Here is a 45,594-nt window from a genome sequence, read left to right as displayed (position 1 = left end):
GTACCCCCTGGAGGAGACCGGGCAGGCCGCCTACGACGTCCACCGCAACCTCCACCAGGGCAAGGTCGGCGTCCTGTGCCTGGCCCCCGAGGAGGGCCTCGGTGTGCGCGACGAGGAGAAGCGCGCCCAGCACATCGACGCCATCAACCGCTTCCGGAACGTCTGAGAGCCGGAGGTCATCGATGAGTGAGCGTCAGAAAGACCGGCCGTGGCTCATGCGCACGTACGCCGGTCACTCCACGGCCGAGGCGTCCAACGAGCTGTACCGGCGTAACCTCGCCAAAGGCCAGACAGGTCTGTCGGTGGCCTTCGACCTGCCGACCCAGACCGGGTACGACCCCGACCACATCCTCGCCCGCGGCGAGGTCGGCCGGGTCGGCGTGCCCGTCTCGCACCTCGGTGACATGCGCCGGCTGTTCCAGGACATCCCCCTGGACCAGATGAACACCTCGATGACGATCAACGCCACCGCCATGTGGCTGCTGGCGCTCTACCAGGTCGTCGCCGAGGAGCAGGGTGTCGACATCACCACGCTCCAGGGGACGACCCAGAACGACATCGTCAAGGAGTACCTGTCCCGGGGCACACATGTGTTCCCGCCGGGCCCCTCGCTCCGGCTGACGACCGACATGATCTGCTACACGGTCAACCACATCCCCAAGTGGAACCCGATCAACATCTGCAGCTACCACCTCCAGGAGGCGGGGGCGACCCCGGTCCAGGAGATCGCGTACGCCATGTCGACGGCCATCGCGGTGCTCGACGCCGTACGGGACTCGGGGCAGGTGCCCGCCGAGAAGTTCGGTGACGTCGTCGCCCGTATCTCCTTCTTCGTGAACGCGGGTGTCCGGTTCGTCGAGGAGATGTGCAAGATGCGAGCGTTCGGGCGGATCTGGGACCAGATCACGCGCGAGCGGTACGGCATCGAGAACCCCAAGCAGCGGCGCTTCCGCTACGGCGTACAGGTCAACTCCCTCGGGCTGACCGAGGCGCAGCCGGAGAACAACATCCAGCGGATCGTGCTGGAGATGCTGGCCGTGACGCTGTCGAAGGACGCACGCGCGCGCGCCGTGCAGCTCCCGGCGTGGAACGAGGCGCTGGGCCTCCCCCGGCCCTGGGACCAGCAGTGGTCGCTGCGGATGCAGCAGGTGCTCGCCTACGAGAGCGACCTGCTGGAGTACGAGGACATCTTCGCCGGGTCGCACGTCGTCGAGGCGAAGGTGGCCGAGCTGGTCGAGGAGTCGCTCGCCGAGATCGGCCGCATCCAGGAGATGGGCGGCGCGATGGCCGCCGTCGAGTCGGGCTACCTGAAGTCGAACCTGGTCGCCTCGCACGCGGAGCGGCGGGCCCGTATCGAGTCGGGTCAGGAGAAGATCGTCGGCGTGAACATCTTCGAGTCGACCGAGCCGAACCCGCTCACGGCCGACCTCGACGCGGCGATCCACACGGTCGATCCGGCCGTCGAGGCCCGGGTGACCACGGCGCTCCAGGGCTGGCGCGACACGCGGTACCAGCCGCCGTTCAACCACCCGCGCCCCTGCAAGGCGCTGGAGCGGCTGAAGGAGGCCGCGAAGGGCACCGGCAACCTCATGGAGGCCACCCTGGAGTGCGCCCGCGCCGGGGTCACGACCGGCGAGTGGGCCGGGGCCCTGCGCGAGGTATTCGGGGAGTTCCGGGCGCCGACCGGTGTCTCGTCCGCGCCCGTCGCGGTGACCGCCGAGGAGGGCACCGCGCTGGCGCTGGTGCGCCGCAAGGTGGAGCTCACCGCCAAGGACATGGGTGTCGGCAAGCTCCGTTTCCTGGTGGGCAAGCCGGGCCTGGACGGGCACTCCAACGGCGCCGAGCAGATCGCCGTGCGGGCCCGTGACGCCGGGTTCGAGGTGGTGTACCAGGGCATCCGGCTGACCCCGGAGCAGATCGTGGACGCGGCGATCGCCGAGGACGTGCACGCGGTCGGCCTGTCGATCCTGTCCGGCTCGCACGCCCAACTGGTCCCGGACGTACTCGAACGGCTGCGTGTGGCCGGTGCCACAGACATCCCAGTGATCGCCGGTGGGATCATCCCCAATGGTGACGCCGAACAGCTGAAGGCCGCGGGTGTGGCAGCGGTCTTCACCCCGAAGGACTTCGACATCACCGGCATCATCGGTCGCATCGTCGACGAGATCCGGAAAGCGAACAAGCTCGACCCCCTGGAGGTCCCCGTATGACCGTCAACCGTCTGCGTCCCCGCCGCTCGTGTCTCGCGGTACCGGGAAGCAACCCCCGCTTCCTGGAGAAGGCGCAGGGCCTCCCGGCGGACCAGGTCTTCCTGGACCTCGAGGACGCGTGCGCCCCGCTCGCCAAGCCCGAGGCGCGGCACACCATCGTCAAGTTCCTCAATGAGGGCGACTGGACGGGCAAGACAAGGGTCGTACGCGTCAATGACTGGACGACGGAGTGGACGTACCGCGATGTCGTCACGGTCGTCGAGGGGGCCGGCCAGAACCTCGACTGCATCATGCTGCCGAAGGTGCAGACCGCCCAGCAGGTCGTCGCGCTGGACCTGCTCCTCACCCAGATCGAGAAGACGATGGGCTTCGAGGTCGGCAGGATCGGCATCGAGGCGCAGATCGAGAACGCCCAGGGCCTCAACAACGTCAACGAGATCGCCACGGCGTCCCAGCGCGTCGAGACGATCATCTTCGGCCCGGCCGACTTCATGGCGTCGATCAACATGAAGTCGCTGGTCGTGGGCGAGCAGCCGCCCGGCTACCCGGCGGACGCCTACCACTACATCCTGATGAAGATCCTGATGGCGGCCCGCGCCAACAACCTCCAGGCGATCGACGGCCCCTACCTGCAGATCCGCAATGTCGACGGCTACCGCGAGGTCGCGCGGCGCGCCGCCGCCCTCGGCTTCGACGGCAAGTGGGTGCTGCACCCCGGCCAGGTCGAGGCGTCCAATGAGATCTTCTCGCCCTCGCAGGAGGACTTCGACCACGCCGAGCTGATCCTGGACGCGTACGAGTACTACACGTCCGAGGCGGGCGGCAAGAAGGGCTCGGCGATGATCGGCGACGAGATGATCGACGAGGCCAGCCGCAAGATGGCGCTGGTCATCTCGGGCAAGGGCCGCGCGGCCGGCATGCAGCGCACGAGCAAGTTCGAGATTCCGGAGGCGTAAGGCCATGCAGTTCGGGCGCACCTACGAGGAGTTCGAGGTCGGGGCGGTCTACAAGCACTGGCCCGGCAAGACGGTCACGGAGTACGACGACCACCTTTTCTGCCTCCTGACGATGAACCACCATCCGCTCCACATGGACGCCAACTACGCGGAGAACACGACCGACTTCGGGAAGAACGTCGTCGTGGGCAACTACATCTACTCCCTGTTGCTGGGCATGTCCGTGCCGGACGTGTCGGGCAAGGCGATCGCGAACCTGGAGGTCGAGTCGCTGAAGCACGTGGCGCCGACCTTCCACGGCGACACGATCTACGGCGAGACGACGGTCCTCGACAAGATGCCCTCCCGGTCGAAGAACGACCGCGGGATCGTCCACGTCGAGACGAAGGGCTACAAGCAGGACGGCACGCTGGTCTGCGTGTTCCGCCGCAAGGTGATGGTGCCGACCGAGACGTACATCAAGGAGCGCGGCGGCGAACAGCCCGGCCGGCCCCAGCTCGAGGAGCAGGAGAAGTAGCCATGGCGCGACTCGCCCAGACCGCCGGTCTGACCGACATCCAGCAGGAGATCCTGTCCACGGTCCGGGACTTCGTGGACAAGGAGATCATCCCGGTCGCGACCGAGCTGGAGCACCGAGACGAGTATCCGCAGCAAATCGTCGACGGTCTCAAGGAGTTGGGCCTGTTCGGCCTGATGATCCCCGAGGAGTACGGCGGTCTGGGCGAGTCGCTCCTGACGTACGCGCTGTGCGTCGAGGAGATCGCGCGTGGCTGGATGTCGGTCTCCGGGATCATCAACACGCACTTCATCGTGGCGTACATGCTCAAGCAGCACGGCACGCAGGAGCAGAAGGACCACTTCCTGCCGAGGATGGCGGCGGGCGACGTCCGCGGCGCGTTCTCGATGTCGGAGCCGGGGCTCGGCTCGGACGTGTCGGCCATCACCTCGAAGGCGGTGCGGGACGGCGACGAGTACGTCCTGAACGGCCAGAAGATGTGGCTCACGAACGGCGGAACGTCCAATCTGGTCGCCGTACTGGTCCGAAGTGACGAAGGACACCCGGAGGGAACCGCGCCCCACAAGTCGATGACCACCTTCCTGATCGAGAAGGAGGCGGGCTTCGGTGAGGTCCGGCCGGGGCTCACCATCCCGGGCAAGATCGACAAGATGGGCTACAAGGGCGTCGATACCACCGAACTCATCATGGACGGACTGCGAATTCCGGCCAATCGGGTTCTCGGGGGCTCCACCGGCCGAGGTTTTTACCAAATGATGGACGGTGTCGAGGTAGGACGGGTCAATGTGGCGGCACGTGGCTGTGGTGTCGCTCACCGTGCGTTCGAACTGGGTGTCCAGTACGCCCAGCAACGGCATACTTTCGGTAAGGCGATCGCCCAGCACCAGGCGATCCAGTTCAAGCTGGCCGAGATGGCTACCAAGGTCGAAGCCGCCCATGCAATGATGGTGAACGCGGCACGCAAAAAGGACTCCGGCGAGCGAAACGACCTCGAAGCAGGGATGGCGAAGTACCTCGCCTCCGAGTACTGCAAAGAGGTCGTGGAAGACGCCTTCCGGATCCACGGCGGCTACGGCTTCTCCAAGGAGTACGAGATCGAGCGCCTCTACCGCGAGGCCCCGATGCTGCTGATCGGCGAAGGTACCGCCGAGATCCAGAAAATGATCATCGGGCGAAGGTTGCTCGAAGAGTACAAATTCCAGGGCTGATTGTCCGCTTCGGGGTGTTTTCTTGGAGAAGAAGATCACACCCCGTCAGCACTCTTCAGCCGTCGACTCAGCTTCCTGGCTTACCCAGTTGTGGCTACGAGCCGCTACGATCGCCGGAAAGCCGCCGTCCCCTGATACAGCGCGGCATCATCCGCTACGAAGGTCATCCATGCCCCACAGCCAAACCTCTGCACCTCGCGACAGCCTGGCAGGCGTACGCCTGGCGCGCGGAGCATCGCCGTGGCTCCTCCCGACCGTGGCCACCGCAGCCCTCAGCCTGGTACGCGCGCGCAAGTCCGGCGCCGCCAAGGCCGTGGCCGTACCCGTCACCGCGCTGGCGGCGGGCATGCTGTGGTTCTTCCGCGACCCCGAGCGCGAGATCACCCAGGGCCGGGTCATCTCTCCCGCCGACGGTGTGGTGCAGAGCATCATGCCGTGGAAGGACGGGCGAACCCGCGTCGCGATCTTCATGAGCCCGCTCAACGTACACGTCAACCGCGCGCCCCTCTCCGGCACGGTGACGTCCGTCGAGCACATCCCGGGCGGCTTCGTTCCTGCGTTCAACAAGGAGAGCGAGAACAACGAGAGAGTTGTCTGGCACTTCGACACCGAGCTCGGTGACATCGAGATGATCCAGATCGCCGGTGCGGTCGCTCGCCGCATCGTCCCGTACGTGCCGCAGGGAACGAAGGTCGAGCAGGGCGACCGGATCGGCCTGATCCGTTTCGGCTCGCGCGTCGACATCTACCTCCCCGAGGGTGTCGAGGTCGCGGTCGAGGTCGGCCAGAAGACGGTGGCAGGGGTGACTCGCATTGACCGTGATTGATCCCGAGACCCAGTGGGTGCCGGAGGCCGACGAGGTGGACGACGACGAGGAGGAGATGCCTCTTTCTCTCCGCCTCTCAATAGCGGACACCCTCACGCTCGGCAACGCCACCTGCGGCTTCATGGCGGTGTACTTCACCACCACCGGCATCCTGATCCCTCACCTCACCGGCAGTGACGAGTCGGGCATGGCCCGTCACTCGGCGGCGTCCGCGGTGATCCTGATGCTCTGCGCGGCCGTCTTCGACCTCTTCGACGGCCTGGTCGCCCGCAAGCTGCGCTCCTCCCCCATGGGCGCCGAGCTGGACAACCTCTCCGACCTGATCAGCTTCGGTCTCGCGCCCGCGTACTTCGTGCTGGTGTACGGCATGGTCGCGGACGACGCGTACCAGAAGGTGGCCGCGGTCGGCGCGATCGTCGTCCTGCTCGCCGTGGTGCTGAGGCTCGCGAGATTCTCGTGCGTCACGGTGAAGGACGGCACCTTCCAGGGCATGCCGAGTCCCTTCGGCGCCCTGACGGTCGTCTCGATCGTGCTGCTGGAGCTGCCGTTCGTGGCCACGCTCATGGCCATCGTCGGCACCGCCTGGCTGATGGTGAGCCGGGTCGAGTACCCGAAGCCGCGCGGTCCGCTCGCGATCGCGATGGTCTCCTGGATCGTCTCCGGGATGGCCCTCCTGGCGGCCTGGGCCTTCGACGCCCCCGGCGGCCAGCTCCTCCTCCAGACCGGCTGCGCCCTGCAGCTCGTCCTGGGCGCGGTGATCCCGCTGTTCGCCACGGCGCGCCGGGTGAACAACTTCCGCGGCAACCGCCGCGAGGCAAGGGCGGCACAGCTTCCGTAGCGGTGGCGGTGACGGTGACACAGTTGTACGCGGGGCCCCGAACCGGACGGTTCGGGGCCCCTGCGCGTTGCGCGAGGATCACGCTGCCGCATCCAGTGAGGCCGGCCGGCGGGGCGCACGGACCCGTACGCGACCACCGGATCCGTACGACAACGGAGGCGGCGTGTCATCGGCTGCCGGGACCGGCAAGCGCGCCGGAGGACGCCACGCGGCTCGCGGGGACCGGGTGTGCCGGCGCCCTCGTGGCCTCACACAAGGAAGTCGCGTCCAATGTTCTCCGCGACCCGTTCCAGCAGCGGCCCGGCGTCGGAGACGCACTTCGCGAGGTCCGGTTCGATCTCCGTCAGGGGGTACGCGCGTCGGATACCGGCCCGGCCCAGGGCCTCCGGGCGCAGGGCGAGGCGGCCGCAGACCGCGACGACCTCGCGGCCCTGGGCGCGGGCAGCCGCCGCGACACCGGCGGGGGCCTTGCCGTGCAGGGTCTGCTCGTCGAGGGAGCCCTCGCCGGTGATCACCAGCGTGGCGCGGTCCACGGCGTCCGCGAAGCCGAGGACGTCGAGCATGACCTCGATACCGGGCCGGAACCGGGCGCCCATGACCAGGGCGCCGTAGCCGATGCCGCCGGCGGCGCCCGCACCCGGTGCGGCGGCGTACTCGGCGGCCTTCCAGCCGATCACCGTCTCCAGGACCTTGGCGTAGTGCGCGAGGGCCCCGTCCAGGGCGGCCACGTCGTCCGGGGAGGCGCCCTTCTGCGGGCCGTACACCGCGGGCGCGCCCGTCGGCCCGGTCAACGGGTTGTCCACGTCGCTGGCCAGCACGAGGTCGACGTCCGCGAGGCGTGCGTCGAGGCCCGAGAGGTCGGCCGTGACGAGTCCGGCCAGCCCACCGCCCCCGGGCGGCACCGGCGCGCCGTCGGCGTCCAGGAAGCGCGCGCCGAGCGCGGTCAGCATGCCCGCGCCCCCGTCGTTGGTGGCGCTGCCTCCGACCCCGAAGACGATGGTGCGCGCGCCCGCGTCCAGGGCGGCCCGCAGCAGTTCACCGGAGCCGTACGTCGATGCCGTGAGCGGCCCGAAGACTCCGGCGGGCAGCCGTTGCAGCCCGCTCGCCTCGGCCATCTCGACCACGGCGGTGTCGCCGCGCAACGCGAACGCGGCCGTCACCTCGTGCCCGAGCGGCCCCGTGACCCGTACCTCACGCCGTGCGAATCCGGCGGCGACCGCGGCGGCCACGGTTCCGTCGCCGCCGTCGGCCACGGGAAGCGACTCGATCTCGACACCGGGGGCCGCCTTGCGCAGGCCGGCACTCACCCGCTCGGCGACCTCCACGGCCGTCAGCGATCCCTTGAACTTGTCGGCGGCGATCAGCACCCGAGCCACCCGCACACCGGTCCTCTTCGCCGTAACCGCAGCGTCCGCCACCCTGTGTTCCCCTTGCTCTCGGCCCCGTACACGCAGGCAGTCGCGCCGCTGCGACCATAGCCGCCGCAGGCCCGCCCCGTCATGCCTCCCGGGCCGCTCACAGCAAGGGCACCACCTCCCCCGGATGGTGGTAAACCGGAGGGATGACCGCTGTGGGCACCGCCGCCGGACACACCGACCGCGTTCTCGGAGGCTGGCTGGGCCGGATCGCGGGCAACATGCTCGGCAAGCCGGTGGAGCGGGGCGACTACTGGACGCGCGAGCGCATCGACCGCTATCTACGACTCACCGACGCCCTCCCGCTCACCGACTACCTGCCCGGGCCACCGGCGGGGAACGAGAGCGACGGCTTCGCACTGCGTCCCGAGTGGCGCGAGTGCGTACGCGGCCGGATCCACGGCAGCTGTCGTGACGACGACGTCGACTACGCCGTCCTCGGCCTGGACCTGCTGGAGACGCACGGTTTCGACTTCAGCACCGAGCAGGTCGGCGAACTGTGGCTGCTGCGGCTGCCGTTCCTCCAGACGTTCACGGCGGAGCGCGTCGCCTACCGCAACCTCGCGGCCGGTCTCAAGCCGCCGCTGACCGCCACGTTCGACAACCCGTACCAGGAATGGATCGGCGCCCTGATCCGCGCCGACATCCACGGCTGGACCTGTCCGGACGCCCCGCGCCGCGCCGCCTGGCAGGCCCGCCGCGACGCCGTCCTCTCCCACACGGGCAACGGCGTGTACGGGGCGATGTTCGCGGCGGCACTGATCTCGGCGGCGTTCACGGCACCCACCGTCCGCCACGCCCTGGACACGGCGCTGACGGTAATCCCGGCGAGCAGCCGCCTGGCCCGTACGGTGCGCCGCGTCATGTCGCTGTACGACACCCGGCTGACCTGGGAGGACACGCTCAGCACGGTCGCCGGGGAGACCGCCGGGCTGGGCTGGATCCACACGGTCCCCAACATCGCCGTCCTGACCGCCGGGCTCCTGTACGGGGACGGCGACTTCACCCGCACGATCGCGCTGACCGTCCGGGGCGGCCTGGACACCGACTCGAACGGCGCGACGGCGGGCTCGGTGGCGGGCGTGCTGTGCGGCGCGGAGGCGATCCCGAGCCAGTGGAAGGAGCCGCTGGAGGACACCGTACGCAGCGCGGTGTTCGGCTTCGACGGGGTACGGATCAGTGAACTGGCGGAGCGGACCGTGCGGTTGGGACACCCGCAGGTGTGATGTGACCCCGACGGCCCCTTTCGCCGTCCTTCTCCTGGTTACGCTTCCCGGGTGACCACTCAAGACTTCGCCACGTACATCGCCGGCCTGCCCCGCGTCCTGTCCGGCGCCGCCGCGCTCTTCCGCGACGCCGACGGACGGATCCTGCTCGTCGAGCCCAACTACCGTGAGGGCTGGGCCCTTCCGGGCGGCACGATCGAGTCGGACGACGGGGAGACCCCACGCCAGGGCGCGCGCCGGGAGACCCTCGAGGAGATCGGCCTCGACCGTGAGATCGGCCGGCTGCTGGCCGTCGACTGGGTCCACATCGCGGGACACCCGCCCCTGGTGGCGTATCTGTACGACGGGGGCGTCCTCGGCGAGGACGAGCTCAAGGCGATCACCTTGCAGGAGGAGGAGCTGCTGTCCTGGCGGCTCGTCTCGCGCGAGGACCTCGCCGAGTACCTCAGGGGCTCCCTGGGCCGCCGGGTCCTGCACGCGCTCGACGTCCTGGCGGAGGGCGCTGGAACGGCCGAGCTGGAGAACGGCGAGCGGGTGGGCTGACGACCGCCCCGGCCGCGCTTCACCCCTGCACGTTGGGCGGCTTCACGTCGTCCGCCGCGCGCCGGGCATCGTCGCGCTCGGCGATCCGGGCCTCGGTGCGGTGGCCGCGCGCGATGTAGTCCCGCACTACGAGCTCGACGGCGTCCTGGGGGTTCCCGACGCCCGCCAGCACCATGACCTCGACGACGAGCGCGGCGTCGAGGGAGACGGAGACCTTGGCTGCCATGCGGGGACATTAACACCGGGCGGGCGTTCGCACAGGGGTACGGCGACAATGGCCCGGCGGCGACTGCTGGGCGGTTAACCGGTCGCCGCCCGGGACGCCGGGACCTACCCTCGGCGACATGACCAAGCCCCTCGTCGCCGTCCTGAGCGGCGCCGGTATCTCGACCGACTCCGGGATCCCCGACTATCGCGGCCCGAACGGCCTGTGGCGGCGTGATCCGGGGGCCGAGAAGCTCGTGACGTACGAGTACTACATGGGCGATCCCGAGATTCGGCGCCGTTCCTGGCAGATGCGGCGCCAGGCCCGGACCCTTCAGGCCGAGCCCAACGCCGCGCACCTGGCCGTGGCCGAGCTGGAGCGGGCCGGGGTGCCGGTGCGGGTGATCACGCAGAACGTGGACGGGCTGCACCAGCTCGCCGGGATGCCCGCCCGCAAGGTGCTCGAACTGCACGGCACCGCACGGGAGTTCGTGTGCACCGAGTGTGCTGCGCGCGGGCCCATGGAGGTCGCCCTCGCCCGGGTCGAGGCCGGGGAGGAGGACCCGCCGTGTCTGGAGTGCGGTGGGATCCTCAAGTCGGCGACCGTCATGTTCGGTCAGCGCCTCGACCCGGTCGTCCTGGGCGACGCCCTCGCCATCGCCAAGGCCAGCCAGGTGTTCATCGCCGTCGGAACCAGCCTCCAGGTCCAGCCCGCCGCCGGGCTCGCCGGTGTCGCCGCCGACCATGGCGCCCGGCTCGTCATCGTCAACGCCGAGCCGACCCCGTACGACGACCGGGCCGACGAGGTCGTACGGGAACCGATCGGCACGGCTCTGCCCCGACTGCTGCGGGAGATCGCGGAGAGGGATTCCTGACGGCGCGCGACACCGCGACGCCCCGCCCCCGCTTCGTCCGGTGTCACCCCAGGTAGGCGGGGGCGACGGCGGAGGTCATGAGGGTGCGGGCCGTGCCGCTGCCGTTCGCGGGGACGGTCCACAGGTCGGAGCCGTAGTCGCCGGGGAGGGCGTAGACGAGGGTGGAGTCGTCGGCCCACAGGGCCTGGTCGTCGATGTTGCGCCGCTCGGCGGTCGCGGTCTCCTTCATGGTGTGCAGGTCCAGGACGTACAGCCGCCAGGGAGCGTCGGGTGAGGCCCCCTTGACGCGTTTCTTGTAGGCGATCCGGGTTCCGTCGGGCGAGAGCGAGGGGCACTCGACGTTGCCGTGCAGGGTGGTGAGCGTGCGTGCGGCGATGTCGCCGCGGACCAGATAGGTGCGGCCGCCGGTCGCCAGCGTGGCGTAGAAGCGGGTGTCATCGGCGAAGGTGACGCCCCAGATGTTGCTGTCGGCGGCGTGGCGGGTCCGGCCGTCCTTGATGATGCGGAAGGTCTCCAGGTTGTCGTCGGTGGCCCAGGTCCGGGTGTCGACGATGGCGGTGCGGGTGGAGAAGTGGGTGCCGGCGTAGGAGTCTCCGCTCACGAAGACCGTCCAGGCCACCAGGTGGCCGGAGGGTGAGACCCGGGCCCGGGTGGGGATGCCCGCTGCCGGGAAGCGGTGCAGCTCGTGCAGCCGCGAGTCGAGTACCACCGCCCGGTACGTGTCCTCCAGTCGGCCGTGTACGGCCTGGAGGCAGATGCCGGTACCCGCTGCCGCGTGGAAGCGCAGGCACTTGACGCCCGACGCGGTGCGCGGCCCCTGCGGATCGTCGGCCGGCACGGTGGCGATCTCGTCGCGGTGCGGGCCCCAGGCCAGGTTGCGCACCAGCAGCCGTCGGCCGGTCGTGGGGCGGAGCGAGACGGTGCCGGTCCGTACGGTCGGACCGTTCGCCTGCTGCTCGTCTCGCACACCCGACCGGTGGGCGGCGTACAGCACCGACCCGGTGCCGACCGCGCCGAGCAGCACGACGGCGACCAGCAGGATCACCAGGCGCGCTGTTCGGGTCATAGGGGTCGTGCGGCTCGTGCGGGTCATGCGGGCACCTCGTCGCTGGTACGGAGGACGAACGACGCCACGACGGCGCTGACGGCCAGTGCGGCGGCGGTGACGGCGAGGGCCGCCCGTCCACCCCACAGGCTCCAGGCCGCGCCGAAGGCGAGCGAGCAGGCGAACCGGGCCAGCGCCTGGCCGGTGCCGACCAGGGCCTGCCCGGCTCCCTGGTGCTGTGCGGGCACGGCACCGGCGGTGGCGGCGGCGAGGACTCCGTCGGTGGCGGCGTAGAAGGTGCCGTGCGTGACGAGGACGGCGATCACGGCCACGGCACCGTGCCACGGGGAGAGGACCATGGCGTAACCGAGCAGCAGGACGCCATGGCCGGCCAGGAAGAGCTGTCTGCTGCCGACGCGGTCGGCGAGCGCGCCGAGCGGGAAGGCGAGCAGCAGGAAGACGGCGGCGGTGCCCAGCGGCAGCAGCGGGAAGAGGTGGGCGGGCAGGTCCCCTTCGCGCGAGAGAAGAAGGTAGAGGAAGGAGTCGCTGACGGTGGTCAGGCCGAGCAGGGTCGCGCACACGGTGAGCCGGCGCAGCTCGGGGCGGCGCAGCAGTCCGAGCGCGTCCCGGAGCAACGGCCGTGCCGGTTCGGGCAGTTGTACGGCGGTGGCCGGGGCGATGTGGCGGGGTACGAAGAGCACCAGCACCAGCACCCCGAGCACGGCGACGCAGCCGCTGACCGCGAAGACCGCGTCGTAGCCGTCGACGGTGGCGCGGAGCACGGCGAAGGCGACGAGCGGGCCGAGCAGCGCGCCGGTGGTGTCCATGGCACGGTGCACCCCGAACGCCCGCCCCCGGTGCTCGGGTGGGGTCGCCAGCGAGATCATCGCGTCCCGTGGGGCGGTACGCAGCCCTTTGCCGGTGCGGTCGGCCGCGAGTACGACACTGATCGCGGGGATGGTGTGGGCGAGCAGCAGCAACGGCTTGCACACTGCCGACAGTCCGTAGCCGAGGCCCGCCACCACCTTGTGCCGGCGGCCACCCCGGTCGGCGAGATGGCCCCCGACCAGCCGGACGAGGGCCCCGACACCGTTGTTGATGCCGTCGAGAAGCCCGAAGCCGAGCGGTGACAGACCGAGCCCCGCGACGACGTAGAGCGGCAGCACGGCCGTGACCATCTCCGAGGAGACGTCCGTGATCAGGCTGACCGCGCCCAGGGCCAGCACGGTGGTGGGCACGGCGGCCGACCGCCGCCCCGGACGGGTGTCCGGGGCGGCGGCGGCCTTGGTGCTGCGGGAGTCCGCGAGATACACGGGCGTCAGTTCCAGATGCCGGCGATGTCGGAGGCCGAGGAGGCGTTGCCCGCGTGCGCGGTCAGACCGGCCAGGTCCTCCACGGTGCGCAGGACGTTGTAGTGGTTGTAGGTGGTGGAAGTGGAACTGCCGGGGATGACGGGCTGTCCGTAGAAGACGGTGGGGATGCGGTTGCCGGACAGCCTGTTGTCCTCGTCGAAGGTGACGGCGAGGATGCTGTTGTGCGTCTTGGCCCAGGTGGCGTAGGCGCCCAGGTTGTTCTTGAGCCAGGTGTCGCCGGTGGAGACCGAGCAGTCGTGCATGTCACTGCACAGGTTCGGGATGACGAAGGAGACCTTCGGCAGGGTCGTGAAGTCGCTCGGGAACTGCGCCATGGTCTTCGCGGTGTTCGTGGGCACGTTGGAGAAACCGAACCACGGGTTGTGCTTCTGCGCGTATTTGCCACTGCTGCAGGTCGTCGAACCCTGGCTGGGCAGCGACTCGTTGTAGCTGGCCCAGGTCTTGCCCTCGGCGATCAGCTCCGAGGCGAGGTTGGGCGCGGAGAGGGATCCGACCGAGACGCAACTGTCGTCGGTGCGGCCTTGGCCGGAGCCCGAGAACAGCATGTAGTAGTTCGGCTCGCTGGGGTGGGTGAGACCGAAGGACTGGGTCAGGCTCGCGCCGCCCGCCTTGAGGGTGTTGTTGAGGTACGGGGCGCTGGAGCTGCCGATCACCTGCGAGTAGGCGTGGTTCTCCATCACCACGACCACCACGTGGTCGGGGGTCGGGAGAGCCGCGGCCTGAGCGGTGGAGGCCGTGCCGGCCCACACCCCGATCGACGTGGCGGTGAGGGCGACGGCCCCGGCGAGTGCGGCGAGGGGGCGTCGGTTGCGCTGGGAAGCCTTGACGGCGGCCATGACTGTCCTCCGGACAGTAGCGACGGACGTGCGGGGGGAGGGGAAGGCGGCGCCGCAACCCTAGGAGCCCTGAACCGGCCCTGAGTGAAGCCCAGACGAACGCTGGGCCCCACCGGGTAAAGGTCACACCAAGCAGAGGTCACGCGCAGCAGAACCTGCCAACCACTGCTGTGACGTGCGCCCCCCGCGAACTGCCATCGTCCCGCACCTTGTCGCCCGCCGCACCGCGGCGCACCACGCAGGGCAGCGGACACGGGAGAGACCGGGAGGAGGCGTAAGGGAGCAGTGAGGCCGGAAGGGGCTAGAAGAGCGCCGCCCCCCGTTCGAAGTCCAGCAGTTGCTGCTTGCGCTCGAGGCCGCCCCCGTAGCCGGTGAGGCTGCCGTCCGCGCCGACCACCCGGTGGCAGGGCACGATGATCCCGACCGGGTTCTTACCGTTGGCCAGGCCCACGGCACGGGACGCCTTGGGATTGCCCAGGGTGTCGGCGAGTTGGCCGTACGAGCGGGTCTCGCCGTACGGGATACGGCACAGCTGGTCCCAGACGCTGCGTTGGAAGTCGGTGCCGGGCAGCCGGAGTTCGAGGGTGAACTCCTTCAACTCGCCCTCGAAGTAGGCGTTCAGCTGATCGGCTGTTTCTCCGAAGGGCGTGTCGTCGCGTGCGCCGAAGTTCTCCTCGGGTGGGCGGTGACGCTGGTCGACCATGTAGAGGCCGCAGAGGACTCCGTCGTCGGCCACGAGGGTGAGGGGGCCGTAGGGGCTGTCGATGACCGTGTGCTGTTTCACTGCTGTTCCTAACGTCCTTATACCGGGAGGAAGTTGATCGGGTGACTGTCTGTCGCCCACAGATACTGGACCGCGTACGCCCGCCACGGCCGCCACGCCGCCGCACGTGCGGTGAGCGCGGCCGGTGTCGACGGGAGGCCCAACTCCTGTGCCGCACGCCGGATTCCGAGGTCCGTGGGGAGAAACGCGTCGGGGTCGCCGAGGGCACGCATCGCGATCACATCGGCCGTCCAGGGGCCGAAGCCGGGAAGGGCGAGGAGCCGGGCGCGGGCCTCGGGCCAGTCGCTCTCGACACCCAAGTGAAGGGTGCCGTCGGCCAGTTGGTCGACAAGGTTGGTGAAAGTGGTCCGCCGGGTGCGGGGCATCGCCAATGACTCGGGGTCGAGGGCGGCCAGCGCCTGCGGGCTTGGGAAAAGGTGGGTGAGACCGCCCTCGGGATCGTCCACCGGGTCGCCGTACGCCGTGACGAGACGGGCCGCGTGGGTCCGGGCGGCGGCCGTCGAGACCTGCTGCCCGAGCACCGCCCGTACGGCGAACTCCGCCTCGTCGACCGTGCGCGGGACCCGCCGGCCGGGTGCCTTCGCGACGAGCGGCGCCAGCACCGGATCCGTACGCAGTTGCTCGTCGACCGCGACCGGATCGGCGTCCAGGTCGAGCATCCGGCGGCAGCGGCTGATGGCGACGGGCAGATCCCGCAGGTCGCTGAGGGTGAGGCGGCACGCGATGTGGTCGGGTTTGGGGGTGAGGGCGGCGATGCCGTGACCGTACGGGAGGCGCAGGGTGCGGCGGTAGGCGCCGTCGCGCCATTCCTCCACGCCGGGTACGGCGGTCGCCGCGAGGTGGCCGAAGAGGTTGTCGGGGTTGAGCGGGGCACGGAAGGGGAGGCGGAGGTTCAGGGCGGCCGGGGTGCTGACGGCCGCGCTCACCGTGCTCACCCTGCCCGTGCCGCTCGGATGCGCATCGGGGCGGGTGCGGGTCTTCGGGAGGCGGTCGCGGAGTGCGCTCGGGGAGAGGGCGAAGACCTCACGGACGGTGTCGTTGAAGGTGCGGATCGAGGAGAAGCCCGCCGCGAAGGCGATCTCCGCCATGGGCAGCGCGGTCGTCTCGACGAGGAGCCGTGCGGTCTGGGCGCGCTGCGCGCGGGCGAGGGCGAGCGGGCCCGCGCCCAGTTCGGCGAGGAGCTGCCGTTCGATCTGCCGGGTGCTGTAGCCGAGGCGCGCGGCGAGACCGGGGACGCCCTCACGGTCCACGATCCCGTCACCGATCAGCCGCATCGCGCGGGCCACGAGGTCGGCGCGCTGGTTCCACTCAGGTGAGCCGGGGCTGGTGTCGGGCCGGCATCGCTTGCAGGCTCGGAACCCGGCCTGCTGGCAGGCCGCCGCGCTCGGGTGGAAGGTCATGTTCCGGGGTTTGGGCGGCACCGCCGGGCAACTGGGCCGGCAGTAGATCCGGGTCGTCGTGACCGCCGTGAAGAACCAGCCGTCGAAGCGCGCGTCCTTGGACTGGACGGCACGTACGCAGCGCTCGGTGTCCGTGTGCATGGCGTTCCGCATACGTCCAGCATCGACGATGCGGCGGGCCGGGGCTGGCGAAAATCCGACATCGAGGTGGCGTGTCCAGGGGCGCTCCGGATCACTGGGTGAGCAGCAACCTATTGTGCCGGGCCGCGGCAGGCGGCAGGCGGCAGGCGGCAGGCGGCAGGCGGCAGGCGGCAGGCGGCAGGCGGCAGGCGGCAGGCGGCAGGCGGCAGGCCCAATCAATTGCGCAATTGCCAAATTTCGCAATTCGTTGGATGCTTCATTGACGGTGCCCGCAGACAGCCTCGTGCACAGGTGGTCGCAGGAGGCGGGGAGCCGTCGGGGAAAGAGCCGAGGCCGGAGCTGCCGGCCGAGCTGATGGAAACCGAGGTCGTGGCCGAGTGAGCCGATCTGTGATCAGCCGCGCATGGGGCCCGGTGCGGTCCCTGCTGCCCGTGCGTGCCGACATCGAGGCGATGACCCGCGACCCGCGCCGGGACCTCCTCGCCGGGCTGACCGTGGCGATCGTGGCGCTCCCCCTCGCGCTCGGCTTCGGAGTCTCCTCCGGCCTCGGTGCGGCGGCGGGGCTGGCGACCGCGGTGGTCGCGGGCGCGCTGGCCGCCCTGTTCGGCGGATCGAACCTCCAGGTGTCGGGGCCGACCGGCGCGATGACCGTGGTCCTCGTACCGATCGTCGCCCGCTACGGGCCGGGCGGTGTACTGACCGTCGGGCTGCTGGCCGGGCTGCTGCTGATCGGTCTCGCTCTGGCTCGTGCGGGCAAGTACATGCGGTACGTGCCCGCCCCCGTCGTCGAGGGCTTCACGCTCGGCATCGCCTGCGTCATCGGACTGCAACAGCTGCCGAACGCGCTGGGGGTACCGCGCCCCGAGGGCGACAAGGTTCTCGCCGTCGCCTGGCGCGCCGTCGAGGCGTTCGTCCGCCATCCCAACTGGACGGCGCTCGCGCTGGCGGCGGGTGTCGCGTCGGTCATGCTGGTCGGTGCGCGATGGCGGCCGACCGTGCCCTTCTCGATCGTCTCGGTGATCGTCGCGACCGTACTGGCGCAGCTCCTCCATCTGGACGCGGCCGCCCCGATCGGAGATCTGCCCGCCGGTCTGCCCGCGCCCTCCCTGGCGTTCCTCGACCTGTCGGCTCTGTCCTCCCTGCTCGCCCCGGCCGTGGCGGTAGCCGCGCTGGCCGCGCTGGAGTCGCTGCTGTCGGCGACCGTCGCGGACGGCATGACGGTCGGCCAGCAGCACGATCCGGACCGGGAGCTGTTCGGGCAGGGCGTCGCCAACCTCGCCGCCCCATTGTTCGGCGGCGTCCCGGCAACGGCCGCGATCGCGCGGACCGCTGTGAACGTCCGTACGGGTGCCGGTTCCCGGCTCGCCGCACTCACCCATGCCGTGATCCTCGCGGTGATCGTCTTCGCGGCGGCGCCGCTGGTGTCGAAGATTCCGCTGGCCGCGCTGGCCGGCGTCCTGCTGGCCACCGCGATCCGGATGGTCGAGGTCGGCTCTCTGCGGGCGATGGCCAGGGCGACCCGCTCCGACGCGCTGATCCTGGTGCTGACAGCCGTCGCCACCCTCGCCCTCGACCTGGTGTACGCGGTGATCATCGGGCTGGTCGTCGCGGGTGCCCTCGCGCTGCGGGCCGTGGCCGGCCAGGCGCGCCTCGACGAGGTCCCGCTCGACCGGGGCGACCACAGCGCCGAGGAGCACGCGCTGCTGGCGGAGCACATCGTCGCCTACCGGATCGACGGACCGCTGTTCTTCGCCGCCGCCCACCGTTTTCTGCTGGAGCTGACCGAGGTGGCGGACGTACGGGTCGTGATCCTGCGGATGTCCCGGGTGTCGACCATGGACGCGACCGGGGCGCTGATGCTGAAGGACGCGGTCCGCAAGCTGAACCGGCGCGGCATCGTCGTCATGCTCTCCGGGATCCGTCCCGCCCAGCGCCAAGTCCTGGACTCCGTCGGCCTGTTGGAGCTGCTGCGGGCGGAGGGCCACGAGTACGCGACCACCCCCGAGGCGATCCGGGGAGCGCGCGCTCACCTGGAGACCGCCGGCGTCCTGTCCGCCGTACCCGCCCCGAGGGCCGCTGCCACGGGCGCCGTCGAGGAGGCTTCCCCGTGAGCACCGGGGCCGCAGTGATCTCGCCGGCGGTGACCTGGGCGAGGATGAGCGTCATGGTGTTCATGAACGGGTGGGTGCGAGGTGCCGGCGACCGGCCGGTCGGGCCGTACAGCTCTCTCCAGGAGGCGACGGCACGATGACCACACCGCTGTACCAGCTCAAGGCCGAGTTCTTCAAGACCCTCGGGCATCCGGCCCGTATCCGCGTCCTGGAACTGCTGAGCGAGCGTGAGCACGCGGTCGCCGAGATGCTGCCGGAAGTGGGTATCGAGCCCGCGCACCTCTCGCAACAGCTGGCGGTGTTGAGGCGGGCCAACCTGGTCGTCACCCGCAAGGAGGGCTCGACCGTGTACTACTCGCTGACCAGCCCGTACGTCGCCGAGCTGCTCCGGGTCGCCCGCACCATCCTGTCCGGCGTGCTGGCCGGACAGGCGGAGCTGCTGGCCGACCTGCAGGCGGCTCGGGGACCGAATCCCCCGTCGTAGCGTCGCGACGACGCGTGCCGGAGCCCTCCTCCCGAGCCCGAGCCCGAGCTTCAGCCCCAGGCTCCAGGCCGAATTGGTCAGCGCAGGCGCGCAGCGAACGCCTCGTACGCCCCGTCGTCGAAGAGCACGAACCGCACCTCCTCCACGGCGGTCTCCGCTTCCCGCACCGTCGCTACCGCGATCCGGGCCGCGTCCTCCATCGGCCAGCGGTAGACGCCCGTGGAGATGGCGGGGAACGCGACCGTCCGGGCGCCCAGTTCGTCGGCTACGCGCAGGGACTCCCGGTAGCAGGAGGCCAGTTGGTCCGAGCGGTCCGCCGAAGAGCCGCCGAACACCGGGCCCACCGTGTGGATCACCCAGCGCGCGTCCAGTTCGCCCGCGGTCGTGGCGACCGCCTGGCCGATGGCCAATCCCTTGCCATACTGCGAGGCGCGCAGGGCCCGGCAGGCGGCGAGGATCTCGGGGCCGCCCCTGCGGTGGATCGCGCCGTCGACTCCCCCGCCACCCAGGAGTGACGAGTTCGCCGCGTTGACGATCGCGTCGGCACTCTGTCGAGTGATGTCCCCCTTGACAAGCGTGATCGCGGTCATGACTGATTCAGCCCTCTCAGTCTTCTCCAAACGGCCTTCGCCGCGTTGTGTCCCGACATGCCGTGCACACCGGGGCCCGGTGGGGTGGCCGACGAGCAGATGAAGACGGCCGGGTGCGGGGTGGCGTACGGGAACAGGGAAAGCCTCGGGCGCAGCATCAGCTGGAGGCCGCTGGCCGCACCGGTGCCGATGTCGCCGCCGACGTAGTTGGCGTTGCGGGCCGCCAGTTGGGGTGGTCCAGCGGTGGCGCGGGCGAGTACCCGGTCGCGGAAACCGGGGGCGAAGCGCTCCAGCTGGCGTTCGACGGCGTCGGTGAGGTCGCCCGTCCAGCCGTTAGGGACGTGTCCGTAGGCCCAGAAGACCTGCTTGCCGTCGGGGGCCCGGGAGGGGTCGACGATGCTCGGCTGAACGGTGATCAGGAAGGGGACGTCGGGGGCCCGGCCCTCGCGGGAGGCGGCGCGCAGGGCGGTGTCGATCTCGGCGCGGTCCGCGCCGACCTGGACGGTGGTCGCCGTGCGGGCCTCCGGCGCCGTCCAGGGCACGGGGCCGTCCAGCGCGTAGTCGATTTTGAAGACGCCCGCGCCGTAGCGATAGCGCTCGTAGTAGCCGCCGAAGCCCGCGATACGGGCCAGTGCGGTGGGTGAGGTGTCGAAGACGTACGCACGGGCGGGTGGCAGGTCGTCCAGCCGCTTGACTTCGTAGCCGGTGTGGACGGTGCCGCCGAGGTCGGTCAGATACGCGGTGAGCGCGTCGGAGATCGACTGGGAACCACCGCGGGCGACCGGCCAGCCGCGGGCGTGTGCCGCCAGGGCGAAGACGAGGCCCACGGCGCCGGTGGCGACCCCGTCAAGGGGGGCCATGACATGTCCGACGAGGCCTGCGAACAGGGCTTTCGCCCGCTCGTCGCGGAAGCAGCGCATCAGCCAGGTCGAGGGCGGCAGGCCGGCCAGGCCGAAGCGGGCGAGGGTGACCGGGTCACGGGGCAGGGAGGTCAGGGGCAGGGACATGAAGTCGTGGGCAAGCGTGTCCCACCTGCTGAGGAACGGCTCGACCAGCCTGCGGTACGTGCCCGCGTCCCGTGGCCCGAAGGAGGCGGCCGTCTCGGCCACGGAGCGGGACAGGACAGCGGCCGTGCCGTCCAGGAAGGGGTGGGCCATGGGCAGGTCGGCGTGCAGCCACTCCAGTCCGTACCTGGCCAGCGGCATCGCCCTGAACGCCGGGGAGTTGACGCCCAGCGGGTGCGCGGCCGAGCACGGGTCGTGCCGGAAACCGGTCAGCGTCAGCTCCTCCGTGCGGGCACCGCCGCCGACAGTGTCGCGCGCCTCGAAGACGGCCACGGAGAAGCCGCGCCGGGCCAGCTCCACGGCAGCCGTCAGCCCGTTGGGCCCCGCCCCCACCACGACCGCATCGAGCATTGACGGCACCTTCGGACTCCTTTGTCAGCCGACGGCCAGTTGAGATCAGGATATGCCGGGACACTGACAGTGCCCGGCACGGGTAACCTCGGCCGGATGACGCGCCGTTTCCGCATCCAGTCGCCCGGCAAGGACGCCGACGACACCGCCTGGTACTGGTTCGAGGTCGAGGACGACGGCTGGGTGCTGCGTCAGGCGGTCTTCGAAGCGGCACTGGAGGTCCCGCGCTCCTGCGAACCCCTCCGGAACGCCGACGGCACCACCTGCGGCGGCGCCTCGATGGCTGCCGCCCAGGCCCAACTGGCGCTTGTGCGCGAACGGTTCGGGCGGCTGGGCGTGCAGCTCTACCACACCGTGTACGGGCCGTTCACCGAGGGTGCCGTGGAGGTGCCGCCGGAGGCGGTGGACGTGACGGATCCCGAGTTCGAACGGGCGTGGTCCACGGCCGTGCGGCACAGGCACCTGAGCCACTACCTCACCGGCCCGCTGCCGGAGGGCTCCCTGGTCACCGGCATGGTGTGCGCGCTGCCGTGGGGGCCGGGCCGTACCGGCCTGTTCGTCGACATCAACCTGCCCGTCGACGCCTTCGTGGACCACGCCTGGCTGCCCTTCGACCCGGCGGACTGGCCGGCGGTCGGGACCGTGGCCGAGTTCGAGGTCGTCACCCTACGGTTCAGCTCGGCCCGCCCGCAGATCAGGCTCCGTCCGACAGCAGCTCCACCACCCGGCGAGCCGTGGCCGCGTCGCGCGCTGCGGTGAACGGCAGCACGTTGCCGCCGGTTATGCGAAACGGTTCGCCCGCGCGGGTCAGATGGACGCCGCCCGCCTCCTCGACGAGGAGGATGCCCGCCGCGTGGTCCCAGGCGGCCTCCCAGGAGAACGCGGTGGCGTCCAACTCGCCCCGGGCGATGGCCAGGTACTCCAGACCTGCCGAACCGCAGGCACGCGGCCGTACGCCGTCCGTCCACAGGCCGAGGAGGGCGCGCTTCTGCTCGTCGGTCGTGTAGTCCGGGTGGGAGGTGGCCACCTGAAGGTCGCGGCCGGGCTCGGGCGAGCCCGCGCGCAGGGGGACGCCGTCGAGGAGGGCGCCCTGTCCGCGGATCGCCGTGGCCAGCTGGTCCCGGACCGGGGCGAACGTCCATGACGCGTGGACGACACCGCGGTGTGCGAGCGCGACGAGCGTGCAGAAGCCGGGGTCGCCGTGGACGAACTGCCGGGTGCCGTCGACGGGGTCGACGATCCAGACGGGCGCCTCTTCCTGTATCGCCTCGTACGAGGCGGGGTTGGCGTGCACCGCCTCCTCGCCGACCACGACGGAGCCGGGCAGCAGCTTGGGCAGCACCTCGGTGAGATACAGCTCGGCCTTGCGGTCGGCGTCCGTCACCAGGTCGTGCGGGCCGCTCTTCTGGTCGACCTCGTGGGCGGCGAGCTGACGGAAGCGCGGCATGATCTCCGCGGCCGCCGCCTGGCGGACCGCTTCCTCCACGTCGGACGTGTGCCGGGCGAGAAACTCTTCGATGGTTTCGATGTCTCCGATCATGGCTCCATGAGAGCACGCGCCACTGACAATCCCTGCCCGCCCGGTGGACATGGGGTGGAATCAGCCTGAACACCGGGATTCGGACATCAGCGCCCGACCGCGTACCCCTGCATCCCTCTCGGGTTCGCCGCCGCCGACAGGACCCCCGTCTGCGGGTCCCGCGCGACCGCGCACAGCCGGCCTTCGGACCAGGGGTCGCCGATCGTCACGTCGTGCCCCCGGCGGCGCAGCTCCTCGACCACCGCGTCCGGCATACGGGCCTCCACGGTGACGCTGCCCGGGCGCATGCCGCGCGGGTGGAACGAACCCGGGAAGCTGTCGTTGTGCCAGTTCGGGGCGTCGATCGCGCCCTGGAGGTCGAGGCCGCCGCGCGCCTTCGGGCGCAGGGCGACGGCGAGGAAGAAGTGCAGCTGCCACTGGTCCTGCTGGTCCCCGCCGGGTGTACCGAACGCCAGCACCGGCACCCCGTCGCGCAGCGCGACGGAGGGGGTGAGAGTGGTCCGGGGGCGGCGTCCCGGGGCGAGAGAGTTCGGCAGGCCCTCCTCCAGCCAGGCCATCTGAAGCCGGGTGCCGAGGGGAAAGCCCAGTTCGGGTACGACGGGGTTGGACTGGAGCCAGCCACCGCTGGGCGTCGCCGCGACCATGTTGCCCCAGCGGTCGACGACATCGAGGTGGCAGGTGTCGCCCCGGGTGCGTCCGTCGGCGGCGACGGCCGGTTCGCCCGGCACCGGAGAGGTCGGGGGCTTGGCCACGGTGGGCTCACCGGCGCCCAGGGCGCTGAACCCGGGCTCGTCCGTGGCCACCACGCGCGCGTGGGCGCACAGTCGCGGGGTGCGCCCGCCGGGGCTGCCGGGACGCAGTTCGTAGGAGGCCTTGTCGCCCACGAGGCTCCGCCGGGCCGCGTTGTACGAGTCGGACAGCAGGTCGTCGAGCGGTGCGCCGGGCCCGCCGGACGCGTCCCCGTACCAGGCCTCGCGGTCCGCCATGGCGAGCTTGCAGCCCTCTGTCAGGAGATGGACGTAGTCGGCGGACTCGTACAGGGGCAGCTCCGGCGGGAGCAGCGCGAGTTGCTGGAGCAAGGCCGGGCCCTGGCTCCAGGGTCCGGCCTTGCAGAGGGTCCAGCCGCGCCAGTCGTAGGTCGCGGGGGCTTCGTAGGTCGCGGACCAGGAGGCGAGGTCGGCGGCTGTCAATGTGCCTGTGTGGTGTGCGCCGCTGGTGTCGAGGGTGGGCCGGGCGGACTGCCTTACGAGGGCTTCCGCGATGAAGCCGGTGCGCCACACCTCCCGTGCCGCCTCGATCTGGGCGACCCGGTCCCCGGCCCCGGAGACCTCGGCGAGCAGGCGTCGCCAGGTGGCGGCGAGGGCGGGATTGCGGAACAGCTCACCGGGGCGGGGCGCTTGGCCGCCGGGGAGGTACACGGCCGCGGAGGAGGTCCACTCCGTCTCGAACAGTTCCCTCATGGTCTCGACGGTCGCGCCGATGTTCTCCACGGGCGCGTGGCCGTTCTCGGCGTACTCGACGGCGTACTTCAGGACGTCGGCGATCGGCTTGGTGCCGTGGTCGCGCAGCAGCAGCATCCAGGCGTCGAAGGCCCCGGGCACGGCGGCGGCGAGGGGGCCGGTGCCGGGTACGAGGTCGAGCCCCAGCCCCCGGTAGTGCGCGACGGTGGCCCCGGCGGGCGCGACGCCCTGCCCGCAGAGGACGCGCACCTCGCTGTCGGCCGGGGCGATGATGATCGGCACCTCACCGCCGGGTCCGTTCAGGTGCGGTTCGACGACGTGCAGGACGAAACCCGCGGCCACGGCGGCGTCGTACGCGTTGCCGCCGGCCTCCAGGACGGCCATCGCCGACTGGGAAGCCAGCCAGTGCGTGGAGGACACCATCCCGAAGGTGCCCTGGAGCGTGGGTCGGGTGGTGAACACGGGCGGCTCCTTCATCGATGCGTACGATCATCGGATGACGATCCGATGATCGTACGTACACGCGGTGGCGGAGTTTCGGCGTGATCCGGACGGACCGCGGCCGGTCACCCGGGATGTACGGGATCGTCCGCTTGAGTGCGGTGGATGACAGCGGTCGCACGGTCGCGAAGGGGTTGTCACTTCCGCGCCCACCGGCAGGCATGTGACACTGTCGTCCCGTCCGCAGTGCGGACCCCCCTCCGCACCGTCCCCCACGAGAAGTGCGCCTTGAGCCTTCCTCTGCCGCTGGCACTCACCACCCGGCTGGCGCCGGTCGCCGTGCTCGCCACGGCCGGCTGGGCGCTGTCCTCGGGCCCGCTCGCCCCCGCGCCTGCCGCCGACCACCACGACTCGGCGACCAAGAGCACGTCCGCGTCGCCCACCGCGCCCTCGACGTCGGCGGCCACGAAGACGTTCACCGCCGCGCCCGCACCCTGCACCGCCGTGACGGCGAACACGGTCAAGTCCCTTGTCCCGGGCGCCAAGACGGTCGGCAAGGAGATCCCGTCGACAGACACGGCGGCGCGCCGCACCTGCTCCTGGAACGCGCTCAAGGGGTACGACTACCGCTGGCTCGACGTGTCGTTCGAGCTGTCGGACACGGACGCGGCGGCCGAGAAGACGTACCAGGACCGCCTGACGGAGAAGAACGGCGGCGGAGTGGTGCCGGGTCTCGGTGACGCCGCCTACTCCGTGGTGAACCTCTCCACCGAGGACAAGCAGCAGACCCGCGAAGGCGTGGTGCTGGTCCGCGCGTCGAACGCGCTGGTGGTGATCACGTACAACGGCAGTGACTTCGAGTCGAAGAAGGCGCCGAGCACGGATGTGATCAACAAGGGCGCCATCAAGGCCGCCAAGGACGCGGTGGCGGCGCTGGAGGGCGGCCGGTAGAAACCGGCCGCCCTCCACCGCACGTCACGTCACGGGGTCAGGCCTTCGCCTCCTCCGCCCCGGTCCTGCCCTTCCCGGTCGCCACCATCAGCACCAGGTAGAGCAGCATCGAGGTGCCCAGGCCCACCGCCCAGCCGTAGTCGGCCAGTGCGGACAGCGCAGGGATGGGCCGTCCGTCGATCGGCGGCGCGAAGTTGGCGCCGCCGACGGCCAGCACACCGCCGACCAGGAACGCGACGACCGCTCGCCAGTTCCAGCCGCTGTCGTACCAGTAGCGTCCGCCCGCGCGGTACAGGTCGACGAGGTCGAGCTTGCCGCGGCGCAGGATCCAGTAGTCGGCGATGAGGATGCCGGCGACCGTGCCGAGGAGACCGCCGACCAGCCCGAGCCAGGTGAAGATATAGCCCTGCGGGTCGGAGTACAGCTTCCACGGGAAGATCAGAACGCCGAGGACGCAGGTGGCGAGCGCGCCGGCCCGGAAGGTGATCTTCCGGGGCGCGATGTTGGAGAAGTCGAAGGCCGGGGAGACCAGGTTGGCCGCGACGTTCACGGACAGGGTCGCCACCAGCACCGTGACCAGGGCGAACAGCAGCCCGAAGACGTTGTCGGTCTTCGCGGCGAGCTGGACCGGGTCCCAGATCGTCTCGCCGTACACGGCCTGCGACCCCGAGGTGACGAGGACGGACAGCAGCGCGAAGAGCGTCATCGTGGTCGGCAGACCGAGCGCCTGCCCCCAGGTCTGGGCCTTCTGGCTCTTGCCGTAGCGGGTGAAGTCCGGGATGTTCAGCGACAGGGTGGACCAGAAGCCGATCATGCCCATCAGGGACGGCCAGAACAGCTTCCAGAAGTCGGCGCCCCAGCCCACCTTGGAGGGCTGGTCGAGCAGCGGACCGAAGCCGCCGGCCTTGCTCGCCATCCACCACAGCATCACACCGGCACCGAGGAGCACGAAGGGCGCCGCCCAGTTCTCGAACCGGCGGATGGTCTCCATGCCCCGGTAGATGATGGCGACCTGCAGCGCCCAGAAGATGGCGAAGGAGAGCCACATCGTCCAGGCGTAGCCGCCGATCTTCCCGGCGTCGCTCCATCCGTTGCCGATGAGCTTCCCGGCGAGGAAGTAGATCGCCTCGCCGCCGATCCAGGTCTGGATGCCGAACCAGCCGCACGCCACCAACGCCCGTACGACAGCGGGGAGGTTGGCGCCGCGCACCCCGAAGGACGCGCGGGCGAAGACGGGGAAGGGGATGCCGTACTTCGGCCCGGCATGCCCGGTGAGCAGCATCGGGACCAGCACGATCACGTTCGCCAGGGCGATCGTGAACACGGCCTGTTTCCAGTCCATGCCCACGGCGATCAGACCCGAAGCGAGGGTCCAGGAGGCCGTGTTGTGGGCCATGCCCACCCACAGAGCCGAGAAGTTGTACGTGTTCCAGGTGCGCTTCTCGACCGGAACCGGCAGCAGGTCCTCGTTGGCGTACGGCCCGCTGGGTGCGGGCGCGCCGGGGGAGATCTCCACCCGGCCGTCGGGGAGGGTGAGTTGGGAGGACGGCGGTATGGCCGTGGGAGCGGTGTCGGTCATGGGCAGGCCAATCAAAGAGGTGGGTCGGGAAAGGCCGTGCGGGTGGTGGCGCGTTGGGGGACGCGCACAGGACACCCGGGGGTGTCCTGACCCTCTCCCCGGCTACCTGAACGCCGGGGAGAGGGAGATGGTGGGGACGTAACACGGACGGCGGCCGGGGTACGTCAGGCGTTGACGGCCGGGATCACCGTCGACCCGTAGGCGTCGATGACGGCTTCCTGGGCGTCGTGCATGTCGTAGACGGCGAACTGGTCGACGCCCAGCTCACGGAGTTTGTTGAGCTTCTCGATGTGCATCTCGGGGGTGCCGATGACGCAGAACCGGTCGACGATCTCGTCGGGCACGAACTGGGTGTCGGGGTTGTCGGCCCGTCCGTGGTGCGAGTAGTCGTAGCCCTCGCGGGCCTTGATGTACTCGGTGAGTTCCTCGGGTACGGCGGCGGAGTGCTCGCCGTACTTCGACACCAGGTCGGCGACGTGGTTGCCGACCATCCCGCCGAACCAGCGGCACTGGTCGCGGGCGTGGGCGAGTGCCTCGGGCGAGTCGTCCTCGGTGATGTACGCGGGCGCGGCGACGCAGATCTTCACCTCGGACGGGTCACGTCCGGCGGCGACGGCGGCCTCCTTGACCGTCTTGACCATGTACTCGGTCAGATAGAGGTCGGAGAGCTGGAGGATGAACCCGTCGGCCTCCTCACCGGTCATCTTGAGCGCCTTGGGGCCGTACGCGGCCATCCAGACGGGGAGTTCGGCGCCCGGCTTCACCCACGGGAACTTGATCACCGTACCGCCGAGGTCGGCGTCGTCGCCCCGGGCGAGCGAGCGGATGACCTTCATCGCGCCGCTGATCCGGGCCAGGGTGTTGGGAGTTCGGCCGGCCACGCGCATCGCGGAGTCGCCGCGGCCGATGCCGCAGACCGTGCGGTTGCCGAACATGTCGTTGAGGGTGGCGAAGGTGGAGGCGGTGACCTCCCAGGTGCGGGTGCCCGGGTTGGTGACCATCGGCCCGACCGTCAACTTCTCGGTGCTGGACAGGATCTGACTGTAGATCACGAACGGTTCCTGCCACAGCACGGCGGAGTCGAAGGTCCAGCCGTACGTGAAGCCGTTGCCCTCGGCGCGCCGCATCAGCTCGATGACACGCGAGGCCGGCGGGTCGGTCTGCAGGACGAGTCCGAAGTCCATGAGCGCTGCTCCTAGTTGAGGTACTGACAGGTGGAGCGGGGGGTGTAGACGCCGTGACCCGCGCGTCCGGTGAACTCCCGCTCGGTGATGACGAGTTCGCCGCGCGAGAGGACGGTCTCGACACGGCCGGTGAGCCGCTTGCCCTCGTACGCCGAGTAGTCGACGTTCATGTGGTGCGTGGCGGCGGAGACGGTCTGCTCGGCGTGCGGGTCGTAGATGACGACGTCGGCGTCCGCTCCCGGGGCGATGGTGCCCTTCTTCGGGTACAGGCCGAACATGCGGGCCGGGGTGGCGCAGGCGATCTCGATCCAGCGGCGGCGGCTGATGTGCCCGTCGACGACGGCCTGGTGGAGGAGGTCCATGCGGTTCTCGACGCCCGGGAGCCCGTTGGGGATCTTCGAGAAGTCGCCGCGCCCCAGCTCCTTCTGGCCCTCGAAGCAGAACGGGCAGTGGTCCGTGGACACCACCTGGAGGTCGTTGGTCCGCAGCCCCCGCCACAGCGCGGCCTGGTGGTCCTTGGGCCGAAGTGGCGTGCTGCACACGTACTTCGCGCCCTCGAAGTCCGGCTCGGCGAGGTTGTCGGTGGACAGGAACAGGTACTGCGGGCAGGTCTCGCCGAAGACGTTGAGCCCCTCGTCGCGCGCCCGTGCCAGCTCGGCGACCGCCTCCTGCGCCGAGACGTGGACGACGTACAGCGGCGCGCCGGCGACCTGCGCGAGCTTGATGGCGCGGTGGGTGGCCTCGGCTTCGAGGAGGGCCTTGCGGACCTCGCCGTGGTAGCGGGGGTCGGTCTCGCCACGGGCGAGCGCCTGTTCGACGAGGACGTCGATCGCGATGCCGTTCTCGGCGTGCATCATGATCAGGCCGCCGTTGTCGGCGGAGCGCTGCATGGCGCGCAGGATCTGGCCGTCGTCGCTGTAGAAGACGCCCGGGTAAGCCATGAACTGCTTGAAGGAGGTGACACCCTCCTCGACGAGCAGGTCCATCTCCTTGAGCGTGTCCGGGTTCACGTCGGAGACGATCATGTGGAAGGCGTAGTCGATGGCGCAGTTGCCGTCGGCCTTGGCGTTCCAGGTGTCGAGTCCGTCGCGCAGCGACTTGCCGACGCTCTGTACGGCGAAGTCGATGATCGTGGTCGTACCGCCCCAGGCGGCGGCCCGGGTGCCGGTCTCGAAGGTGTCGGAGGCGGCCGTACCGCCGAACGGCAGTTCCATGTGGGTGTGCGCGTCGACGCCGCCGGGGATGACGTACTTCCCAGTGGCGTCTATGGTCCGCTCGGCCGTCCAGGCCTCGGCGGTTGCGCTGCCGCTGGTGGCGAGGGCGGCGATGCGGCCGTCCTCGATGAGGACGTCGGCGTGGATCTCGTCGGACGCGGTGATGACGAGTCCGCCTCGGATGACGGTACGGCCGGCCATGGGTTCACGCTCCGTTCGGTTGTCTCAAAGGTGCCGGTTGAATGTGGCTGGTCGCGCCCCGCGGCGGAGCCGCATATGGACGCTGCCCCGCGCCCCTGAAGGGGCTTCGCCCTACAAGAGGCGCGGGACCCCCCCGGGTCTATGGCGCCGTCAGGGGGCCGTAGGCGTCGGGGCGGCGGTCGCGGAAGAACTGCCAGCGGTCACGGACCTCGCGCAGTTTGGCCATGTCCAGGTCGCGGACGACGAGTTCGGTGTCCTTGTCGCTCGCCACCTCGCCGACGAACTGGGCCTCGGGGTCCACGAAGTACGAGGTCCCGTAGAAGTCGTTGTCGCCGAGTTCCTCGACGCCGACCCGGTTGATCGCGCCGACGAAGTACTCGTTGGCGACGGCCGCCGCCGGCTGTTCCAGCTGCCACAGGTAGGAGGACAGACCGCGCGAGGTGGCCGACGGGTTGAAGACGATCTCGGCGCCTTCGAGGCCCAGCGCACGCCAGCCCTCCGGGAAGTGCCGGTCGTAGCAGATGTAGACGCCGATCTTGCCCACGGCGGTGTCGAACACGGGCCAGCCGGCGTTGCCCGGGCGGAAGTAGAACTTCTCCCAGAAGCCGTTGACCTGCGGGATGTGATGCTTGCGGTACTTGCCGAGGTACGAGCCGTCGGCGTCGATCACGGCGGCCGTGTTGTAGAGGACACCGGGCTGCTCCTCCTCGTACATCGGCAGGACGAGGACGATGCCCAGTTCCTTGGCGAGCGCCTGGAAGCGCTTGACGATCGGGCCGTTCGGGATCTGCTCGGCGTACTCGTAGAACGCCTTGTCCTGGACCTGGCAGAAGTAGGGGCCGTAGAACAACTCCTGGAAGCACATGACTTGAGCACCCTGGGCCGCGGCGTCGCGGACCGCCTGCTCGTGGACCTGGATCATCGACTCCTTGTCGCCCGTCCAGGCGGTCTGGAAAATGGCGGCGCGAATCACCCTGCTCATCGGGACCTCCGGTCACTCGGTGTACGGCGAGCCTAGGAAGCCCGGAGAGCGGGTTTGAGTTGCACGGTGTCACGCCTGCCGGCGTTCGGCGTTCCACGGTGTCACCCTGAAGTCGGCCCATGTTTCACCACTGTTTTCCCAGGTCCTTTGATGTTTCGGAGCGGTAAGACGGTGCGGTGGTGCGTGCGGTCATCGGCCCTGCTGAGCGTCGTGCGCGAGGAGGGCGATATGCACGGAGGCGGCCTGCTCGAAGTCGTCGAGATCGAGCCCGAGCCGCGTCTGTATCGCCTCCAGCCGTCGGTAGAGCGCGGGCCGCGAGACATGATGCAGTTGCGCGGTACGTGACTTGTTGCGCCCGGTGGCGAGATAGGTCCGCAGTACGGGCAGCAGCTCGGCCTCGCCCTCCGCCCCGCACAGCAGCCCGTCCAACTCCCGCTCCGCGAAAGCCTGTACGTGCGGGTCGTCCCGCAGCAGCCGGACCAGCCCACGCAGCCGTACGTCCCTCAGGTGCACCAGCACCGGCAGCTCCTGCCCCGCCGGGGTGTCCGCGACGGCCGCGGCGACGTGCAGCGCCTCGCGCAGTCCGGTGGGTACGTCGTCCCAGTTGCCGAGTGCCTCGGCGGCGGCCACGACAGTCCTGCCCTCGCCGGTCTCGGTGCGCAGCCGGAGCGCGAAGTGCGCGGCCAGCGCCTCGGCGTCCTGGTCCCGGGCGAGGCTCAGCAGCACGGCGGTGGCGTCGTCGGCGAGCTGGGCGACCAGTCCCGGCAGCCCCAACAGCCGCAGTACGCGGTCGAGTTCGGCGGGGTCACCGTCCCGTACGGCGAGCGGCACGAACGTCCGCCGGTTGACGGGCAGTCCGGCGGCCCGTGCCCGCGGCAGCAGTTGGCGCGCCGGTACGACTCCGCTCACCAGGTCCGTCAGCAGGCTCTGCGCGGACTGCTCCTCCCAGGTGTGCACGGAGCCCCCGAGCATGCGGTGGAGGACGAGCGCCTCGGCGCCCCGGTCGGCGAGGAGCCGTCCCGTGGCCGTGTCACCGCGGTATCCGCACAGCACGATCCGCCCCCAGCGTTCCCCGCGTCCGCCGAGCTCGGCCCGGATCCACCCGTCGCCCTCGCTCCCGCCGGCCTGCCGCGAGATGCGCTCCCAGTCCCGCAGCACGTCGTCGACGGCCGACCGCTCCCCCGACGTGGCGAGGACCCGATGGGCGAGGTTGGTGACGACGACGGGACAGGCGCTGTGCGAGGCGACCTCGTCGAGGAGGAGTTGCAGCGGAGCCCCGGAGGTGATGAGCCCCGTGAGAGCGGTCCGCACCGCCTCGGACAGGCTCACGGCGGCGAACTTCCGCCGTACGAGCCGGGACTGGACCTCTTCCGTCAACTCCGCGAAGGGGAACGGCCGGTGGAGCACCACCATCGGCAGCCCGCACCGCTCGGCCGCGCGCCGCATCACGTCCGGCGGAGACGGGAAGGCCCGCCCGAGCCCGAGGACCACAGCCGCAGCCTCCGCCCGGTGCAGCGAGCGGATGTACTCGGCCTGGGCCTCCTCGTCCCCGGCGAGCAGCACGCCGGTCGTCAGCACCATCTCGCCGCCGCTGAGCATCACGCCGACGTCGGCGGCCTCGGCGACATGCACCCAGCGCACTGCCCGGTCGAGCTGGCCGGCGCCGGCGACCACCTCGGGCTCCCCGGCGAGCACCCGTTCCAGGCCGAGGACCTGGCGAACCGACAGGGCGGGTTCCAAGGTGGTGGTCATGAGCATGGCCGTCTTCCTTGCTGGGGTCCTGCTGTGGTCCTGCCGTTGTCCTGCCGTGGTGTTACTGGGCGCAGCGCCGCAGCGCCCGTTCGAGGATCGCGGCGCCCTCCTCGGCCTCCGCGACCGTGAGCGACAGGGGCGGTGTGATGCGCAGCGCGCTGGTGTTGTGGCCGCCGCCCTTGCCGACGAGCAGCCCCTCCTCCCGGGCCACCTCGAGCACGGCGGCGGCGGTCTCCGGGTCGGCGGTGTCGGTGCCCGGCTTGACCAGCTCGACGCCGATCATCAACCCGCGCCCACGGACCTCCCGTACGCCCGGAAGCTGTGCGGCGACGGCCCGCAGCCGTTCGATGAGGAGGCCGCCGACGCGCCGGGCGTTGCCCTGGAGGTCGTGTTCCAGGAGGTAGGTGAGGTTGGCGAGGCCGGCAGCCATGGTGATCTGGGTGCCGCCGAAGGTCGAGATGGAGTTGGAGTCGAGGCAGTTCATGATCTCGGCGCGGGCCACGACCCCGCCGATGGACATGCCGTTGCCGATGCCCTTGGCGAAGGTGAGGATGTCCGGCGGACCGTTCTCCGCGTGCGCCTGCCAGCCCCAGAAGTGCTCGCCGGTGCGGCCCCAGCCGGTCTGCACCTCGTCGGCGATCCACAGGATGCCGCGTTCCTGGAGGACCCGGCGGAAGGCCGCGTAGAGCCCGTCGGGCGGTGAGGTGAAGCCGCCGACGCCCTGGATGGGTTCGGCGATCAGGGCGGCGGGCGGGCGGATGTGCCCGAGCAGGTCCTCCAGGTCGTCGACGCACGCGGCGATGAAGTCGGCGTCGCTCAGCTCGGCGTACGGACCGCGGGTGCGGACGCCGCCGTGGACGTACAGGGTCTGGAGGGGAGACAGGGAGGTGGGAGACCAGCCCTTGTTGCCCGTGATGCCGACCGCGCTGAACGAACGTCCGTGGTAGCTGTTGCGCATCGCCAGGAGCTGGTTGCTGCGCCGGTAGGAGGTGGCGAGGAGGAGAGCCGTGTCGTTGGCCTCCGTGCCGGACGTGGTGAAGAAGACGCGTGCGTCCGGGATGCCGGACAACTGGGCGACGCGCTCGGCGAGTTCGACCATCGGACGGTTGAGGTACAGGGTGGACGAGTGGATGATCCGCCCGGCCTGTTCGCTCACCGCCTTGGTGACCTCGGGCAGCGCGTGCGCGGTCATCGTCGTGAGGATGCCGCCGAAGAAGTCGAGGTACCTCTTCCCGTCGGCGTCCCAGACATGGCGGCCCTCGCCGTGCGTGATCTCGATCGGGTCCGCGTAGTAGAGGGCCAGCCAGTCCGGCAGGACGGCCTTGTGACGCCCGTGCAGATCACCGCTCACGGCTGCACCAGCCCTTCGTACGCGTCCGGCCGCCGGTCCCGGTAGAAGGCCCACTGCTGCCGGACGTCCTCGATGAGATCGAAATCGAGATCCCGCACGACGAGTTCCTCGTCCTTGTCGCTCGCGACCTCGCCGACGAACTGGCCGCGCGGGTTCACGAAGTACGAGGTTCCGTAGAAGTCGTTGTCCCCGTACTCCTCCTGGCCGATCCGGTTGATGGCGGCGACGAAGTACTCGTTGGCGACGGCGGCGGCGGGCTGCTCCAGCTGCCATAGATGGGAGGAGAGGCCCCGGTGCGTCGCGGACGGGTTGTAGACGAGCTGCGCGCCGTTCAGACCGAGCTGACGCCAGCCCTCCGGGAAGTGGCGGTCGTAGCAGATGTAGACGCCGACCTTCCCCACGGCCGTCTCGAAGACGGGCCAGCCGAGGTTTCCGGGCTTGAAGTAGTACTTCTCCCAGAAGCCCTTGACCTGCGGGATGTGGTGCTTGCGGTACTTGCCGAGGTAGGTGCCGTCGGCGTCGATCACCGCCGCGGTGTTGTAGTAGAACCCCGACTGCTCGATCTCGAACACGGGTGCGACGATGACCATGCCGGTCTCGCGCGCCAGCTCCCGCATCCGGGTGACGGTCGGCCCGTCGGGCACGGGCTCGGCCCAGCGGTAGTGCTCGGGTTCCTGGACCTGGCAGAAGTAGGGAGCGTTGAAGACTTCCTGGAATCCGATGACCTTGGCGCCCTGCCGGGCGGCCTCACGGGCGTGCTCCACATGTTTGGCGACCATGGACTCGGTGTCGCCGGTCCAGGTGGCCTGGACCAGAGCGGCACGTACGACGTTGGCCATGACCTGCTCCTTCGGCTGGACGTCAGAGAGCCTCTACGCCCGTAGACAAGGTCACAAAGGTCGTAGGGGCTTGAAAGTAAGCCTCCGGAGGAGCCTTGCCAAGACCATCGCCGTTAACCCGCGGAGTCGATCACGTTTCACACTCCTGTGGGCGAGTCGCGTCCAGCCGGATCACGCACTGTGGCCCGCCACCCGAAGGGCGTGCACCACATCCCAGTACCGGCGCTCGGAGGCACCCTTGGCCGCCTCCAGCAGCAGCGGTACGAGGCGCTGGGGGTCGGCGGCGACGCTGCGGGCCGCCTCCTCGGGGGTGCTGACCCGGACGTACGCGTCGAGCAGCGCCCGCACCTCACGCTGTCTGCCGTCCTCGGCGAGCCGGAGCACCGCATCGCCCACCTCCTGCGCCGGCCGCACCATGCCCTGCCGCAGTGTCTGCTGACCGTCGTCCACACGCCCCGCCGCGACGAGCGCGTCGGCGGCGGCGACCAGCCGGTCCGCGGGCAGGGAGGCGGCCTCCCAGAGCAACGTGGCCCAGTCGGCGCCGAGCCCCGCACGGTGCAGCTCGGCGGCGAGCAGCGGAAAACGCGCGGCGGGCCACTGGGACGCCTCGACGAGCAGCGCGTGCGCCTCACCGCTGCGGCCCTCGCTCCGCAGTCGTACGAGGTTACGGACGGCGTCGATGGTGTCGTGCCGGGCGTTGTCGTCCAGCGCCTCCCGCACGGGCGTCGCGCGCTTGGCGGCGGCGGCCCCGGCGAACCGCGCCCCCCGCGGGCTGCGGCGTCCCGGGGCGGCGGGCGCGGGCGCGGGCGCGGCGGGCGGGAGTTCGGCGACGGGCGTGCCATCCGTGTCCGCGTCGTCCATCGCCCCGGCGAACCGGGCACTGCCCCGGACACGACGCTTGGAGCGCTGCTTGGCGGCGGGGCGGGAGTCGTCGGGGGCGGGGTCGGGGACGGGGACAACGGCCGGCGCCGCGTACCAATCGGCGGGGAGCTGCGGCGCCGCCCGCTCGTCCGGAGCCTCGGGGTCACCGGAGGCGTCGGCCGGGCGGCCACCGTCGCTGTCGTTCGCCCGGCCGGTACGAGGATCACCGTCGCCCCAGCCGGCCGCCTCGCCCCCGGGAGCCTGCCGGCCGGGGCTGCGGTCGTCTCCCCCGTAGGGGGCGCCGTCGCGGTCCTCCCGGTGGCCGACGCGGCGGCCGTCTTCACGCCAGCCGGATGCTTCGTCGCCGGAACCCTGACGACCGAGGGGCCGGTCGTCTCCGAAGGCGGCCGGGTGGGTGGCGTCGTGGTCGTTCGTGTGGCGGGGGTCGTCGTGCCAGGCGGGTGTCTCGCTGTCCGGGGCCTGGTGGTCGGCGTTGCCGTAGGCGGGGCTGTTCGAGGGCTGTTCGTGGGCGCCTCGCTCGTTCTCGTACCCCGCGGGCTGCCGATCGTCCGGGTGCTGTTGGTCGGTGGCGGTGCGTTGCCTCGGGAGGGCCAGGGGGTCGGCGGCGTCCGGGGCGGTGTTTCTGACGCCGCCCGCGAACAGGTCCGCCTCCTCGTCGCGGTCGCGGTGGGGAACGGGCGCCCGGCTCACCGCCCTGCGGGCCAACTGGTCCAGCCGGTACCGGAGTTCGACGCAGCGGGCGGAGGCGCGTTCATGGTCGTCGTGGGCCCAGGCGAGGTCGAGGCGGAGAGCCTCGGCCTCCTCGTGGGTGGCGGCGGAGTCGAGCGAGCGCCGCAGTTCGGCGAGCCGTTCGGCGGCGTACTTCTGTTCGCGGTACATCACGTCCAGCCGGTCCCCGAGGGAGTCGCGGGCGCCTGACCGGGCGTCGAACACGGTCAGCGAGGCCTGGTGCAGGGCACGCGCCCGCTCGGCCTCCGGAGTCACGACGCCGGTTCCCTGCCCGGCCGCCAGATCCTGGAGCAGCGCCTCCACGACGTCCCACGGCGGGACTTCATGCCCCTCCAGACAGGAGCGCATACCGTCGGGGTCGCGCTGCCAGAACACGCCGCACCAGCCCGCGCCCTGATCGAGGCGGGCCAACAGGCCATGCAGATATCGCGCGAACTCCCGCACCTGCACCGGGAGTTGTTCCACCGCCATGATGTTCACCCCACGCCCGACCTGAGTTGTCCGCCCGTAGAAAACACCAGCCGTGTTACGGATGGGCTACGGGGGGTTTTCGGACCGGCCGCAGAGTACCGCGCACCCAGCGGAACGTGACGTGAGCTACGGCGACAATGGCCGAAACCGCGCCGCGCGACTCACGCCGCGACCGGGGCGGTCGGCGCGCACTGCCCGATCAGTTCGTCCATGGACAGCCCGAGGACTCCCGCCAGCGCCGCGACCGTGAAGAAGGCCGGCGTCGGCGCACGGCCGGTCTCGATCTTGCGGAGGGTCTCGGCGGAGATACCGGCGCGGGCGGCGATCTCCGCCATGCTGCGGCCACCACGCGCCACACGCAGCAACCGGCCGAGCCGTTCGCCGCGTGCACGCTCTTCGGGGGTGAGTGGAGTGCGTACCATGTCCGCCATTCTAATACCGGTATAGTAATTGGCATGGTTGAACTCAAGACGGACACCGCGATCGACGCCATGTACGAGACGGGCCAGGTCGTGGGCCGAGGCCTCACCGCCGTACGTAAGGCCGCTGACGTGGGCGTTTCCCTGCGGGAGCTGGACGAGGTGGCACACGAGGTGCTGCGCGCCGCCGGGGCGACCTCCCCCTTCCTCGGCTACCATCCGTCCTTCGCGCCCACCCCGTTCCCAGCGGTGCTCTGCGTCTCGGTGAACGACGCGATCGTGCACGGCATCCCGGACGACTACCGGCTGCGCGACGGCGACCTCGTCTCCGCCGACTTCGGCGCCGAACTGGGCGGCTGGGCGGGCGACTCGGCGATCAGCTTCATCGTGGGCGAGCCGCGCCCCGCCGACGTACGGCTGGTGGAGACCGCCGAGCGGGCTCTCGCGGCGGGTATCGCCGCGGCGGTGGTCGGCAACCGCATCGGCGACATCGCGCACGCGATCGGCGAGGTGTGCCGTACGGCGGGCTACGGCGTCCCGGACGGCTTCGGCGGCCACGGCATCGGCCGCCGTATGCACGAGGACCCGCCGGTCCCCAACGAGGGCCGCCCGGGCCGGGGCATGGCGCTGCGGCACGGCCTGGTCCTGGCGATCGAGCCCATGCTGATCGGCAGCGGCAAGGACGGCTATCACGAGGCCCCGGACGGCTGGACCCTCCGCACCAACGACGGCTCCCGCGCCGCCCACGCGGAACACACGGTGGCGATCACCGAGTCGGGACCCCGGGTGCTCACGGCGCGGCAGGAGGCGCGGGCGGTCTGAGGGCGGGGCAGGCGGCCGGCCGTCCGTCGGCAGGCCGCCCCGCACCCCTTACGGCGCCGGTCGCACCACCATCGCCGACCCGCCGCCGCGTCGTACCGTCTCCGCCGCCGCCAGCCACTTGCCGTTCGGCAGACGCTGTACGCCGGTCGCCGCGCCGATCTCGGGGTTGAGCCGGAAGCCGTGTCCGATGGCCTCCAGCTTTGTCCTCAACTCGCTGTCCATGAGGCCCGGTTCGAGCTCGGTGGTCGTCTGGTTGCGCTGACTCGCGCGCGGTGCGGCGATCGCGTCGACCAGCGGGAGCCCCCGGTCGAGGAAGCCCGTCAGGGTCTGCAGGACGGTCGTGATGATGGTCGCGCCACCGGGCGAGCCAAGGGCCACCACCGGCTTGCGGTGTGCGTCCAGGACGATCGTCGGGGACATCGACGAACGCGGGCGCTTGCCCGGACCCGGCAGGTTCGGGTCATGGACGGCCGGGCTGGCCGGGGCGAAGGAGAAGTCCGTCAGCTCGTTGTTGAGGAGGAATCCACGGCCCGGCACCGTGATGCCGCTGCCGCCGGTCTGTTCGATCGTCAGCGTGTAGGACACGATGTTGCCCCACTTGTCGGCCACCGTCAGATGGGTCGTGTTCTCGCCCTCGTACGTCGTCGGCGCCGCGACGCCCGGGCCGGCGCAGGCCGCCGGGTGGCGCGGGTCCCCGGGCGCGAGCGGGCTCGTCAGCACCGCGTCGTCCTTGATCAGGCACTCCCGCGAGTCGGCGTACGACTGCGACAGCAGTTCCTTGGTGGGTACGTCCTCGAAGGCCGGGTCGCCCACCCAGCGCCCCCGGTCCGCGAAGGCGATGCGGCTCGCCTCGATGTAGCGGTGCAGGAACTGGACCTCGCTCGCCTTCGAAAGGTCCGTCTTCTCAAGGATGTTGAGGGCTTCACCGACCGTCGTGCCGCCGGACGAGGAGGGTGCCATCGAGTAGACGCCCAGGCCTCGGTACGACGTCTTCGTGGGCGCCTGACGCTTCACCCGGTAGGCCGACAGGTCCTTCAGCGACAGCTCACCGGGGCGCGCGTTGTAGCCCGAACCAGGATCCACCGGCGGCTTGTTGACCGTGTCGACGATCTCCTTCGCCAGCTTCCCCCGGTACAGGGCACCGACGCCCTTGCGGCCCAGTTCAGCGTACGTACGCGCCAGTTCGGGATTCTTGAAGCTCGAGCCGACCACCGGCAGCGCACCGCCGGGCAGGAACAGCTTCGCCGTGTCCGGGAAGTTCCTGAACCGGGCCTCGTTGGCCGCGGTCTGCGACCTGAACGTGGCGTCCACCGTGAAGCCGTCGCGCGCGAGCCGCTCCGCCGGCTTCAGCAGCGTACCGAGCCGCTGGCTGCCCCAACTGTCCAGCGCCGCCTGCCAGGTCGCGGGCGTGCCCGGCGTGCCGACGCCCAGTCCGCTGGTGACGGCGTCGGCGAAGGCGATGGGCTGCCCGTTCTCCAGGAACAGGCCCGAGTCGGCTGTCAGGGGCGCCGTCTCGCGGCCGTCGATCGTCCGTACCGTACGGGACTTGGCGTCGTAGTAGACGAAGTAGCCGCCTCCGCCGATGCCGTTGGAGTAGGGCTCCGTCACTCCGAGCGCGGCAGCCGTGGCGACGGCGGCGTCCACCGCGTTGCCGCCCTTGCGCAGCACCTCGACACCGGCGGCCGAGGCGTCCGCGTCCACGCTCGCCACGGCACCGCCGTACCCGACGGCGACCGGGACCTTCTCCGTGGCCGTACCCGCTGACGTGGCACCCGAGGGCGGCGCGGCCGCACCCACCGAGACCATCGTGGCCGAAACCGCCAGGACCGCCAGACTCCGCGCGACAGGGCGACGCATCAAATACCTCCAGTCAACAACCGTCCGCGCAGCGTAACTGCATCCCGATGGTCCCGTAAGGGCCTCTCGAACACCCCTACGGTCGACCGCTAGCATGCGCGCCCATGACTGACGACGTGCGCAATATCGTCCTCGGTGTGGTCGCGGCCGGTATCAGCGCAGCCCTCGGCTGGGTGGCCCGCACCTATCTGTGGAAGCGCAAACTCCGCCGCAAGCAGGCCTTCTTCGGGCTGCCGGACCACTCCGAGTCGCTGCTCGTGGTGAACCGGGAGGCGGGTGGCCCCGAGTTGACGGTGATGCGCCACGACGTGTTCGCGCTGCTGGAACTCGCCGCGCTCATCAAGGACTGCAACGCCCACGCGCAGGTCGTCGCCCACGACGCCACACAGCAGGGGTTCGGCGAGCGGACCGAGTTCTGTGTGGGCGGCCCGGCCTCCAACCGCCGCATGCTGGCCCATCTGCAGTCGCTGCTCCCCGGCGTCCGCGTCAATGTCGACGCCGAGCCCGGCCCGGACCGCGGCGCCTTCCAGATCGGCACCGAGCGCTACCGCCTGGAGGCGGGCAAGGGCGAGTACGTGATCCTCGCGCGGCTCACCGCCGGCCAGAGCCGCGAGGCCCGACCGGTCTTCCTCTTCTGCGGCCAGCGCGCGATCACCAACCAGGCGGCGACCCGCTACCTCGCCCGCAACCACGAACGGCTGGCCCGCAAACACGGCGGCAACTCCTTCGCCCTGCTCCTGAAGGTCGTCAACTCGCAGGCGTACGGACCCGATGTCGTCGAGGTCGTCACGGACATCACCCGAGCCGCCCAGACGCCTCTGCCGGACGTCGCGGTACGCGACTCGCACCGCGCCTCCTGACAGCACCTGCGCGGCCACGCGTGTGACGGGCGTCGAAACCAAGGAGAGCGGCGCCCGCGTCGCGTATCTGTGCGACGTGGGCCCGCTCGGCCTCGGCAAGCCGGTCAGCCCGGTCGACGACCCGCTCGTCGAGCACAACCCGACCGGCGCAGCTGACCTCCTGCTCGCCGGAGCACGACCCCTGACGGGTGCCGGTACCCCTGCGCGAGCAGTGATCTCCGGCTGCCGCCGGGCGAACACATGCCCTCCTACCACTGCCCGCCTGGCAGCAGCGTCCCTGATTCGGCCGGCACCACGGCCGCGGCCTCGGTCCCCGTCCCGATGGGGATGAACAGCAAATCGTAGTCGAGGTTCGGCGCGGCCGGTCTCCCGGCCCGGTCCGTCGTCGGGAGGTTGTCCGTCAGCGGGTTCAACGGCACCCTCAACTCCCTTTACAACCATCACAGTTGACCTCATCGTCGCGTTGCCCGGGAAGCCTCAGTGTTTGAGAATCTTGGAGAGGAAGTCCTTGGCGCGGTCGCTGCGCGGGTTGGTGAAGAACTCCTCGGGGCTGCGGTCCTCGACGATACGGCCGTCGGCCATGAAGACGACCCGGTTGGCGGCCGAGCGGGCGAAGCCCATCTCGTGGGTGACGACGACCATCGTCATGCCCTCGCGGGCGAGTTGCTGCATGACCTCCAGGACCTCGTTGATCATCTCCGGGTCGAGAGCGGACGTCGGCTCGTCGAAGAGCATGACCTTGGGGTCCATGGCCAGGGCGCGCGCGATGGCGACCCGCTGCTGCTGGCCGCCGGAGAGCTGTGCCGGGTACTTCGGAGCCTGCGAGGCGAGGCCGACGCGGTCGAGGAGTTCACGAGAACGCCTGTCGGCCTCCTCCTTCTTGCGTCCACGGACCTTGACCTGGCCCAGCGAGACGTTCTGGAGGACGGTCTTGTGGGCGAAGAGGTTGAACGACTGGAAGACCATCCCGACTTCGGCACGGAGCCGGGCGAGGGGCTTGCCCTCGTCGGGCAGCAGTTGTCCGTCGAGCCGGATCGTCCCGGAACCGATCGGCTCCAGCCGGTTGATCGCCCTGCACAGAGTGGACTTGCCCGACCCCGAGGGGCCGATGACCACGACCACCTCCCCCCGGCCGACGGTGAGGTTGATGTCCTGGAGAACATGCAGGTCACCGAAGTGTTTGTTGACTTCATGCAGTTCGATCAGCGGATCGACAGCCATGCCCAGCCCTACTCACTTCTCAGCTGTGTCGTGGTTGCCGCAAACTATCCAGGCAGGAGTGGAGTTGATGCACGACACGCACATTACGGGCATTAGCCGTATTTACTACAAATGTGGTCGCCGTGGCTAAGCCTCCGCGACCTCCGCGTACAGCTGCGACAACTCGGGGGCTCCGCTGGAGGCCCACTCGTGACCGGAGGCGACGACGTCGAACTCACGGCCCGACGACAGCCGTACGACGGGCTGACCGTTCGGCCAGAAGTCCCAGACGGCACCGGGGACCGTCCGCACGATGACCGTGCCGAGGTAGAGACCCGCGTCGTTGCCGAGCCAGGACAGCGCATCCTCGTCGTCCCGCCAGCCCGGCAGTAGCTGATCCAGCGCCTCCAACGAGGCGACGGAGTCGTCGAGTTCGACTCCCGCCCCCTCCGCCTGGGAGCGCAGCAGCTCGCACTCGGAAAGAAGCCCGGCGACCGCCTCGGGGTCCGGCTCACCCTCGGAGAACACCGCCACGCCTCGGGCGGGTCCGTGCCGCTTACGCCAGTTGCCCAGGAAAGGGATGTTCATACGTCCAGCCTGTCATCGACACGGCCGACCGCACCACTGGGCGCGCCAAGACGCCGGTTCCGGCCAAGTTCCCGGTGGGCTCCCGTCCGCCGCGGCCGCCGAATTGACGGGCCCCCGGGCAGTTCCTTAGCTTCGCACTGCGCTGGGTGGCGGGCCGAGCGGACCGGGAGGACGCAGAGATGTGCCGAGGCGAGCGGGCACCGGGACTCCGGCGTCTCTCGGGGCCGGGCATCATCCTCGCCCTCGTCGCGACCCTGACACCCCTGTCCTCCTCGACGCGGGCCACCGAACCCCTCCCCCTCACCCGGTACTTCGACAACACCGCCGTCAGCGACGACGGCCGGCCCGACACGGCCGACTTCGACGGCTCGGGTGCCTCCCTGTCGGCCCAGGACCTCACGGCCGCCGGCTGGACCAGGGGCCGCGCCCTCACCGTCCAGGGCGCCCGGCTGACCTGGCCGCACGGCGAACCGGGCGAGCCCGACAACGTCCGCGCCGCCGGCCAGCCCGTACGCGTCCAGGGCAAGGGCGACGCCCTCGCGTTCCTCGTGGCCGGCACCGGCGGCGCCGACGTGAGCGGCGGGGGCACCGTCTCGTATGTGGACGGCACGCAGTCCACGTACCGGCTGACCGCCCCCGACTGGCGCGCCGGCCCCCTCGGTGGCAAGACGGTCGCGCTGCCGCACGTGAACACGCCCGGCGGCCAACTCACCCAGAGGGCACGGCTGTTCGTCGTCACCGTGCCGATCACGCGCGGGCGCGAGGTCGCCTCCGTCCGGTTGCCGTACGCCGTCGACCTGCATGTGTTCGCCCTCTCGGTACGGCCCGACGCGGCCGGCTGGACGGGCAGCTGGGCGGCGCCGACCTCGACGTACGCGACTGTCGGCCCGTGGACCGACCGGACGCTACGGCTGGTGGTGCACACGTCGGCCGGCGGGCCACGGGTACGGCTCCGCTTCGACAACACGTTCGCCTCGGCGCCGGTACGGATCGGCAACGCGACGGTGGCGGTGCAGGCGACGGGCGCCACGCCGACCGGTACGCCGGTGCCGCTGACGTTCCGGGGCGCGCGGGGCGCCGAACTCCCGGCGGGAGCACAGGCGTTCAGCGACCCGCTGGACTTCGCGGTGCCCGCGGACGCCAATCTGCTGGTGAGCTTCCATCTGCCCGGCACCGTGACGGCGGCCCCGCTGCACCGGCTCACCCAGCAACGCTCGTACGTCAGCGAGCCGGGCGACCACACGGCGGACAGCACCCCGGCGCCGTACACCTCGGTCCTGACGACGTGGCCGCTGCTGACCGGGGTGGACGTCGGGGCCGGGCCCGGGTCGGTCGTGGTGCTCGGCGATTCGATCACCGACGGCGAAGGCTCGACCCTGGAGGCGAACCGGCGCTGGCCCGATGTGCTCGCCGACCGTCTGCGGGCCCAGCACACGGTTCCCCCGTACGGCGTGCTCAACCAGGGCATCTCCGCGAACCGTGTCCTCACCGACCGCTACCCGGGCGACGGTGTCTCGGCCGACTCGGGCGGGGTGAGCGCCCTGCACCGCCTGGACCGGGACGTCCTCGCCCAGACCTCGGCCCGTACGGCGATCGTCTTCCAGGGCGTGAACGACCTGCGCAACGGTGCGACGGCGGACAACGTCATCGCCGGGCTGCTGGAACTGGCGGAGCGGGCGCGGGCGCGCGGGGTACGGGTGCTGGTCGCCACCATCGGACCGTGCGGAGGTGAGGCACGGTGCACGTCAGCGGTCGACGGGCAGCGCGCGGCCGTGAACACATGGATCCGGGAGGAGGCCGCGTCCGGTTCCGGCTCCGGTTTCGACGGGGTCCTCGACTTCGACGCGGTGCTGCGGGATCCGGCGCGGCCGACGCGGTTGCTGGCCGCGTACGACAGTGGGGATCACTTGCATCCCGGGGATGCGGGGTTGGCTGCGCTGGCGGGGGCGGTGGATCTCGGGGCGTTGGTTCCGTAGGCGCCGTGGTGGGTGGTGGCCCGCCGTACCTGGGGGCTCCGCCCCCAGACCCCCAGTCGCGCTGAAGGCGCTCGTCCTCAAACGCCGGACGGGTGGGGGATGCGCGTCCGGCGCTGTGTTTTTACACCTCCAGGTCCACCACCACCGGCGCGTGGTCCGACGCGCCCTTCCCCTTCCTCTCCTCGCGGTCGACGTACGCGTCCTTCACTGCCCCGGCGAAAGCCTCGTTGCCGTAGACCAGGTCGATGCGCATGCCCCGGTTCTTCGGGAAGCAGAGCTGGCGGTAGTCCCAGTACGTGTACGGGTGGTCGTACTTCAGGGGGCGGGGGACCACGTCCGTCAGGCCGGCCTCACGCAGGGCCGCCAAGGCGGCGCGTTCCGCCGGGGTGACGTGGGTGAGGCCCTCGAAGGCGGCCACGTCATAGACGTCGTCGTCCGTCGGCGCCACGTTGTAGTCGCCCAGGACCGCGAACGGGCGGCTGCCCGCCGCGTCCTTCGCGACCGCCTCCTTCAGGGCCTCGAACCAGCCGAGCTTGTAGACGTAGTGGGGGTGGGCCACCTCGCGGCCGTTGGGCACATACACCGACCAGACGCGGACCGGGCCGCACGTCGCGGAGATGGCGCGGGCCTCCTCGACGCCCTCGTAGCCGGGGTCGCCGGGCAGGCCCCGCACCACGCCCTCCAGGCCCACGCGGGAGATCACCGCGACGCCGTTCCATCTGCCCGTGGCGTTGACCGCCACCTCGTAGCCCAGCTCGCGGAGTTGGTCGGACGGGAACTGCTCGGCGGCGACCTTGGCCTCCTGGAGGCAGAGCACATCCGTGCCGGTGCTCTCCAGCCAGGCCAGCAGCCTCGGCAGGCGGGCGGTGATCGAGTTCACGTTCCAGGTCGCGATACGCATGCCCCACAACCTACCCGCCGGGTCTGACAACCCCCCTCAGACCTCCGCCGACGTCCCCGGCGCCAGGCGCAGGTGCTCGGAGCCGCCCAGGCCGCCGACCAGCCGGTCGTAGATGGGGCGGGCGAGGTCCGTGAGGAGGGCGTCGTGGATGTCGTAGGCGCGCTGCGGCTTGACCTCGCGGACGTAGTCGACGACCTCGGACAGCTTGCTCCACGGGGCCATGACCGGGAGGAGCAGCGTGTCGACCGGATGGTTCGGGACGGTGAGGGCGTCGCCGGGGTGGAGGACCGCGCCGTCGACGAGGAAGCCGACGTTGGTGATGCGCGGGATGTCCGGGTGGATCACGGCGTGCAGTTCGCCGTGGACCTGGACGTCGAAGCCGGCGGCGGTGAACGTGT

43 protein-coding genes and 1 pseudogene (1 of these 44 cut by a window edge) are annotated in these 45,594 nt (G+C 70.6%); 18 read left to right on the top strand and 26 right to left on the bottom strand.

Features of this window, described 5'->3' with window-relative positions:
- From ADL01_RS43320 to pssA, 7 genes and pseudogenes are all read left to right on the top strand, one after another.
- Positions 1-166, top strand: a pseudogene (locus ADL01_RS43320) (crotonyl-CoA carboxylase/reductase); the annotation flags it as partial.
- Positions 167-182: 16 nt separating this feature from the next.
- Positions 183-2,210 (top strand): protein meaA, encoded by a 2,028-nt coding sequence (locus ADL01_RS01470; RefSeq protein WP_053740001.1) that lies wholly within the window; start codon positions 183-185, stop codon positions 2,208-2,210.
- A complete protein-coding gene (locus tag ADL01_RS01465) occupies positions 2,207-3,166 on the top strand; it encodes an HpcH/HpaI aldolase/citrate lyase family protein (protein WP_053740000.1) in 960 nt (319 codons plus the stop codon). The genes ADL01_RS01470 and ADL01_RS01465 overlap by 4 nt, the downstream gene beginning before the upstream one ends.
- A 4-nt stretch (positions 3,167-3,170) precedes the next feature.
- Positions 3,171-3,683 carry a MaoC family dehydratase gene (locus tag ADL01_RS01460; RefSeq protein ID WP_053739999.1) on the top strand — a complete coding sequence of 171 codons (513 nt, stop codon included), beginning with the start codon at positions 3,171-3,173 and terminating at the stop codon, positions 3,681-3,683.
- Positions 3,684-3,685: 2 nt separating this feature from the next.
- Complete coding sequence (locus ADL01_RS01455; RefSeq protein ID WP_053739998.1) at positions 3,686-4,891, top strand: acyl-CoA dehydrogenase family protein; 1,206 nt, start codon at positions 3,686-3,688, stop codon at positions 4,889-4,891.
- Between the two features lie 169 nt (positions 4,892-5,060).
- The gene (locus ADL01_RS01450) at positions 5,061-5,717 is read left to right on the top strand and encodes a phosphatidylserine decarboxylase (protein ID WP_053739997.1); all 657 of its coding nucleotides are present in this window, start codon (positions 5,061-5,063) and stop codon (positions 5,715-5,717) included.
- 16 nt (positions 5,718-5,733) lie between these two features.
- On the top strand, positions 5,734-6,555 hold the full coding sequence (gene pssA, locus ADL01_RS01445) for a CDP-diacylglycerol--serine O-phosphatidyltransferase (RefSeq protein ID WP_053739996.1): 822 nt from the start codon (positions 5,734-5,736) through the stop codon (positions 6,553-6,555).
- Between the two features lie 248 nt (positions 6,556-6,803).
- Here the strand turns inward: pssA and ADL01_RS01440 are convergent, their stop codons facing one another.
- Positions 6,804-7,922 (bottom strand): glycerate kinase, encoded by a 1,119-nt coding sequence (locus tag ADL01_RS01440; protein ID WP_053739995.1) that lies wholly within the window; start codon positions 7,920-7,922, stop codon positions 6,804-6,806.
- Between the two features lie 194 nt (positions 7,923-8,116).
- On the opposite strand from ADL01_RS01440, the gene ADL01_RS01435 reads away from it, so the two are divergent.
- Both ADL01_RS01435 and ADL01_RS01430 read left to right on the top strand, forming a co-directional pair.
- Positions 8,117-9,196, top strand: a complete 1,080-nt coding sequence (locus ADL01_RS01435) for an ADP-ribosylglycohydrolase family protein (RefSeq protein ID WP_053739994.1) — start codon at positions 8,117-8,119, stop codon at positions 9,194-9,196.
- Between the two features lie 51 nt (positions 9,197-9,247).
- The gene (locus ADL01_RS01430) at positions 9,248-9,739 is read left to right on the top strand and encodes an NUDIX domain-containing protein (RefSeq protein ID WP_053739993.1); all 492 of its coding nucleotides are present in this window, start codon (positions 9,248-9,250) and stop codon (positions 9,737-9,739) included.
- Positions 9,740-9,758: 19 nt separating this feature from the next.
- Here ADL01_RS01430 and ADL01_RS01425 read toward each other — a convergent pair whose 3' ends face one another.
- Positions 9,759-9,965 (bottom strand): hypothetical protein, encoded by a 207-nt coding sequence (locus tag ADL01_RS01425; RefSeq protein ID WP_053739992.1) that lies wholly within the window; start codon positions 9,963-9,965, stop codon positions 9,759-9,761.
- 118 nt (positions 9,966-10,083) lie between these two features.
- Between ADL01_RS01425 and ADL01_RS01420 the strand changes: the two genes are divergently transcribed.
- Positions 10,084-10,818, top strand: coding sequence for an SIR2 family NAD-dependent protein deacylase (locus tag ADL01_RS01420; RefSeq protein WP_053739991.1), 735 nt, complete (start codon positions 10,084-10,086; stop codon positions 10,816-10,818).
- Between the two features lie 43 nt (positions 10,819-10,861).
- On the opposite strand, the gene ADL01_RS01415 is transcribed toward ADL01_RS01420, so the two are convergent.
- From ADL01_RS01415 to ADL01_RS01395, 5 genes are all read right to left on the bottom strand, one after another.
- A complete protein-coding gene (locus tag ADL01_RS01415; RefSeq protein ID WP_053739990.1) occupies positions 10,862-11,884 on the bottom strand; it encodes a TolB family protein in 1,023 nt (340 codons plus the stop codon).
- 23 nt (positions 11,885-11,907) lie between these two features.
- Complete coding sequence (locus tag ADL01_RS01410) at positions 11,908-13,176, bottom strand: MFS transporter (protein WP_053739989.1); 1,269 nt, start codon at positions 13,174-13,176, stop codon at positions 11,908-11,910.
- A 5-nt stretch (positions 13,177-13,181) separates the two neighbouring features.
- A complete protein-coding gene (locus tag ADL01_RS01405; protein ID WP_053739988.1) occupies positions 13,182-14,072 on the bottom strand; it encodes an alkaline phosphatase family protein in 891 nt (296 codons plus the stop codon).
- Positions 14,073-14,373: 301 nt separating this feature from the next.
- Positions 14,374-14,856, bottom strand: coding sequence for a methylated-DNA--[protein]-cysteine S-methyltransferase (locus tag ADL01_RS01400; RefSeq protein ID WP_053739987.1), 483 nt, complete (start codon positions 14,854-14,856; stop codon positions 14,374-14,376).
- Between the two features lie 17 nt (positions 14,857-14,873).
- The gene (locus ADL01_RS01395) at positions 14,874-16,397 is read right to left on the bottom strand and encodes an AlkA N-terminal domain-containing protein (protein WP_199834721.1); all 1,524 of its coding nucleotides are present in this window, start codon (positions 16,395-16,397) and stop codon (positions 14,874-14,876) included.
- A gap of 452 nt (positions 16,398-16,849) precedes the next feature.
- On the opposite strand from ADL01_RS01395, the gene ADL01_RS01390 reads away from it, so the two are divergent.
- The 3 genes from ADL01_RS01390 to ADL01_RS01385 are packed head-to-tail and all read left to right on the top strand — an operon-like array spanning position 16,850 to position 18,992.
- Positions 16,850-18,508, top strand: a complete 1,659-nt coding sequence (locus ADL01_RS01390) for a SulP family inorganic anion transporter (RefSeq protein WP_234354450.1) — start codon at positions 16,850-16,852, stop codon at positions 18,506-18,508.
- On the top strand, positions 18,505-18,648 hold the full coding sequence (locus ADL01_RS44430; RefSeq protein ID WP_159049422.1) for a hypothetical protein: 144 nt from the start codon (positions 18,505-18,507) through the stop codon (positions 18,646-18,648). The genes ADL01_RS01390 and ADL01_RS44430 overlap by 4 nt, the downstream gene beginning before the upstream one ends.
- Positions 18,645-18,992: an ArsR/SmtB family transcription factor gene (locus ADL01_RS01385; protein ID WP_053739984.1), complete on the top strand. Its 348-nt coding sequence runs from the start codon at positions 18,645-18,647 to the stop codon at positions 18,990-18,992. Before ADL01_RS44430 ends, ADL01_RS01385 begins: the two co-directional genes overlap by 4 nt.
- A 77-nt stretch (positions 18,993-19,069) precedes the next feature.
- Here ADL01_RS01385 and ADL01_RS01380 read toward each other — a convergent pair whose 3' ends face one another.
- Both ADL01_RS01380 and ADL01_RS01375 read right to left on the bottom strand, forming a co-directional pair.
- Entirely contained in the window at positions 19,070-19,582 is a 513-nt protein-coding gene (locus tag ADL01_RS01380; protein WP_053739983.1) for an O-acetyl-ADP-ribose deacetylase, read from the bottom strand.
- The gene (locus ADL01_RS01375) at positions 19,579-20,997 is read right to left on the bottom strand and encodes a phytoene desaturase family protein (protein WP_053739982.1); all 1,419 of its coding nucleotides are present in this window, start codon (positions 20,995-20,997) and stop codon (positions 19,579-19,581) included. The genes ADL01_RS01380 and ADL01_RS01375 overlap by 4 nt, the downstream gene beginning before the upstream one ends.
- A 96-nt stretch (positions 20,998-21,093) precedes the next feature.
- On the opposite strand from ADL01_RS01375, the gene ADL01_RS01370 reads away from it, so the two are divergent.
- On the top strand, positions 21,094-21,756 hold the full coding sequence (locus ADL01_RS01370) for a hypothetical protein (RefSeq protein WP_159049421.1): 663 nt from the start codon (positions 21,094-21,096) through the stop codon (positions 21,754-21,756).
- Here ADL01_RS01370 and ADL01_RS01365 read toward each other — a convergent pair.
- Together ADL01_RS01365 and ADL01_RS01360 are read right to left on the bottom strand one after the other, a co-directional pair.
- Positions 21,692-22,537: an inositol monophosphatase family protein gene (locus tag ADL01_RS01365; protein WP_053739980.1), complete on the bottom strand. Its 846-nt coding sequence runs from the start codon at positions 22,535-22,537 to the stop codon at positions 21,692-21,694. The two genes, ADL01_RS01370 and ADL01_RS01365, sit on opposite strands and share 65 nt — an antisense overlap.
- A gap of 86 nt (positions 22,538-22,623) precedes the next feature.
- Positions 22,624-24,459, bottom strand: a complete 1,836-nt coding sequence (locus ADL01_RS01360) for a gamma-glutamyltransferase family protein (protein ID WP_053739979.1) — start codon at positions 24,457-24,459, stop codon at positions 22,624-22,626.
- 267 nt (positions 24,460-24,726) lie between these two features.
- Between ADL01_RS01360 and ADL01_RS01355 the strand changes: the two genes are divergently transcribed.
- Complete coding sequence (locus tag ADL01_RS01355; protein WP_053740011.1) at positions 24,727-25,389, top strand: hypothetical protein; 663 nt, start codon at positions 24,727-24,729, stop codon at positions 25,387-25,389.
- A gap of 37 nt (positions 25,390-25,426) precedes the next feature.
- Here the strand turns inward: ADL01_RS01355 and ADL01_RS01350 are convergent, their stop codons facing one another.
- The 9 genes from ADL01_RS01350 to ADL01_RS01310 all read right to left on the bottom strand — a co-directional run bounded on the left by ADL01_RS01350 (position 25,427) and on the right by ADL01_RS01310 (position 36,995).
- Positions 25,427-26,968: an NCS1 family nucleobase:cation symporter-1 gene (locus ADL01_RS01350; protein ID WP_053739978.1), complete on the bottom strand. Its 1,542-nt coding sequence runs from the start codon at positions 26,966-26,968 to the stop codon at positions 25,427-25,429.
- Between the two features lie 164 nt (positions 26,969-27,132).
- Positions 27,133-28,152 (bottom strand): TIGR03842 family LLM class F420-dependent oxidoreductase, encoded by a 1,020-nt coding sequence (locus tag ADL01_RS01345; RefSeq protein ID WP_053739977.1) that lies wholly within the window; start codon positions 28,150-28,152, stop codon positions 27,133-27,135.
- Between the two features lie 11 nt (positions 28,153-28,163).
- Positions 28,164-29,567, bottom strand: a complete 1,404-nt coding sequence (hydA, locus tag ADL01_RS01340) for a dihydropyrimidinase (protein ID WP_053739976.1) — start codon at positions 29,565-29,567, stop codon at positions 28,164-28,166.
- Positions 29,568-29,706: 139 nt separating this feature from the next.
- Entirely contained in the window at positions 29,707-30,549 is an 843-nt protein-coding gene (locus ADL01_RS01335) for a nitrilase-related carbon-nitrogen hydrolase (RefSeq protein ID WP_053739975.1), read from the bottom strand.
- Between the two features lie 189 nt (positions 30,550-30,738).
- Positions 30,739-32,301 (bottom strand): PucR family transcriptional regulator, encoded by a 1,563-nt coding sequence (locus ADL01_RS01330; protein WP_053740010.1) that lies wholly within the window; start codon positions 32,299-32,301, stop codon positions 30,739-30,741.
- 61 nt (positions 32,302-32,362) lie between these two features.
- Positions 32,363-33,652: an aspartate aminotransferase family protein gene (locus tag ADL01_RS01325; RefSeq protein WP_053739974.1), complete on the bottom strand. Its 1,290-nt coding sequence runs from the start codon at positions 33,650-33,652 to the stop codon at positions 32,363-32,365.
- Positions 33,649-34,491, bottom strand: coding sequence for a nitrilase-related carbon-nitrogen hydrolase (locus ADL01_RS01320; RefSeq protein WP_053739973.1), 843 nt, complete (start codon positions 34,489-34,491; stop codon positions 33,649-33,651). The genes ADL01_RS01325 and ADL01_RS01320 overlap by 4 nt, the downstream gene beginning before the upstream one ends.
- 171 nt (positions 34,492-34,662) lie before the next feature.
- A complete protein-coding gene (locus ADL01_RS01315; RefSeq protein WP_053740009.1) occupies positions 34,663-36,573 on the bottom strand; it encodes a hypothetical protein in 1,911 nt (636 codons plus the stop codon).
- A 161-nt stretch (positions 36,574-36,734) separates the two neighbouring features.
- The gene (locus tag ADL01_RS01310) at positions 36,735-36,995 is read right to left on the bottom strand and encodes a helix-turn-helix domain-containing protein (RefSeq protein WP_053740008.1); all 261 of its coding nucleotides are present in this window, start codon (positions 36,993-36,995) and stop codon (positions 36,735-36,737) included.
- A gap of 33 nt (positions 36,996-37,028) precedes the next feature.
- Between ADL01_RS01310 and map the strand changes: the two genes are divergently transcribed.
- Positions 37,029-37,814, top strand: coding sequence for a type I methionyl aminopeptidase (gene map / locus ADL01_RS01305; protein ID WP_053739972.1), 786 nt, complete (start codon positions 37,029-37,031; stop codon positions 37,812-37,814).
- 48 nt (positions 37,815-37,862) lie between these two features.
- Here the strand turns inward: map and ggt are convergent, their stop codons facing one another.
- Positions 37,863-39,671, bottom strand: a complete 1,809-nt coding sequence (gene ggt, locus ADL01_RS01300; RefSeq protein ID WP_053739971.1) for a gamma-glutamyltransferase — start codon at positions 39,669-39,671, stop codon at positions 37,863-37,865.
- Between the two features lie 104 nt (positions 39,672-39,775).
- Here ggt and ADL01_RS01295 point away from each other — a divergent pair, with 104 nt between their 5' ends.
- Positions 39,776-40,531 carry a hypothetical protein gene (locus ADL01_RS01295; protein WP_053739970.1) on the top strand — a complete coding sequence of 252 codons (756 nt, stop codon included), beginning with the start codon at positions 39,776-39,778 and terminating at the stop codon, positions 40,529-40,531.
- A 248-nt stretch (positions 40,532-40,779) separates the two neighbouring features.
- On the opposite strand, the gene ADL01_RS44425 is transcribed toward ADL01_RS01295, so the two are convergent.
- From ADL01_RS44425 to ADL01_RS01285, 3 genes are all read right to left on the bottom strand, one after another.
- Positions 40,780-40,950, bottom strand: coding sequence for a hypothetical protein (locus ADL01_RS44425; RefSeq protein WP_159049420.1), 171 nt, complete (start codon positions 40,948-40,950; stop codon positions 40,780-40,782).
- A 58-nt stretch (positions 40,951-41,008) separates the two neighbouring features.
- On the bottom strand, positions 41,009-41,752 hold the full coding sequence (locus ADL01_RS01290) for an amino acid ABC transporter ATP-binding protein (RefSeq protein ID WP_053739969.1): 744 nt from the start codon (positions 41,750-41,752) through the stop codon (positions 41,009-41,011).
- A gap of 126 nt (positions 41,753-41,878) precedes the next feature.
- A complete protein-coding gene (locus ADL01_RS01285; protein ID WP_053739968.1) occupies positions 41,879-42,319 on the bottom strand; it encodes a DUF6278 family protein in 441 nt (146 codons plus the stop codon).
- A 179-nt stretch (positions 42,320-42,498) separates the two neighbouring features.
- Here ADL01_RS01285 and ADL01_RS01280 point away from each other — a divergent pair, with 179 nt between their 5' ends.
- Entirely contained in the window at positions 42,499-44,295 is a 1,797-nt protein-coding gene (locus tag ADL01_RS01280) for an SGNH/GDSL hydrolase family protein (protein ID WP_053739967.1), read from the top strand.
- Positions 44,296-44,416: 121 nt separating this feature from the next.
- Here the strand turns inward: ADL01_RS01280 and ADL01_RS01275 are convergent, their stop codons facing one another.
- Both ADL01_RS01275 and ADL01_RS01270 read right to left on the bottom strand, forming a co-directional pair.
- Positions 44,417-45,196, bottom strand: coding sequence for an exodeoxyribonuclease III (locus ADL01_RS01275; RefSeq protein ID WP_053739966.1), 780 nt, complete (start codon positions 45,194-45,196; stop codon positions 44,417-44,419).
- A gap of 36 nt (positions 45,197-45,232) precedes the next feature.
- Positions 45,233-45,594, bottom strand: partial view of an MBL fold metallo-hydrolase gene (locus ADL01_RS01270; protein ID WP_053739965.1) — the 3' portion only. It continues 271 nt past the right edge of the window; the window shows 362 of its 633 coding nt (coding positions 272-633); its start codon lies beyond the right edge, outside the window; its stop codon occupies positions 45,233-45,235.

Origin of the sequence: Streptomyces sp. NRRL WC-3618 (assembly GCF_001280005.1) — a bacterium.
Lineage (GTDB): Bacteria > Actinomycetota > Actinomycetes > Streptomycetales > Streptomycetaceae > Streptomyces.
Note: the sequence above shows the minus strand (reverse complement) of the source record. Positions and strands in the feature narration are given on the sequence as shown.

Bases quoted from the DNA above. Each gene is read 5' to 3' on its own strand.
- ADL01_RS01470 (WP_053740001.1), top strand. From the start codon at position 183: ATGAGTGAGCGTCAGAAAGACCGGCCGTGGCTCATGCGCACGTACGCC.
- ADL01_RS01465 (WP_053740000.1), top strand. From the start codon at position 2,207: ATGACCGTCAACCGTCTGCGTCCCCGCCGCTCGTGTCTCGCGGTACCG.
- ADL01_RS01460 (WP_053739999.1), top strand. From the start codon at position 3,171: ATGCAGTTCGGGCGCACCTACGAGGAGTTCGAGGTCGGGGCGGTCTAC.
- ADL01_RS01455 (WP_053739998.1), top strand. From the start codon at position 3,686: ATGGCGCGACTCGCCCAGACCGCCGGTCTGACCGACATCCAGCAGGAG.
- ADL01_RS01450 (WP_053739997.1), top strand. From the start codon at position 5,061: ATGCCCCACAGCCAAACCTCTGCACCTCGCGACAGCCTGGCAGGCGTA.
- ADL01_RS01435 (WP_053739994.1), top strand. From the start codon at position 8,117: ATGACCGCTGTGGGCACCGCCGCCGGACACACCGACCGCGTTCTCGGA.
- ADL01_RS01425 (WP_053739992.1), bottom strand. From the start codon at position 9,965: ATGGCAGCCAAGGTCTCCGTCTCCCTCGACGCCGCGCTCGTCGTCGAG.
- ADL01_RS01420 (WP_053739991.1), top strand. From the start codon at position 10,084: ATGACCAAGCCCCTCGTCGCCGTCCTGAGCGGCGCCGGTATCTCGACC.
- ADL01_RS01415 (WP_053739990.1), bottom strand. From the start codon at position 11,884: ATGACCCGAACAGCGCGCCTGGTGATCCTGCTGGTCGCCGTCGTGCTG.
- ADL01_RS01405 (WP_053739988.1), bottom strand. From the start codon at position 14,072: ATGGCCGCCGTCAAGGCTTCCCAGCGCAACCGACGCCCCCTCGCCGCA.
- ADL01_RS01395 (WP_199834721.1), bottom strand. From the start codon at position 16,397: ATGCACACGGACACCGAGCGCTGCGTACGTGCCGTCCAGTCCAAGGAC.
- ADL01_RS01390 (WP_234354450.1), top strand. From the start codon at position 16,850: ATGACCCGCGACCCGCGCCGGGACCTCCTCGCCGGGCTGACCGTGGCG.
- ADL01_RS01385 (WP_053739984.1), top strand. From the start codon at position 18,645: ATGACCACACCGCTGTACCAGCTCAAGGCCGAGTTCTTCAAGACCCTC.
- ADL01_RS01380 (WP_053739983.1), bottom strand. From the start codon at position 19,582: ATGACCGCGATCACGCTTGTCAAGGGGGACATCACTCGACAGAGTGCC.
- ADL01_RS01375 (WP_053739982.1), bottom strand. From the start codon at position 20,997: ATGCTCGATGCGGTCGTGGTGGGGGCGGGGCCCAACGGGCTGACGGCT.
- ADL01_RS01370 (WP_159049421.1), top strand. From the start codon at position 21,094: ATGACGCGCCGTTTCCGCATCCAGTCGCCCGGCAAGGACGCCGACGAC.
- ADL01_RS01365 (WP_053739980.1), bottom strand. From the start codon at position 22,537: ATGATCGGAGACATCGAAACCATCGAAGAGTTTCTCGCCCGGCACACG.
- ADL01_RS01350 (WP_053739978.1), bottom strand. From the start codon at position 26,968: ATGACCGACACCGCTCCCACGGCCATACCGCCGTCCTCCCAACTCACC.
- ADL01_RS01345 (WP_053739977.1), bottom strand. From the start codon at position 28,152: ATGGACTTCGGACTCGTCCTGCAGACCGACCCGCCGGCCTCGCGTGTC.
- hydA (WP_053739976.1), bottom strand. From the start codon at position 29,567: ATGGCCGGCCGTACCGTCATCCGAGGCGGACTCGTCATCACCGCGTCC.
- ADL01_RS01335 (WP_053739975.1), bottom strand. From the start codon at position 30,549: ATGAGCAGGGTGATTCGCGCCGCCATTTTCCAGACCGCCTGGACGGGC.
- ADL01_RS01330 (WP_053740010.1), bottom strand. From the start codon at position 32,301: ATGACCACCACCTTGGAACCCGCCCTGTCGGTTCGCCAGGTCCTCGGC.
- ADL01_RS01320 (WP_053739973.1), bottom strand. From the start codon at position 34,491: ATGGCCAACGTCGTACGTGCCGCTCTGGTCCAGGCCACCTGGACCGGC.
- ADL01_RS01315 (WP_053740009.1), bottom strand. From the start codon at position 36,573: ATGGCGGTGGAACAACTCCCGGTGCAGGTGCGGGAGTTCGCGCGATAT.
- ADL01_RS01310 (WP_053740008.1), bottom strand. From the start codon at position 36,995: ATGGTACGCACTCCACTCACCCCCGAAGAGCGTGCACGCGGCGAACGG.
- map (WP_053739972.1), top strand. From the start codon at position 37,029: ATGGTTGAACTCAAGACGGACACCGCGATCGACGCCATGTACGAGACG.
- ggt (WP_053739971.1), bottom strand. From the start codon at position 39,671: ATGCGTCGCCCTGTCGCGCGGAGTCTGGCGGTCCTGGCGGTTTCGGCC.
- ADL01_RS01295 (WP_053739970.1), top strand. From the start codon at position 39,776: ATGACTGACGACGTGCGCAATATCGTCCTCGGTGTGGTCGCGGCCGGT.
- ADL01_RS01290 (WP_053739969.1), bottom strand. From the start codon at position 41,752: ATGGCTGTCGATCCGCTGATCGAACTGCATGAAGTCAACAAACACTTC.
- ADL01_RS01285 (WP_053739968.1), bottom strand. From the start codon at position 42,319: ATGAACATCCCTTTCCTGGGCAACTGGCGTAAGCGGCACGGACCCGCC.
- ADL01_RS01280 (WP_053739967.1), top strand. From the start codon at position 42,499: ATGTGCCGAGGCGAGCGGGCACCGGGACTCCGGCGTCTCTCGGGGCCG.
- ADL01_RS01275 (WP_053739966.1), bottom strand. From the start codon at position 45,196: ATGCGTATCGCGACCTGGAACGTGAACTCGATCACCGCCCGCCTGCCG.